This window comes from Paraburkholderia sp. D1E (assembly GCF_052682275.1).
In genome coordinates, this window is record NZ_JBQYMB010000001.1 from 4533958 (window position 1) to 4591628 (window position 57671).

The window sequence follows — 57671 nt, forward strand, 5'->3', positions numbered from 1 at the left end:
GCGCAACGCTAGTCGCGCGCGGTGGCTATACCCCGCTCGAGAGCCAGCGCGCGGCGCTGCACGTTCTCGCCGAGGCAGGCGCACACCAGGCTGCCACGCTCGCTTACGCGGACGCGTTCGCCTTCATGGCGGTCGTCGGTGTGATCGCGCTGTGCCTCGTTCCCATCATTCCGCCGACCCCGGTGTCCAAAAAATAGGCAACGCGGCCATGAAAACAGTGTCTCTTCCAACCCCAATCCATCCCCGCAGCCGGAGGCAGCGATGAGCGAAGCACCGCCGGTTCAAAAACCAGCCACCACACCGCCTCTCACCGCACCGGTTCCGCCTCCGTTACCTGACAATCGACGCGGGCTGATCCTCGGCGTTCTCGCGCTGACCGTGCTTCTGGCGATCGCCGCATATTTCCTCGTGCCAAACCTCTACGAGAAGCAGACGGACGACGCCTATATCGACGCGCATCTTGTCTCGGTCATCCCCAAGGTGCCGGCCTACGTGCAGACACTGCATGTCAACGACAACAGCAAAGTGACGGCCGGCGATCTCCTCGTCGAACTCGATCCGCGCGACTACGTCGTTCAGGTGGATCAGGCGCGCGCCAATGTCGCGGCAGCGGTTGGCAAGCTCGAGGAGGCGCGCAATCAGATCGCAGTGGCCGACGCCAATATCGGCCAGCAAAAGGCAGAACTTGACGTTGCCCGCGCCAATGCCAAACTGGCCGTCACCAATCTGGCGCGGCTGCAATCCGTCTCAGATGTGCGCGCCGTGTCATCGGAGCGCGTCGATGAGGGGAAGGCGGCCGCTGACGGGACCCGGGCTTCCGTGACGGCGGCCCAGGTCAAGGTCGACGCGTCACAAGCGCAGGCGACGCTTGCGCGCTCTCAGGTCAAAACGGCCGAGGCCGCCGTCGCCCAGGCTCACTCCATGCTCGAGCAGGCAACGCTCAACCTCTCGTACACCAAAATCTACGCAGCCGAGTCCGGCAGTGTCGCGAACAAGAGCGTCGAGCAGGGTAACTTTGTCCAGCCCGGGCAGACGCTGTTGTCGGTCGTCCCGGACAAGTTCTATGTGATCGCCAACTACAAGGAGACGCAACTCACTCACGTCAAACCGGGCCAATCAGTCACGATCCTCGTCGATGCATTTCCGGACCTGCGACTTCGTGGTCACGTCGACAGCATTCAACGAGGAACCGGCTCGCACTTCGCGCTCCTGCCGCCGGAAAACGCAACGGGTAATTTCGTGAAAGTGGTGCAGCGGGTGCCAGTGAAAATCGAACTCGACAACCCTGGGGATGCACTCAAATTGATCTCGCCGGGCATGTCGGTCGAGACGGAAATCTTCGTCAGGGAGCGCCCGGCATGGCTTGGTTTCTGGAACTAACGACGGCGCGGCCGGCGGGACCTCCTCCTTACCGGCGGCAGCATGTCGCCGCTATCGCCGCGGCATGGGCCGCGCTCCTCGCGGGGTGCACTGTGGGTCCGGACTATGTGCCGCCGAAACCGGTCGTGCCGGCGAGTTTTACGGAACATACGGACCCGGCGATGAGCGCCTCGCAAGGGTCGCCCAAATCGAACGATGCGTGGTGGCAAGGCTTTGATGACGCGACGCTCAACTCGCTCGTGGCAGACGCGCTTCGGTCCGCTCCCGACCTGGCTGTTGCCGAAGCACGCGTACGCGAAGCGCGTGCCTTGCGCGGTATCGCCGGTGCAGATCTATACCCAACCGCTGACGTCGGCGCCCAATACGATCGGACCCATGGCAGCGCCAATGTGCCGGTCGGCGTGCCGCCTGGCGGTCTCGGTCCGGCCGCCAACGGCAATCTATGGCAGACCGGCTTCGACGCATCGTGGGAAATCGACGTGTTCGGCGGCAAGCGGCGCGGCGTCGAGGCCGCTGACGCGTCGTATCAGGCTATCGTGGCGGACCGCAAGGATGTCGAGTTGACGTTGCTCGCCGAGGTCGCCCGCAACTACATCGAATTGCGCGGCGTGCAGCGGCAACTCGCTGTCGCCCGCAGTAATCTTTCGATCCAGCAGGACTCGCTATCGCTGACCCGCTCGCAATTCGATGCGGGGCTGTCCTCGCGTCTCGATGTGCTGCGTGCGCAGGCGCAAGTGTCCGATACCGAAGCCGCCATTCCGACATTCGAGGCGAAAGAACGCGCGTCCATTTATCGAATCGGTGCGCTGATCGGTCAACCGCCGGAACAACTGCTTGCCCAGTTGGATACCCCACAAGCGATTCCTTCGGCGATCGCGGACGTGCCGGTGGGTCTGCCCTCCGACCTTCTGCGCCGCCGTCCGGATATCCGCGCTGCCGAACGCAGGATTGCCGCCGCGAACGCCCGCATTGGCGTCGCTCAAGCCGATCTTTACCCGCACTTTTCGCTGACCGGGGTTGCGGGTCTGGAGAGCCTGAACGCATCGACTTTTCTGACCGCGCCGAGCCGCTACTTCTCGATCGGACCGAGCATCAACTGGCTGATCTTCGATGCCGGCAAGGTTCGCTTTGAAATGCACGCTGAAGAAGCGCGGACCGATCAAGCCGCCGCCGCATACCAGCGGACGGTTCTCGGTGCGCTGCGGGATGTCGAGACCGCGCTCGTGTCTTATGCGCAGTCCAAGGTACGGCATGAGAGGCTTGCGGCGGAGGTCACCGCCGATCGGGAAGCCGTGACCATCGCGACGCGGCTCTACAAGCAAGGCCTCAATGACTTCCTCTCCGTGCTCGATGCCGAACGCTCGCTGTACGCCGCCGACGACAAACTGGCGCAGAGCGAGCGCGACACGGCGCTCGACCTCGTTGCGCTCTACAAAGCGCTGGGCGGCGGCTGGCAGATAGGAGGCGAAACCGCAAATAAGCGGGGAATATAGCAATGCTGCCGGTTCAGAACGCCGGCAGCATCAATCTACTTGACCTTAGTCGGCTTCGCTCAGCCCCAAGCTTACGACTGGAGAAAGGCGAGAAGATCGGCGTTGACGCGATCCGCTTCCGTCGTGCACATGCCGTGAGGCGCGCCCGGATAGACCTTGAGTGTGGCGTTCTTGATGATCTCCGCGGACTTACGCCCGGAGTCATCCAACGGCACGATCTGATCATCATCGCCATGCAGGATCAGCGTCGGAACATCGATTTTCTTGAGGTCCGGCGTGTAGTCGACCTCGGAGAACTGCTTGATGCACTCGTATTGACCGAGCACCGACCCCATCATCCCTTCGCGCCAGAACTCGTCGATCACACCTTGCTGGACTTTTGCATTGGGCCGGTTAAAACCGTAGAAGGGCACCGCAAGGTCTTTGAAAAACTGCGACCGATTGGCAGCGGTATTGGCACGAATACCGTCGAAGACCGACATGGGCAACCCCGTCGGATTCGCGTCGGTCTTCAGCATAATCGGCGGCACCGCACCGACCAGAACCATTTTGGCGACACGTTTTGTTCCATGTCGGCCAACATAGTGAGAGATCTCTCCGCCACCCGTGGAGTGGCCAACGAGCGTGACACCCTTCAGATCGAGCGAATTAATGACGGCAGCAAGATCGTCCGCGTAGGTGTCCATGTCGTTGCCGTGCGCGGTTTGACTCGAGCGGCCGTGCCCCCGGCGATCATGAGCGATCACACGATAGCCTTTCTGCACCAGAAACAACATTTGCGCGTCCCAGGCATCGGCATCGAGCGGCCAGCCATGGGAGAACACCACTGGGTGGCCCGAGCCCCAATCCTTGTAGAAAATCTGTGCGCCGTCCTGGGTGATAACGAAGTTCATGGATCGTTCTCCTGTATGTGCAAGATGATTGCCGGTTTTGCTGCCCGATGCAGTGCCTGCGGCGTTGGAAACAGCAGGGATGACCGCTGCCGCAACCGCGCCAGCCCCGACCATCAACATGTTACGACGCGACGCGGAAGCGACTTCTCTATCGGTTCCAGTGGTCATTTTGACATCCTTATCGTTTGCGATGACATTGGCGAGTTGTTTTTCGCGTACACGACGTGGCGCGCCGGCCTCATACCGACGCGGCATCACGACTGACTAACAGATTAGGGGCATGAAGAGCTAAAAATCCTGACGACGGTCTTAAACATTCTTAAATGTATTGCCACGCCGATTTACCTCCCAAGGGATGTACCGCCGGCCCGGCCTAGTGCCACGTAGCGGCTTTGCGCCTTCTCAGGCTGGCGCTTGCCCTCTTTGATACCTAGGTATAACCAGGTCAGACGAATGGCAAAAACAAACACCGGTTTGTAGGTCTGGTGCGAAGGCCGTGCATGCGATACCGTGGGGTTGTCGCGGCCGTTCTCATGGCTGCAGTTGTGCAAGCCGAATCCGCCAGCAAAGGGTGTGCTCTGTATGGAAAAGATCGGCCGTACCAGTGTCTCGCTTGAAACACGAGAGGCCTTTCAGGATGGTCACCGCCTTCAAATCGGCGCGCGTGCATTTGACATCCTTGAACTGTTGATTCAGGCCCAAGGCAAAATCGTCACAAAACACAAAATAATGTCGCATGTGTGGCCGAACCTCATCGTTGAGGAAGGCAACATCCACGTCCATTTGTCCACGCTCAGAAAACAGCTCGGCACCGACGGCCGAGCAATCCAGACCGTTCCGCGACGCGGTTACCGTCTAGTCCCGCTGGACGACGCAGCCGTCGTTCAGCGGGGCAAGAAGTCTGCAATGGCCGCTACACCGCCGTCAACCGGGTTTGAGCCACTCCCTGTTTGCTATACGCCGTTAATCGGCCGGGAAACTGAAATCGGCGAGATTGTCAGCAGGCTGCAGGACACGCCGGTTGTAACCCTGCTCGGACCCGGCGGCGCAGGAAAGACGCATCTCGCGATCGAAGCGGCTCGATCAATGACCGCAGACGGTCGCGTCGACGTCTGTTTCGCGTCTCTTGCCCCCGTGATTCACCCTGAGCAGGTGCTGAACGCCGTTGCGGAAGCACTCGGCATCGAGCCCATCGACGACCTGCTCATGCTGCCGAAGCTGCTCGGTGTCGTTGCCGATCACCGGATACTCCTGGTCCTGGACAACTGTGAGCACATGCTTGACGAGGCGGCAAGGCTGACCGAACGATTGATTCAGGCAAACGCAAATCTTCGGGTTTTGTCCACCAGCCGCGAATCGCTCCGGACTCGCAACGAGACGCTACATTGGGTAGCGCCACTCGCTACGCCCGATGTCGATGCCACTCACAAAGAGATACTGGCTTCCCCGTCGGTCGAAACGTTTCTCGCCTTTGTCGAGTCATGGACGAGCGACCTTACCAATGAGCCGGAGAATGTCGATATGATCGCGTCGGTCTGTCGCCGACTCGACGGCCTCCCGCTGGCCCTCGAACTAGCGGCGGCCAGAGCTAGAGTTTTTGGCATGCGACACATGGAGCGTGAAGTGGCGAGTGACCCTTTCCGGACCCTCATAGGAGGCCGTCGGACCGCACCTGTGCGTCAACGGACTCTCCTGGGCATGCTCGACTGGAGCTACCAACTACTCGACGAACTCGAGAGAGTCGTGCTGCACAGACTCGCGGAGATTTCAGGGCACTTTCGCCTTGGCGATGCGCAAACTGTCGCTGCGATCGATAGGGTATCGAATGAAGACGTTACCGAAGCAATAGCAGGCCTGGTATCGAAGTGCCTTGTGATCAGGACACCCGGTCGTGGGAAAGACGACTACTTTCTGTTGGGAACGACTCGCGAATACGAATTGCGGAAGTTCGGCCGCCCCCAAAGAAGTGGCGAGGGTCTATTGGAAAGGACACGTCACAGGGATCGTTCGCAGGAAGCTCGAAGTGCAGTGCGCGCTTCCCGCAGTGGCAACCGCACGGATAAGGCGGTGTCGGGTCTGGAGTCTACGAAGAATCCACGCGGAGTGCGGTAGGTCCTTAAGGTCAATTTAGCGGTGATTTTCCCTCGCAGTCATTGGAGGAAAGCGACTCGACGAGAGTCATGTGTTTTCAGCATTCCGGCGCGAAGCGTCTTAATCCGAACAGGTGGGTATATGGATCAGAGTAGTGTCACACGTGGGTTCTTACGAGTTAAAGAAATACTCGATGGGGCAATTTCCGCATGGGCAAATTCTCCGTCAAATGGAGGCCCTCCCGACCTGTCAGGACACGGTCCGTTATTTTCGTAGACGACAAAGGCCGTCCTTCTGGCAGAAGTCGGGCACGGCAATCAACTCATTCAGCCGGACGTGATCGGGAATGGGAAGGGGAATCTGGCACATCTTGTCATCGTTCTTCGAACGGGCCTCAAGGGTCCTGCGACACGAATGTCCGAAGGTGGTCCTTATGTCCCTGATGCTCAGATACAGGAAATCGAAAATTGGATTAATGACGGCTGTCCGGACTAAAGCAGCAACGGTCCTCAATCCACCTTGACTAAGCGCTTGCCCCGTAGTGGGAGCAGATCAAAGAGCTAACGCTTGCAGGCACGGCCAGCGCGTCGGAATTAATCGGACTCAGCGGTAAATGAGCGGGCTTTCTGGTCATAGCGCCCGGACGATACGGACATACGCTTCGATTTGAGACGAGTCGCGCAGTAACAGGGAGGAGACCCGTGTGAATTGAATACTCCTCTCTCGGCGGGCGCCGGCACATTCCAGTCGATATCAGGCTCGTAGCAACAAGACGCCATGGCTGCTGAGATCCGCTTCGCGGTGCGCCGTGTAAGGGACGCGAACCGGCAGTTCGAGTAGGCGTCCCTTAACCAGAATGCGAGGAGACGCGTAAATGGGTAGAAACAGATTCGAGCGAGGTTTGGCGAGCCCGGCAACACGGGCCATGCTGGTTGCCGGAGGCCTGCTGTGCGCCACGATAACCGCACGCGCCGACGATCTGACTGCACGTGTCGGCGAACTGACGACACAGCGCTGTGCAGCCTGTCACGGTGTCGACGGAAACAGCACGATAGGTACCTATCCGCGCCTTGCAGGCCAGTATCCGGAGTATCTGTACAAACAGCTCACGCAGTTCAAGGGCGGTCCGGGTGTGCCGCCCTTGCGGCATAACGAAATCATGCAGGCGATGGTCAAAGACCTGTCGCCGGACGAAATGAAAGCACTCGCGACCTTCTATGCGGCGCAAACGCCTGCGCCGGGTGCGACTTCAAACGCAGCGCTCGTCAACGCCGGTGAGCTTATCTATACGCACGGTGGTACGAACGGCGCGCCAGCGTGCATTTCATGTCATCGTGCAACGGGAGGCGGTATAGAGCCTGATTTCCCCCGCATCACCGGCCAGCAAGAAGAGTATGTCGAAACACAACTCCATGCATGGAAGAGCGGAACGCGCGGGGGCAAGGGGAAGTTGATGAGTCTGATCGTCCCGCTGTTGAACGACGACGAGATTGCGTCTGTTTCCGCTTATGTCGCAGCGCTGAAGCAATGAAACCCCGGACGGCCTGTCACGCCGGCACGCCATTCGGCCAGGTCCCTTGATGGCATCATGATGCGGCCGTCGATCGACTCAGAACTCATGTTCCGCTTGTTAATGCGTGAGCTTCTTCTGCCGAACTCAACGCCATTGCCGCATCACTATCCCACGGATCAGCGTACCCATTCCTGGTCAGGTCATCGGTGACGACCTCGACACGCTCCGCGCGCTCTCCTTATGAGCATTGCACGACCGTCATGTCAGCCTCACCCCGATTTCTGGGGATTCTGCGGAGGGCAGCCGTAGCAACGATTTCTGCCTCGTTTCGTTCGCTGGCGGTCAACGCTTGCTGGTCGTTTAAAGACGATGGTGTTGATGCCGGTTCATTGACGGAGCATGTCACGCGCTTGCCGTCGTGTAGTTGAACGGTCGTTACGTAACTAGGCTGCGGCGCCGCTGCCGACGCGGCACCGACTGAGGTAACGCCCCAAGTAAAGATAGTAGCAATCTGATAAAACCTACGCATGAAAATCCTCCAATATCGAATTTGACGCCGAAACGCTGCGCCGATTCTGAACGAATCCGCCTTAATGCAACCTTAACGTTGCGATCGAACGCATGAGCCCACTTTCGAGCGTACCCTCCCGGCAAATCGAGGCGATTCGCTGCATCCCAGCGGCGCTGTGTGTTGAGCAGAATAGGCTGGATAACGTCGCTGGAATAGCTATGCATTGGGATCGGCACCGCACAAAAAGGATTGAGCGACTATTACCTTCGTATAGCGCGCACTGATGGAGCCGGAATCGCGTGAGCCACCGTTGATTTTGATTGATACCGTGCGTTTTTGAAAAAACGAGCGCCGATCCAGTGGTTAAATCTGAGCCAGTCGAATTGTCGATCTGCTCTGGATCGAACGCGGGCTGCAATGGATGCCGGGTCGCGACGATCAATTCGCGCACTCGCTCCTGCCGGCTGTCCCCATTTCCATCCCCGCCGCCTGCGATGTGGACATGCCCTTCCGCGGTGCGGCAAAGCAAATTATTTACCTCGATCATGTCTACACCCATCACTCGACCTGACACAGAAACTCGCGAACGTCTCATTCTCTGAGTTTGACGGGGACCGACGTGGTCGCGCATTTCCGTGACTCTGGCTTGTTCTGGGTGGGGGACCATTGCTCTGGCACTGCTCGTGTCGCTGATGCTGCGTGAGACGGGGCAACGCAGGATTTAGCGGAGACAGCCGTCGTTTCCGCGACTGCCGGGAAGTGAACGATTGTCCCGAAGTAAAAGGAGAATTCATGGACAGCGCGGATCTCGAAGTTCTGAAGTCCTGTGCACGCTGGCTCGAGCAGGGACATCGCGCGCTGCTGGTCACCGTGGTGAAAACGTGGGGCTCGTCGCCGCGTCCGGAGGGCGCAATGCTCGCCGTGCGCGACGATGGTCTCGTGGTGGGATCGGTATCGGGTGGTTGTATTGAAGACGATCTGATCGAGCGCGTGCGCCAACGAGGCATCGATCAGACCCGGCCGGAAGTGGTCAGGTACGGCATCACAGCCGATGAGGCACATCGCTTTGGCTTGCCCTGCGGCGGCACCATCCAGTTGGCACTCGAACCGCTGAGCCGGACGAGCGGAATTGCTGAAATGTGCGATGCCGTGGAGGCTGGCCACCTGATCGCGCGGCGCGTGGATATGGCCACGGGTGCGGTGCGAGTTGGACCGGCCGAGGCCACTGACGGCGTCGACTTCGACGGGAAGCGCTTGTTGACGATTCACGGACCGCGCTACCGCATGCTGGTGATCGGCGCCGGGCAATTGTCGCGCTACCTGTGTCATATCGCGGTCGGGCTCGACTACCAGGTGACGGTGTGCGACCCGCGCGAGGAGTACACGGACGAATGGGACGCGCCCGGCACGAAGATCGTGCGTACGATGCCTGACGACACCGTACTCGGCATGAAGCTCGACGCGCGCTGCGCGGTGATCGCATTGACGCACGATCCGAAGCTTGACGATCTCGCGTTAATGGAAGCGCTCAAGACGCCCGCGTTCTACGTGGGCGCGCTGGGCTCCCGGCGTAACAACGCCGCGCGGCGTGAGCGGCTCAAGGAGTTCGACCTGAGCGAAACCGAGCTGGCAAAACTGCATGGTCCGGCGGGAATCTACATTGGCAGCCGCACACCACCGGAAATAGCCGTGTCGATTCTGGCCGAAGTGACGGCAGTTAAAAATGGCGTCAAGCTCCCGAATTTGCTACGGATTGAAGGGGCGAAAAAGGAGCGGGAGACTGCTCAAAGCGCACCCAGCGCGAATGCGGCAACTATACTCATCGAATTGGACGCCGCGTGTAGGGACACGTAAGCGTGGCACGCCGGGCAAGCGGCACGTTGACTGCGCTATCTACATTGTTCGATGCCACCATTAGGCATCCCTGCAGTGTTCCGTGGGTAGGGACCCGTATATTTCAGATCCTTTAATCTATGAAAATCGTCATCGCTGGTGGATCAATTGCAGGACTTTCGAGCGCGCTCACGCTCAGTTGTATCGGACACGACGTGCATGTGTACGAACGCTCCGACGTCCCGCTGCGCGGGCGGGGCGGCGGTGTTGCTGTGCTGCGTCACATGATGAAATTCCTTGAACAGCATGGCCACTACACTCAGCAAATGATCAGCGTTCCAACGATCATGCGACGGCGTATAGACATTAATGGAAATGTCTTAACCGAGGAGCCTGAGAAACTGCCCTTCTCCTCCTGGGACACCGTATATCGGTCGCTCTGCGCCATGCTGCCGAAAGACAGGATTTCGTACGGACGGGAAGTCGTTGGATTTACTGAGCATGACGAAACGATTGAGGTTAACTTTGACCGTGGAGAAAGCGTAAGCGCAGACATTCTCGTCGCCGCAGACGGAATCGGCTCTCGCACGCGGGGAAAGCTTTTCCCAAACTACGAATCAAGCTTCGCGGGGTACGTCGCCTGGCGAGGGATAGTTGATGAATCAGCCTTCTCGCCGCTTGAAGTTGAAGCGCTCGTGAATAACTTCACCATGTTCCGAGATCCCGGACATATGTTTATGGCATTCCTGATTCCTGGTCTCGACGGATCACTGGAGCCGGGTAGACGGCGTTTCAACTGGCTTTGGTATCGAAATGAAAGCAATGTTGCGGCGATGCACCGCCATCTAACGGACAATCATGGACACCAGCATCATGCCTCCATTAGTCCCGGCCATCTGTCAACCGAGTCATTCGAGGAGCTGTGCGAACTGGCAACCCGACACCTCCCCGTTATATTCCAGCAACTTGTTCGCGAGACGCGGGCACCGTTCTTCCAATCGATACGCGATGCATTAAGTCCTAGCTTCTCTGTCGGACGGGTTGCGTTAATTGGGGATGCCGCCTGCACAGTGCGCCCCCATACCGCTTCCGGCACCTCGAAAGCCGCGGATGACGCCGTTGCATTGGCCGAAGCCCTATCGGGTGACACCGAATTGCATGTCAAGGAAATACTCGCATCATGGGCCGCACGCCGACGCGACGCAGTCGCACGCTTACTCGCGAAAGGGCCGGAACTAGCCGCGTCCTTCGGGTTGGGAAGCGCCGATTTATGAAATCGATAGGCGCGAATCAGTAGAAAATTCGGTACGACTGCGCGGATTCTTCCCACGTCATGGTCGCACCAAACCTTCGGGTGACGTGATCCGATCAGGTTTTGTTCTTGCTCTCGATTCTTCGATATTCAATGCTTCCTCTCCGTGGCCAGCTGAGCTGCAATGAGATAGGTTTGAATGGTTGCTGGGCGCCGCCGGACCTCTTCTTCCCACCGACGCAGACTCGGGAAGGCGGACAGCCCTTGCATCTTCTTTTTCGAGAAAGTAACCCACGGAAACATAGCCATATCGGCAATCGTGTACGTATCGCCCACGACGAAGCGATTAGCGCCAAGCCGCCGGTCCAGCACTTCGCAAAGGCGTGTCACTTCGTCATGGAAATAATCCTCTGCGTAAATTCGGCGATCCCCGGCAACTGAACTGAAGTGGTGGTATTGCCCTGCAGCAGGTCCTAGCCCCGCTACTTGCCAAAACAGCCATTCAATAACCTCGCTTCGTCTCCGCAGGTCAGTAGGTATAAAAAGTCCGGACTTTTCTGCGAGGTAGAGGAGGATTGCGCCTGACTCAAAAACCGCAACCGGCTTCTCACCGTCCGCCGGTTCAGTGTCAACGATCGCGGGCATTTTCCCGCTCGGCGAAATATTGACGAACGCCGGGCTATGCTGCTCACCCGCGGAGAGATCAACGGGGATGATGCGGTAGCGAAGCCCGGACTCTTCAAGAAAGATCAAGATCTTGTGGCCGTTCGGCGTCGGCCAATAGTAGACGTCGATCATGCGAGGATCTCCAGTTATTGAGGGCGATGCCTTGTCTTTCACAAGATTAACTGCCACGCCACCAAAATATTCTGAATTCCAGATTAAATTTTCTTAAAATTCAACAGACTTCATTCGATCGACCTAACATTTAGGCGTGGAATCCAGAGAATTTTCTTGAATCAATTACTCCAACTTTCATGTATGAATGTACCAGCCATTCTACAATTTGCATAACTTATGGTTTCCATTTCATGCGCATTTCTTGTGATGCTTTAAATCCGGGATCTACTGTACGTGTAGGCCTCCGGAAGATTGCCACGGTCACACGGCATGATGTGTTTGACCTGCGGTGGGATCTTGCATACGCGACATCGATCCTTGACGCGAATCAGGACTGCTGGCCTGACAACGGTAACTTCGACAAAGCACGCAGGCTGATCTGGCCAGTCAAGAAAAAATACGGCAACAGGATTTCATGGGCCGACCTCATCATCCTCACAGGCAACGTCGCTCTGGAATCGATGGGATTCAAGACCTTCGGTTTCGCCGGCGGGCGTAAGGATGTCTGGGAGCCGGAAGCGGCCGGCATTGAGGAGCAAGGTCTCGGCTGGAAGAGCCGCTTTGGCACCGGCAAAGGCGGAGACGCCATCACCCGCGGCCTGGAGGTCATCTGGACTTCCACGCCAACCCAGTGGAGCAATGGTTTCTTTTCGAACCCGTTTGGCTACGAATGGGAACTGACGAAGAGCCCGGCCGGCGCGCATCAATGGAAGCCAAAGGGCGACGCAGGTGCGGGTACCGTGCCGGACCCGCATGACTCGTCAAAGCGTCGCGCACCCTCCATGCTGACAACTGACCTCGCCTTACGATTCGACCCGGTTTACGAAAAAATTTCCAGGCACTTCTACGAAAATCCGGATCAGTTCGTCGACGCGTTTTCCCGCACGTGGTTCAAGCTGACGCACCGCGACATGGGACCGCGCGCACGTTATCTTGGCCCCGAAGTTCAGGCAGAAGAGCTTCTCTGGCAAGCCCCCAGCCCCGCGGTTAATCATGAATTAATGGATGAACGGGACATTGCCGCCCTCAAGGCCAGGATCCTGGCTTCAGGGCTTTCTGTCTCGCAACTGGTTTCGACCGCGTGGGCGTCCGCATCGACCTTCCGCGGTTCCGACAAGCGTGGCGGTGCAAACGGTGCCCGCATTCGTCTCGCGTCGCAAAAAGATTGGGAAGTCAATCAGCCTGCCCAACTGGCGATAGTGCTCGAGACCCTTGAGAGCATCCAGAGGGAGTTCAATAGCGCTCAGTCTGACGACAAGCAGGCCTCACTCGCCGACCTTATCGTGCTGGCCGGTTGCGCAGGCGTCGAACAAGCGGCGAAAAATGCCGGTCACGAGGTGACGATTCCCTTCACGCCGGGACGTATGGACGCCTCGCAGGCGCAAACCGATGTGGACGCCATCGCAGTACTCGAACCGATCGCGGACGGCTTCCGCAACTACCTCAAGGGCAAATACTCTGTACCGGCGGAGGCGTTGCTGGTCGATCGGGCGCAATTGCAGATGCTGACCGCGCCGGAGATGACCGTGCTCGCGGGCGGCATGCGCGTCTTGAACACCAACTTCGGACAGACCCAACGAGGTGTCTTTACCCGTCGACCGGAAGCGCTGAGCAACGACTTCTTCATGAACCTGCTCGACATGGAGTGGAAGCCGGTATCGGACGCCAAGGACGTGTTTGAAGGGCATGATCGCGCAACGGGTCAACTCAAGTGGACCGGCACACGCGTCGATCTCCTCTTCGGCTCAAACTCCCAGCTTCGGGCCTTAGCCGAAGTCTACGGAGGTTCGAATGCTGAGGAGAAGTTTGTCCGTTATTTTGTGGCAACGTGGGACAAGGTGATGAATCTTGATCGCTTCGACCTTGCGTAATCTCCCATCGGGAATAAGCGATCGGCAACCAGGTTCAGCTACGCCTTCGCCGAGATGCAGTTCAGCTTTCTCAAGGATATTCAAATGACGACTATCGATGTCAAGGTCCCTCAGTTTTCAGAGTCCGTTTCAGAAGGCACTTTGCTGCAGTGGAAGAAGGTAGTGGGCGAGGCAGTTGCACAAGACGAAGTTCTGGTCGAGATTGAAACCGACAAAGTCGTTCTGGAAGTGCCAGCGCCCTCTGCAGGAATCCTGGCAACGCTCGCAAGAAAAAATGGTGACGTTGTCCATGCGGACGAAATCATCGCCACCATCGACACCATCGACACCAGCGGGAAAGCAGACGCGCCGCTACCTGCGGCTACCGCCGATCCGGAAGTCGCGCTTGCTCGGGAAGCCGCCAAGGCGGATTTCGACGTCATTGTCATTGGTTCTGGACCCGGGGGGTATATTGCGGCCATCCGCGCGGCCCAGCTCGGCAAGTCGGTTGCCTGCATTGAGAAGTGGAAGAACCCTGCTGGCCGATTGAAGTTAGGGGGTACGTGCCTCAATGTCGGATGTATCCCGTCGAAAGCACTGTTGGCATCGTCCGAGGAGTATGAGAACGCACTCCATCACTTGAGCGAGCACGGCATTGGCGTTGAAAACGTCACGCTGGACGTAGCCCGAATGATTGCCCGCAAGAGCGATATCGTCGAGAAAATTACCGGTGGCGTCGAATTTCTGTTCCGGAAAAACAAGATCACGTGGCTAAAGGGACATGGGAAATTCGTTGGTCGTGCCGGGGAAGCCATCCAGGTCGAGGTTAGCGGTGAAAGCGAGACGAAGACGTACAGCGCCAACAATGTGATCATTGCGACCGGGTCAAAGGCACGTCATCTGCCGAACGTGCCTGTCGACAACCGGATCGTTTCCGACAATGAAGGCGCACTGTCGTTTGACTCTGCTCCGAAGAGGCTCGCTGTCATCGGCGCAGGGGTGATAGGCCTCGAACTGGGTTCGGTCTGGCGCCGCCTGGGGGCCGAAGTGACTGTGCTCGAAGCGCTACCGGAGTTCCTTGGCGCCGTGGACGTAGCGCTCGCGAAAGAAGCGACGAAGCTATTTAAAAAGCAGGGGCTGGCTATTCATCTTGGCGTACGCATTGCTCGGGTTCAAACCACGGACAACGACGTGTCAATCGCCTACACCGATAAAGATGGCGTTGAGCAGACCCTAACCGCTGACAGGTTAATCATTTCCATTGGTCGGGTTCCGAACACGGACAATCTGGCGCTTAGTGCGATCGGGTTGATGGTCGACGAGCGAGGCTTTATCCCTGTGGATGAGCATTGCGCAACCCATGTCCCGAATGTCTACGCGATTGGCGACGTGGTGCGTGGCCCGATGCTCGCTCACAAGGCGGAAGACGAAGGCGTCATGGTCGCGGAAATCATTGATGGTCAAAAGACACACATTGACTATAACTGCATTCCCTGGGTGATATACACCGAGCCGGAAATCGCATGGGTGGGCAAGAATGAGCAACAACTCATAGCAGAAGGCCGCGCTTTCAGGATCGGACAATTCCCCATGATGGCAAACGGTCGCGCGCTCGGCATTGGCAAGCCCGAGGGCTTCGTGAAAATGATTGCCGACGCCACGACAGATGAAATACTGGGCGTGCATATCATTTCTGCGAACGCGTCTGACCTGATCGCCGAAGCAGTGGTCGCGATGGAGTTCAAAGCGGCGTCTGACGATATAGGAATGATCAGTCATCCTCACCCGTCGTTGTCTGAGGTCATGCGCGAAGCTGCACTTGCTGTACAAAAGCGAGCGCTTAACATTTGACCTGATTCGCGACAAGGTCGCTGCGTAGGAGGACTTTGACCCCATCGAACCGTGTATGCACCGTAGCCGCCGGAGTTGCCGGAGTTGCCGCGGCTTTCGACGACAGGCATTGTCCGTGGGGGTATTTTGGTCCGGCTTTTTACGCAAAGCAGCATTGCGTGGAGAGGTGATTCCGGCTGGTTGTCAGGCGTTCTATCTTTAGAACACATTCAACGCTTCGGGACGCCTCAAATGAACAATCTTCCGCAGGCCGCCATCTCTCATCCTGCGGCGACAGGACGCTTCATCGCCATCGCGTTTGCTCTCGCCGTGACCATGGCAGGCGCCACACTTGCCAGCCCTCTTTATCCACTCTACGAACACGCGTTTGGCATCACGTCGGGTGGGGTCACCATCGTCTACTCAAGCTACATGGGCGGCGCGTTGGTCACCCTTCTTCTGCTGGGGCATCTGAGTGACCACGTCGGGTTCGTCCACGCGCTGAGAATAGCTGTGGCGCTATTATTGGCTGGCCTCAGCATTTCAGCAGCCGCTCACTCTCTACCTGTTCTCGCGATCGGCCGCTTCGCCATTGGCATAGCCGCCGGGATTGCGTCAAGTGCCGCAACCGGGGGATTGGTCGCGCTAGAGCCGGCATGGGAAGTCAAACGCGCCGCGCTGGTTGGTTCGATCATGAACGTTGTAGGACTGGGACTTGGACCGTTCGCGGGCGGCGTGGTCGCGCAGATTTTGCCGCATCCGCTCTTAACTCCTTATGCGGTCTTCGGCGTGTCGGCTTTGCTTGCTCTGGTTGCACTGGCCATTCATCCGGCTGACGCGGAAGTTCACCCGATCCGACACTTCCGTCCGGCACTACGGTTCCACGCGCCCACGCTGGCAGCCGTGCGACCGTTTGCCATTGCATCGGTCACAACCTTCACTGGCTACACACTTTTCAGTCTGTTTGCATCGCTGGCACCCGCGTTCCTGGGCGACCTCCTTCCGTGGCATGGGCCGGCCGTCGCCGGTACGGGGGTGGCGACCCTGTTTGTCGGTTCCGCCATTGCCCAGTTCACCCTGCGCAAAGTCGATGCTCGCCATGGCCTGACTTTCGGTGCGTTGTCGATCGGTGCCAGCGTTGTTCTCATGGCTGCCTCACTCCCGCTCCACTCCGGCATCCTGTTTGTTGCCAGCGACCTGATCGGTGGCTTCGGACAAGGTCTCGCCTTCATGTCGGCGGTGGCCGTTATTAATCGGATTGCTCCGCCCGCCAATCGCACCCGGATGATCTCGTCGTTCTTCTCCATCGCATATCTGGGAGGCATTGTTCCTATCGTCGGTCTTGGCCTCCTCGCCGACAGACTTGGGCTCGACCAGTCAATCGGTATGCTAAGCGTCGTTCTCGGGTTACTCACGATTACCCTCGGAATTCTTGCACATCGAAGCTCGAAGACACTCGGTCATGTCTGACCCGTACATGGGTGTCGGCAAACTGATTGGCTTGATGCCGAAATGTTTTCAACCCCATTCTCACTGGGTCTCACCGTAGGCGCGTTGCTTTGGCGGCAGGGTAAGCACCTGCGCTTCACCACTTTATTCAAGGCAAGCGTCAATCTAAAATCGAGCAATCTTTCGTTGGTCCGATGATAAATTTCAGGAGGCTTCCATGCCCGTTACAAAGCTCGCTCACTACTCGATCCGTACCACCGACCTTGAAAAATCCTGCCGCTTCTATGAGCGAATTCTCGGATTTAAACAAGGGTATCGGCCGCCGTTCGATTTTCCGGGTGTATGGCTCTACAAAGGCGACGACGAGCGCGATTTCGGCACCGTCCACATCATCGGTGTCGACCCGAACAACCCTGATGGCCTCATTGAGTATCTGGGTGACAAAGCACTCCCGGCCGCCGGCACGGGAACGGTCGACCACATCGCCTTCCTTGCAACCGGCGTCGAGGATATGTGGAAAACACTGGAATCGGAGAACATCGCGTGGCGCGACCGCACCGTCCCCAGCCTCGGCCTGCATCAGGTGTTCATTGAAGATCCTTCGGGTGTCACCATCGAGTTGAACTTTCCGGCGGAGGAAGTGGCCCATCTCAAGATCCCGCACCAGATTGCCACACCCGAATCGACAAAGGCAGGAGATTGATCATGACGAACCCTTCTTCCCGTCCTAAAGCAATAATCGCGGGCGGCTCGCTGGGCGGCCTCCTTGCTGCCAATCTGCTCACGCGTAACGGTTGGGACGTTGACGTATTCGAACGCGTGCCTGAGGAACTGGCCGGCCGCGGCGCAGGTATCGTGACGCATCCGGAATTGTTCGAGGCTCTCGAGGCTGCCGGCGTCCAGATCGACGACTCTATCGGTGTCAAGGTGCAGACGCGCGTCACGTTCAACCAGGACGGCCGTGTGCATTCTGAACGTGCCCTGCCGCAGACGCTCACCGCCTGGAGCAAGATGTATCACGTGCTACGCGCCGCGCTCCCTGACACTCACTACCATTCGGGCGACACCGTAATGTCTGTCGAAGACGGTCCCGATCAGGCCAGCGCGACCCTCAGCGACGGTAGTGTGCATCACGCCGACATTGTCATCGCCGCCGACGGATTCAAATCCGCAATCCGGGAGCGTTTTCTGCCCGACATCAAGCTTGAATATGCCGGTTACGTCGCATGGCGCGGACTCGTGGACGAAATGAGCTTGTCGCAGCAGACGCGTGAAGCACTCTTCGAAAAGTTTGCGTTTTGTCTGCCGCAGCGCGAACAGATTATCGGCTATCCCGTCGCAGGCCAGGGAAACAGCACCTCTTCCGGCGAACGCCGGTACAACTTCGTCTGGTATCGCCCCACTAGCGAGGACGTGGACCTGCAGAATCTGCTAACTGACTCAACTGGCAAGCGCTGGAGCGGCGGTATTCCCCCTACGTTGATCCGCCCCGATGTTCTCGCCGATATGGAAGAGGCCGCCGCGACGCTCCTTGCACCGCAATTCGCCGAAGTCGTCACGAAAGCAGCGCAGCCGCTCTTCCAGCCGATTTTCGATCTCGAGGTACCGCAAATGGCGTTCGGCAGAATTGCCCTGCTCGGCGACGCGGCATTCGTTGCCCGTCCACACTGCGGGATGGGTGTCACGAAAGCCGCAGGCGACGCGATAGCGCTCGTTGCTGCGCTAGTGAACGATGCCGACGCTCGCCGCGCACTCACGCAGTACAGTCGAGAGCGCACCCAGGTAGGCGCAGCCATCGTCCAGCACGCCCGCCACCTCGGTGCGTACATGCAGGCACAACTCAAAACCGATACGGATCGAATGATGGCCGAACGCTACCGCACACCTGAGGCCGTGATGCGCGAGACAGCGGTTCCCCCGAAGTTCTGACTTCGAGTGTCGAATGCATGTTGGTTTCCACATTCGCTCGGTGGTTTGCGCGGCGCGCGCGAACGCGGCTTATGGCTACGCCGTCAGCCAGAGCAGGAACGGAGCGCCGCAATGAAACGTCTTTCGCATTAATAACGTCTGCTGCTCAACGTGCTCCCCGCACGAGCCCCGAGCCCATCCCCCATTGCGCAAGGACGTAATCTGATTGCGATCGGCAGTGTCTACTCGTTTATTACCGACAAGGACTACTGCGAAGAGTGCGTACGGTCGGGACAAAGTTGGGTGCATTTGCGCCTATGCCTGACTTGCGGACATGTCGGCTGCTGCGACTCGTCCACGAACCGTCACGCGAGCAAGCATCGTCAGGAAACCGGCCATCCGCTTGTTCGCTCGATCGAGCCCGGCGAACGCTGGGTCTGGTGCTATGTCATCAGTGCGCGGTTGAAATTGCTGACGCCGATGTGCCGAACCTGATGAGGCTAACTTCAAAGCGGCGGCATCGTTCTCAAGGTGCGGGTCATGAGGTCCTTCACACTCTCCACAAGAAGCGATTCGGCCACACCTGTGGACGAAACGACCGCAATGCCAACACGGGGAAGCGGCGGGAGCATTTCACCAACGGGCACGATACGCAAATCCGCGGGAACAGCACCTCTCGTCAGCACGGCGACAGCAATGCCCGCCCTCACGATTGCCAGCAGACCATCCTTGCTGACACTCTCATAAGCCACGCGGTAACTGATGTTGGCGCATTCGAGCACACGCCGCGCCGCCTGATGGTCCAGCGTTTCGGGAACCGACAGCGCGATTTGAAGCGGGCCATCGCTTGGCGGATAGAAGTCTTGCGACGCGATCCACACCAGGTCCTCCCATCGAATCACCCGCTCCAGGTTCCCCTCCGGCACGAGCGACACCAAGGCCACATCGACACGGCGTGCGTCGAGCATCTTCTCGAGCAAAGGTGTAGGTGCACAGACGACTTCCAGCGCGACCCGCGGATGCTGCGTCGCTATCGCGTGAAGCACGACCGGGAGAAACTCGGTGCAATAATCCTCGGGACATCCGAGTCGAACCGAACCGATGAGCCCACGACCGCTCACGTCGACCAGCGCCTCGTCGTATGCCCGCAGCAGCCTTCGTGCGTGCGACAGCAGCCGATCGCCGCGCGACGTCAATTCCACGCCGCGTGCGGTACGCATTAGCACCGCGCCATCGACAACCTCTTCGATCCTCTTGAGTTGCATACTGATCGCGGATTGCGTGCGGCCAACTTCTGCCGCCGCGCGCGTGAGCGATCCGGCGTCCGCTATCGCGACGAACGTCCTGAGCAAATCGAAATCCAGCTGCGACATGGGCATCAACTCCTTGAATGGCAGGCATCACAACTTTTCGTTTCCCCCAGCCGGCGCGATTCGCTTACATTGAGTTTCGGCACCCCCGCCCGTCACTCTGGACACCGTCATGTCAGCACAAACCGATCGCGATTTCTGGTCAAACGCTCAGCGGCACCTGATCCGCTACGGTGGTGCATTCTCGCCCGTCATAATCGAGCGGGCCAGCGGCAGCCATGTTTACGACTCCAGTGGCCGCGCGATACTCGACTTCACCTCTGGACAGATGAGTGCCGTGCTAGGCCACTCTCATCCAGAAATCGCTGAAGTCATCGCCGAAAGCGCACGTAACCTCACTCACCTTTTCAGCGGGATGCTCTCGCGCCCGGTGGTGGATCTGGCAAGCCGCCTCGCGGCCATTGCGCCGGCGGGACTCGAACGTTCCTTGCTGCTCAGCACCGGTGGAGAAGCCAACGAAGCAGCGATCAAGATGGCAAAGCTCGTGACCGGCCGGCACGAGATCATCAGCTTCGCGCAATCATGGCACGGCATGACGAGCGGCGCAGCTTCGGCCACCTACAGCGCCGGTCGCAAGGGTTACGGTCCCGCCGCCGTGGGGTCTTTTGCCATTCCGGCGCCCTATCCGTACCGGCCACGATTCGAACGCAACGGTACGTATGACTGGGCGGCTGAACTCGACTATGGATTCGACCTGATCGACAGGCAGTCTTGCGGCAGCCTCGCAGCGTTCATCGCCGAGCCAATCCTGAGTTCGGGTGGCCTGATCGATCTGCCGCAAGGATATATGCGAGCGCTAAAGGCGAAATGTGCCGAGCGCGGCATGCTCCTGATCGTGGACGAAGCTCAAACCGGCATGGGAAGAACCGGAACCATGTTCGCGTGTGAGCGTGACAGTGTGGTGCCCGACATCCTGACCTTATCCAAAACACTTGGTGCCGGTCTTCCACTCGCTGCCGTACTGACAACCCAGGACATCGAGAATCAGGCACACGAACGGGGGTTCCTCTTCTATACGACGCACGTGTCGGATCCGATGCCGGCCGCTGTCGGCCTCAAGGTCATCGAAATCATCGAGCGGGATGGTCTGGTCCAGCGCGCCGGGAAAATCGGTGCCCGGTTGCGAGAGGGTCTGGAGACGCTTCAAAGCCGCTTCGAATGTATTGGCGATGTGCGCGGACGTGGGTTGATGCTCGGGATCGAAATCGTCGGCAACAGATCAACGAAAACAGCGGCCCCGGCTCTTTCCGCTGCAATCACGCGTCGCTGCCTCGAACTCGGCTTGCACATGAATATTGTTCAGTTGCCGGGATTTGGGGACGTCTTCCGCCTTGCTCCACCGCTGACGATTGCCGAGGCTGAGGTCGATCGGGGGCTATCGATCATCGAGCAGGCTATCGAGGAAAGCGTGCGCGTGTGATCGCAATGCCAGGTTGCGTCCGGCATGACGGCGCATCAACGACCCTAACCGGGTACCACCGATTAACTTTTACTTATACCCTCACGTTTTTGGCTGATTAGACGCGAATAAATCGGCTACTGACTATCGGATCAATGGCGCTGCCAGCCCACCGGCTCGCAGCGCGCCAATCCGATGGAGGTCAGAAATGGTAGCCGATGTCCTAGTCTCAGGCGATGCCGGGATTGCCCACTTGCGTCACGCCCTCCGGGATGCCGCATCCCGATCCAGTCATCAGATCGTCGATCTCGCACGCACCCTGGTTGCCGTTCCCAGCGCCTACCCACCGGGCGATACGCATGCAGTCGCCGACAGGATCGAAGCGATGTTCGAAGGCTCCGGCGCGGAAGTCGAGCGATTCGGCACGCTCCCGCATGTCATGAACCTCGTGGTGCGCGTGCGTGGTGCGCGCCCCGGGCGTCGGCTGGTTTTCAACGGCCACCTGGACACCTTCCCGCTCGTCAACGCCCAACAATGGTCGGCCGATCCAAACGGTGAGGAGCGCGACGGGAAGCTCTACGGATTGGGCGTATCGGACATGAAGGGGGGCGTCGCCGCCATCGTGTTCGCCTTGCGTCAGCTCGCCGCTCTGCGCGATTCATTCGCGGGCGAAGTCATCGCCACCTTCGCCGGCGATGAAGAAAGCATGGGCACGGAAGGCACCGGCTATCTGTTGAATCATGTTCCGCACGCAGCCGGCGACGCGATGATCAGCGCCGACACCGGATCGCCCAATGTGCTGCGCTTCGGCGAGAAAGGCATGATCTGGCTGCGTCTCGATGCAACCGGCAAGTCGGCACACGCGGCCCATGTACACAAGGGCGACAGCGCAATCGAGAAACTTCTCGACGCAATCCAGCAACTCAAAACGGTGCGCGACTATCCCGTGAACGCGCCGGCTGAAGTGCTGGCAGCCATCGCCCGTTCGAGCGAGACATCCGAGCTTATCTCCGGCGCAGGAGAAAGCGATGTCTTGCGACAGGTCACCATCACCTTCGGTACGGTCAGCGGCGGACGTCTGTCGAATCTGATCGCGGACCACGCCACCGCTACCGCCGATATCCGGTTGCCAGTCGGCGTTTCGGTCGCGGAAATCGAAAGCCGCATCGAGGAAATCGTTGCGCGTCATCCGGGCGTCTCGCTGGAAATCACACGGCGTTACGAACCGAGTTGGACCGCGCCCGATCACGAAATCATTCAAACGCTCAGCCGTCATTGCACTGCGAAGCTCGGCACGCAGCCGGTCGTCAACATGCGTGTCGGCGCCTCCGATGCACGGCTCTACCGGCAACACGGTGTCCCCACCGTGGTCTGCGGCTTGACGTCCTACAACATGGGCTCATCCGACGAGCACGTGTACATCGACGAATTGCGCGCGCTTGGTGAAATTTTCGCTCTCACTGCTTTCGACTACCTGAGCGCACCCGCTGGCCTTTAAATCCGCCCGCGTCTGTCACGACCTCATTGCCCTCGCCGCCGGAATGCGCCGCCGATGCAGCGCCGCCCTACGCTCCTCGCATCGGAAAAGGAAATATCATGTCCAGCGATAAAGTTCTAAGTCCTGAGCAACGCAGAAAATTTCGACGCATCCTGGCCTCCGCGCTGGTGGGCAACATGCTCGAGTTCTACGACCTGTTCGTCTACGGCTTTCTGGCTGTCGTCATTGCCAGGGCTTTCTTCCCGACAGGCGACGCCTACACGTCGATGCTCGCCGCTGCCGCGACCTTCGGCGTCAGCTATTTCATCCGGCCGCTCGGCGCGATGGCGATCGGCGCATACAGCGACAGGCACGGCCGCAAAGCCGGCATGATGCTCACCATCTGGCTGATGGGCATCGGCACGCTCGTGATCGCCTGCGCGCCCACTTACGCGACATTCGGCGTCATCGGTACGGCAATCCTCGTGCTCGGCAAAGTCCTGCAGGGTTTCTCCGCGGGTGGCGAGTTCGGCTCGACCGTCTCCTTCGTCACAGAGCACGCACCGAAGGGAATGAAAGGGTACTTCGCGAGTTATCAGGTGGTCGGCATTGGCCTTGCCACGGGCCTCGCGAGTATCGTCGGGCTCGGTGTAAACAGACTGATGACCCCGGACACGCAGGCGTCGTGGGGCTGGCGTGTGCCGTTTCTGATCGGCCTCGCGATCGTGCCGTTCGGCTACTGGATTCGCCGGCGCGTCGACGAAACCCCCGAATTCGAGGCATCCGCTCACGAACGCAATCCAATCCGCGATACGTTCGCTACGGCCAAAGCGCGGATCGCCGCGGCTATCGGCCTGTATTCACTCGCCGCTTCGACGAACTATCTGCTGGGCGTCTTCATTCCGCTGTACGCACAGAAGGTGTTGGGAATGAGCCCTGTCGATTCGATGTGGGGCGCGATTGGCTATTCGGTCGCACAGATCGTATTGCCGCCGGTCTTCGGCGCACTGTCGGATCGTATTGGCCGGCTCGCGCTCATCACGACGGGCACGCTGCTTACCATCGTCCTGACGATTCCTGCGTTTCACCTGATGGTCGCGTCCCCCACAGTCGGCGTCTATGTTTTCTGCGTTACCGGGCTAACGGCGTGCGTCATGGTGTTCCAGGGCGCAATGCCGGCGTTCGTCGCGGAACTGTTTCCACATAGCACGCGGACCACCAGCATCGCGCTTGTCCATAACCTGACTTTCGCCGTGTTCGGCGGTTTATCGCTGATGATCTGCACGTGGATTGCAAACGAAACGGGCAGCAAGTTCGTGCCCGCTTATTACGTTATGGTCACTGCCGTGATCGCGCTGGTCTGCATTCTTTACTTTCGCAAGCGGACATACCCTGCTTCTGCTCACGAGAACGTGCTGAAAAACGCGTGACGGCAAAGATTGTCTGCGTCCCGTTTTTTGACTTGCCGGATCGCTCGCCCCTTGCGCTTTAGAATCTGCTGAATCCGGCGAAAGTCGACATTCGACGAGCATCCAATGAGACTCAGGCACATTGAAGTAGTGAACGCGATCCGAGTGACCGGCACGCTCAAGGCCGCGGCCGCGCTCCTGTCGCTCACCCAGCCGGCGATCACGCAAACGCTGCAGAGCGCGGAGCGCCAGCTTGGCTATCCGCTGTTCGAACGGGTCCGTGGCAAGCTGATTCCGACTCGCGAGGCGCAAACGCTGTTTCCGGAGATCACGCGACTGGATGAACAGTTGCAGGCGGTTCAAAGGCTCGCGGAAAACCTGCGCGGCGGAACCGATGAATCTTCGATCCGCATTCTGGCCGCCCCGGCCATGGCGCAGACAGTCGTGGCGGACGCGGCACTCGCATTCAAGGCGTTGCATCCGGGTGTCAAGCTGTCCATTCGCTCGGATTACTCGGCAACAGCGGTCGCCAATATCGCCCTGATGGAAGCGGATATCGGTGTCCTCTATCACAGCGTCTCTCATCCTGCCATCAAGGAGATCGAACTGGCGTCGAGCCGGCTCGTCTGCGTGGGTCATCCGGACGTCCTCGACGAGGCGCCCTTCATGGAAATCAGCGAGCTCGAAGGCCACGAGATCATTGGACCGGATCCGGCCGATCCACTCGGACGGCTACTGGCGAAACGACTCGAAGAACTCTCGATCACGGTCCGCACGAGCGTCACCGCACAGTCGTATCACTCCCTCGTAGCGCTCGCGGCACGTTCGAAAGTCGTGACCATCGTCGACGAAATCGCTGCGCTTTCCGCACGCGCTCAGGGACTGAATGTAGTGCTACTTGCGCCGGAGATCGCGATTCCAGTCGTCGCGAGCGTGGCCATTAACGGCGAGCGGTCAGCGTTGGTCGAACAGTTTATGCAAGTGTGCAGGACTACGTTTCGCACGTTCGGATGAACCGGCGCCACGCGAAATAGTCACACAGCCGATTCCTGTGTGGGATGTGGTGACTTCGCGCCGTACGGCGGCCCACTGGCTGTTAAGCCGTTTATGCATCGCCCGGGCACGTCACTTGCTACCACTTATTCCTGGTACGAGGCTTATTGCTCGACAGACAACCAGGAGCCAAAAATGAAAGCAAAAACACTGATCTGCGCCGCCGCTCTCGCCGCTATCTGCGCCTCGCAGGGCGCCGCCGCCCAGGTCGCCGGGCTGCAGCCGCTCGGTGGCACGGTTGAGCAGACCAACGCGCTATTAAAAGGCTGGAGTGTGCGCCGCGCGCTTATCGACGAACCGGTCTACAACGATCTCAACGACAAAATCGGCAGCATCTACGATGTGATCATCTCGCCGGATCGTAAGGCAACCTACGCGGTCGTGTCGGTTGGCGGATTCCTCGGCATGGGCAAGCATTACGTGGCGATTTCGGTCGATCACTTCGAGATCCGTGACGGCAATCTTTTCCTCGCCGGGGCGACGAAGGAAGCGCTGAAGTCCGTGCCGGAATTCGAGTACAACAAGCTCGAAAAGGCGACCAAGCCGCACAAGGTCAAGGTGGATTAAATCATGTGACGGGCATCGGCATTCGCCGACACGCGGCAGCAGGCGAGCAAAACCGCTCGCCTGCCGTCCAAGCCATGACGTTCAGAACGGCATCTATCTCTTACGTCAATGATTCACGCTCGTCATCAATTGCAGCGGTGTCTCAATCACCCGTGACAATTCGCTCTGCTTTCTCTGCTCAGTGACTGCCTTCAACGCCACATCAATGCCAAACACGGCTTGCCGCTCGGCAAACTGATTCATTGTCGCGAGTACGCGCCCGTCGGCGAGCAGCGGCTTGATCGCATCGCTGTCGTTATACCCGGTGACATAAACACCGCCGGTTCGCCCGGCATCGCGGACAGCATCCACCGCCCCCATTGCCATATTGTCATTGCCGCACACCAACGCACGGATTTGCGGATAGTCCACCAGCATCTTCGACGCAGCGTCCCGTCCTTTCGCATAGTCCCAGTCGCCGGCTTGTATCGCGACGATCCTCATGCCGGCCGCGTTCATCGCGTCTTTGCTGCCGGCCGTGCGTTGCTGCGCATTGCGGTCGGCGGAACTACCTTCGACGACCCCGACCTGGTCGCCCGCCTTGAGCCGGCCTGCAAGATAATCGCCCACCTGCTTCGCGCCCTTGCGGTTATTCGGGCCGACGAAAGGCACGGAGATGTGGGCGGCGTCCTGCAACGCCTCATCGAGCGGGTTGTCGATGGTGATTATAATAATGCCGGCCTTGATCCCACGCGCCACAACCGCGGTTAGCGCCTTCGAGTCGGTCGGTGCGATGACGATCGCAGCCATTCTGGCCTTGATCAACTCATCTACCATCCGGATCTGTGCGGCAGTATTGCCCTCCGTTGCCGTTCCGCGAATGGTCAAGTCGAATTGCGATGCATAGTGCTTCTGATAATTCTGCGCAGCATTCGCCATCGCCACCGTGAACGGATCAGCCATCGACTTCAGCACGAGGGCGATCTTCAGCTTGCCACCCTGCATTGCATCGACACGAGTCGCACCTGTCAGGCCTGCCGCAGCAAGTGTGCCGGCAATCAGCACGCGGCGGCGCATCTTCTGCGTCATTGGTTTTCGCTCCTTAGACCACACGGACGAATGGCTGCATTGTGTTTACACAAAACGGATCAACCCGCGGCCAACGTTGCTGCGTCCCGATCGCCATGGCCCGTTAGCTGCCGCAAAACAGCGGCGATTTCGTCGAACAACGGCCGGTTGCCAATATCGTCGCGCAGACAATTCTCTTTCAACGCCACCAGCTTCGCGGCGATGTCCACGTCCGAATCCAGCCAGTCGCATCGATCGATCAACTCCTCGAGCAGACAACCATACGCTCTGACTTCGAGGCGCTGCAGTGCAGTGCTAGCATCTCGATCACCAGTCGCGTAGAAAGACGCCGCACCAAAGTCGCCTAGCAACGCGCGCCCCTGCCCTCCGTGCAGAATATTGTGTGCGTATAGATCCCCATGCATCACACCTTGTCGATGCAGGTGACACGCCGCCGACGCCACGCCGTATGCAATGCCTAACACCGAAGCCGACGCGAAGCGCGTGTCTGTACCGTAGACGTCACGCGTGCATGACTCGAGGCTCGGTGGTCCGGCAAGGTTCGTAAATTGTGGATCGATCAGCTCCATCACCAGGCCATGTGCGTCTGCCGGATGGTCCCTCACTTTGCCCACCACCGGAATCAGATTCGGATGATCGCCGGCACGAATGCAGGCCGCCATCTCGCAGTCCGGCAATCCATCGCTCGTTACCGCGCCTTTGAACAACTTGACGGCCACAGGCCGGCTCGCGTCGTCATGACGGGCGAGAAGCGCCGCACGATAGATGACACCGGACGCCCCCTCACCTAGCTGCTGTTCGAGTTTCAACGCGTCCCATTGAATATCGGTAGTCGGTGTATCGATCAGTGCCGCCGTCTCCAGCGCTTCGCTGAACGGATTGCCGGCGAAAGCCAGCCAGGAAAGCCGTGGCAGGCGCAGCAACCACGCAGGCAGTCCGCTGAGTTGGTTCGCCGCGAGACGCAGCAGTTCGAGCCGCGAGCAGGCGGCTAATTCCTCGGGCAATGTACGCAACCGGTTACCGGCAAGCATCAGCTTCTGAAGTTGCATGCAGGCGCCGATTTCCGGCGGCAGTGCTTCGATCTCGTTGTCGGTGAGGATCAGCCAGCGCAGCAGCGGCGGCAAGGATTTCCCCGAAACCTTGCGGATGCGGTTTGCCTTGAAGCCAACCATGCTCAGTTGCGCGCACTGCCCGAGAACTTCCGGCAATTCTGTGAACGGGTTGTCAGAAGCAAAGATGACACGCAGCTTGCTGAGCCGTGGAAAGTCGTCGGGCAGCGTCGAAAGCGCATTGCCCGAGAGATCGAGAATTTCAAGCGTGTCGGCCAGATCGAAAATCTCACGGGGAAATTCGCTCAGTCCGCACGCCAGTTTGAGTCGGCGCGTCCCCGCCAGTTGTCCGGCCCGCAGTTGTTCGAGGGTGGTTATCACAGTTGTAGAGAAGCGTTCCGGTTACCGGTGAGCGATGTGTCAAGGGTATCAATTCTACTGAGTCGCCAGCCGCGCGCGGAATTGGATAGCAAGATCCGGCGTGACCTCAGCGAAGGCGAGGTTTAAGCTGTGAGGTATCGGAGCCATGGCACAGCGAGTTCGCAGCCTCGCCTTAAGCCATCTCAGCCTCCAGCTAGCAGGGAACCCAGCAAAGTGACATACGCATACAAGTTAATGAATTCGCCCGTCGGCGAGCTAAAGCTCGTTGCAAATGGCAACCGGCTCGCCGCGATCCTGTGGGAGAACGACAAGCCGAACCGGGTGCGTCTGCCGGAACAAGTCGAAGCGGATGACCGCCCGATCCTGCTCGAAACCGAGCGGCAGTTGAACGAATATTTTGCTGGGACGAGAGACCGGTTCGATCTTGAACTCGACTTCCAGGGAACGGACTTCCAGAAGAAAGTTTGGGCGGCGCTCCTGACGATTCCGTTCGGCGCGACGCGCAGCTATTCCGACATCGCTACGCAAATCGGCAACATCAACGCGGTGCGGGCTGTGGGCGCGGCGAACGGCAGAAATCCGATCTCGATCGTGGCGCCGTGTCATCGCGTGATCGGCGCGTCGGGCGATCTGACCGGCTTTGCCGGCGGACTGGCAAACAAGATGCTCCTTCTGTCGCTCGAAGCCGGGCAGACTTCGCTGGAAGCGGCGGCGGATTTGTCTGCGCCTTCAGCCACCGCGTCGGAAACGATCGGCCGGGCAGCGCCGGTGAAACCAGCACGTCCGGCGCCCAGCCACGGGACGCAGGCCTCGTTGTTCGGCAACTGATCCCTTTGAGGTCATCGCGGTGGCCTCATTCGGTGGCGTTGAATGCCTCGTGATAGGTCACATTGCCCACAGGCCAGGCGCCGCCGAGTGAAATAGCCTGGAAATATTCGGGAGGCACACCGGGCAGCACCAGGTGAGGCGTGGCCGTGAAGCCGAAGCGCCCATAGTAAGCAGGCTCGCCGAGAACCACGCATCCGCCGGCGCCCAGACGCCGCAATTCGGACAATGTCGACTCCATGAGTTGCGATCCAATGCGCCGCCCTTGATGGCCTGGCAACACCGAAATCGGGCCCAAACCGTACCAGCCCGTTGCACCGTTCGAAATGGATACCGGCGACAGCGCAACATGTCCGACGAGCTCGCCCTCATCTTGCGCGACAAGCGAAACCGACAGTTCCCCTGCGCGTCGTAATGCATTCACGATGAAGTGCTCAGCACCGTTCGTGTGCGGCGCATTCTCGAACGCTGCGATGGTGAGTTGCTCGATCGCCAGAGCGTCGGTGGATAATTCGGCTCGTAGTTTGAGTGTCATGGTGCGGGATTCTTTTTTCATGTTGCGGTGGGTCTCGTCGTCGAGCACCTCGCCGCTCTTGTTCGAAATCTTCACGCGATGCAGGAGTTGGAGTGAGGCGGCTCATACCTATGGATTGTACTAGTCCGGCACGTCATTTCAACGATACTTGAAATATTAAAACGATCGGCGTATCGTTTGGCCATGGACTCGAACCTCGTTGTACGCGCCCTTGGCGCACTCGCTCATGAATCGCGGCTGGCGATCTTCCGTTTGCTGGTCGTTGCCGGGCCCGACGGCTTGGCCGCCGGCGAAATCGCGCAGCAGCTTGGGCTTTCTCCTTCAAGCCTCTCGTTCCACCTCAAGGACCTGTCGCATGCCGAACTGGTGAAACCGCGGCAGGACGGGCGCTTCATTATCTATTCGGCGAATTTCGACGCAATGACGGGTCTGATCGCCTTCCTGACCGAAAACTGCTGCGCCGGCGCAACATGCGCCGCCAGCGACCTCCCGGGCTGCTGCGAAGAATGAGCACCACTGACACAACGGCTCGCGGCGCACGGGCGGCGATTGGATTCTTCGAGCGTTATTTGACCGTCTGGGTGGTGCTGTGCATCGTCTGCGGCATCGTGCTCGGGCAACTGCTTGCACCGCTCTTTCAGGCGATCGGACGCATGGAAGTGGCGCAGGTCAATCTTCCGGTTGGCGTGCTGATCTGGGTGATGATCATCCCCATGCTGGTCAAGATCGATTTTGCCGCGATGACGCAGGTGAAAAGCCAGTGGCGCGGTATCGGTGTAACCCTGTTTGTGAACTGGTTCGTCAAACCGTTTTCAATGGCGTTGCTCGGCTGGATTTTCATTCGGCATGTGTTCGCGCCATGGCTGCCCGTTGATCAGCTCGACAGCTATATCGCCGGTCTCATTCTGCTTGCAGCCGCGCCGTGCACGGCGATGGTGTTCGTCTGGTCGCAACTCTGCAAGGGCGATCCGTACTTCACGTTATCTCAAGTGGCGCTGAACGACTCCATCATGATCGTGGCCTTCGCACCGCTCGTCGCCCTCCTGCTGGGGTTGTCGGCGATTACGGTGCCATGGGACACCCTGATCATTTCTGTCGGCTTGTACATTGTCATCCCCGTTGTCCTCGCACAGTTGCTGCGCCGCCATCTGCTCGCCAAAGGCGACGCGCATTTTCAGCAGGCGGTCGCCCATCTCGCGCCCTATTCGATCAGCGCGTTACTTGCGACGCTCGTATTGCTGTTCGCCTTCCAGGGGCAGGCAATCGTCAAGGAACCGCTGGTTATCGCGATGCTCGCGGTACCGATCCTGATTCAGGTGTTCTTCAATTCCGGCCTTGCCTATCTGCTCAATCGCCGGCTTGGCGTCGCGCATTGCGTCGCAGGTCCGTCGAGTCTGATCGGCGCAAGCAATTTCTTCGAACTCGCGGTAGCCACAGCGATCAGCCTGTTTGGATTTCATTCGGGCGCGGCGCTTGCCACGGTGGTCGGTGTGCTGATCGAAGTGCCGGTGATGCTGCTGGTGGTCAGCGTCGTCAATCGTTCGCGGCACTGGTACGAGGCAAAAGACAGCGTTAAAGGACAAAGTGTATGAACGTCACCATCTATCACAACCCGGATTGCGGCACCTCGCGCAATACGCTGGCAATGATCCGCAACGCCGGCATCGAGCCGGAGATCATCGAGTATCTGAAGAACCCGCCCGATCGCGCTACGTTGAAGAGTCTGATCGAACGCGCGGGCCTCACTGTGCGCGCCACGCTGCGCGAGAAGGGCACGCCGTATGCCGAACTCGGCCTCGCGGAAACCTCCTTGAGCGACGAGCAATTGCTCGATGCAATGCTGGCGCATCCGGTCCTCATCAATCGCCCGATTGTGGTCACCCCGCTCGGCGTGCGTTTATGCAGACCCTCCGAGGTCGTGCTCGATATCCTGCCCGCGGCGCAACAAGGGGCGTTTATAAAAGAGGACGGCGAGCATGTGACCAACAGCGCCGGACGGAGGATTCGTTGATGCCCGGAAATCTGCCCAACGTCAGCAGCCCACATTTCCACACGCCGGATCTGCAAAAACTCGAAGCCCACACGGTTTCCCAGCATGCTCCGCGCATTCTGCTGCTGTACGGGTCGCTGCGCCCCACATCGTTCAGCAAGCTGCTCACACTCGAAGCCGAACGCATCCTGCGTCAGTTCGGCGCTGAAACACGGGTCTTCGATCCACACGACTTGCCGATCACGGACAGCGTAGCGGCCGATCATCCGAAGGTCGTCGAGCTGCGCAAACTGTCGGAGTGGTCGGAGGGACAGGTTTGGTGCAGCCCGGAGCGTCACGGCACGCTCACGGCCGTGTTCAAGAATCAGATCGACTGGCTGCCGCTCGAAAGCGGCGGCGTGCGCCCCACGCAAGGACGCACGCTCGCGGTGATGCAGGTATGCGGCGGCTCACAATCGTTCAACGCAGTCAACGCGCTACGTGTGCTGGGCCGATGGATGCGGATGGTGACGATCCCAAATCAGTCGTCGGTGGCGAAGGCATATCAGGAATTCGACGCCGGCGGCCGGATGAAACCCTCCGCCTACTACGATCGCCTCGTCGACGTGATGGAGGAACTGTACAAGTTCACATTGCTGGTGCGCGACCGTTCGGACTACCTGACCGATCGCTACAGCGAACGCAAGGAAGCGCATCCGGAACTGGCGACTACGTTGGCGGCCAACGCGATGGATCATGCGGCGGCGAGCACCAATGCCGACACCGACGACAGCGAAACGGAATGACGGCGGCGGCTTCGCCCGTGCTAACCCTCACGCTCGCAGCGCATAAAACACCTATCCTTAAGATGCCCTTTGGGCATCAACCAGGAGGATGACATGCGCATGCTTCTCAACGTACGGATACCTCACGAACCGTTCAACACGCTGGTGCGCGAAGGCACTGCCGGCGAAGTAATGGGGAAAATACTTGAAGAAATGAAACCGGAGGCCGCCTACTTCACCGAGCAGAACGGCACACGCGGTGCAGTGCTGGTGGTAAACCTCGATGATCCATCGGGAATTCCCGCGCTGGCGGAACCGTGGTTTCTGAAATTCAACGCCGACGTCGAACTGCGCGTCGCCATGGTGCCGGAAGATCTCATGAAGGCCGGGCTGGAGAAGCTCGGAGCAAAATGGAAGTAGCGCATACGCGCGTATCAAACGATGTGCTTGCCGTCTGCGGTTCATGAGACGCGCCGCAGACGGCAACCCACGCAAAGGCGCAAACCTGCGCTCCGCTCATCCGAGCTCGAATGACGTCACGCCAAACACACGTTTGATCTGGATAGTTGGCGGTTCCTGCGTGTACATTCGCGCGGTTTCAAAGACGCTCGTCATGCCATGCCGCTCGGCCAGCGCAACGGCAGCGGGGTTGGTCTCCGGCACATCGAGGACGACGACCTCGCCCGGCACGCGCGCCGCCAACGCATCGAACAGATCGCCCGCAATCTCATCACTATCGGCGAAGAGCGGTCCAATCTTGCATCCCGTTCTGCAACGGCGCAGCACGCCGTAGCCTGCAACCTGACCATCGCGAACTGCGACCTGCGCGATGGCGCCGGGTTGTCGGAGCCACACCGCGAGAAACCGCTCACGCGCGGCGGGAAAGCACTGGCGATCGTAGTCAAACAGCGGTTCGAACGGCAACGCCGACGCACTCAAAATGGTCGACCGTGTCGCGTCCTGGGCAATGGCTTGAACGACACCCTGAAAACGAATGTTGCGATACGCAAGCCGAAAGCCGGACTTTCTGTAATTCGCCTGTTGAGCGACGACACCATCCAATCCGACATTGCGGTGACGCAGATAGTCCATGCCGTGCTGCCAGACGCGCATGCCGAAGCCTCTGCCGCGAAACGCCGGCTTCACGATATACAGACCGATAAAGCCGAAGTGTTCGCCGTAGGCGACTGCGGATATGCATGCAACCGGTTCGCCGCGCCACTCGCCGATAAAAAACCCGCCAGGATCCCCGGCACGAAAGCATTCGGCATCGTGCAGGCCGGGGTTCCATCCTTCCACCGCAGCCCATTCGACCGACAATGCTACGTCGTCGGCCGCCATGTTGCGCACGATAAAATCACCATGCTCGTCCGGGTGCATCACGATTGCCTCGCCCACTGCTCCTGAAGAATAGCGGCCGCCGCCGTGGCCGCCACCTGGCAGCCGAGGACGATATGTTCCTCAGCCGTATCTTCGATAAAGTCGTGACTCACGCCGCCAATGCTCGGCACAAACATCATGCAGGCCGGCATGCAACGCGCGATCACCTGCGCATCGTGCGCGGCCCCGCTCGGCATGCGCAGCCATTGCCCCGGCGCGACGGCATCGGCGGCACTCGCGAGATGCGCCGCGAGCGCCGCGTCCATCGTCACCGGCTCCATAGGCTCATCAACGCTCGTCAGTTCCACATTCAGAGGACCTTGCGCATTGAAGTCCCGCACGAGCGCCGCAAGCGTCTCTTCCATCGCCTGCAGGCGCGCGGTGTTCGCGTCGCGGAATTGCAGGTACATGTCGGCCCTCCCCGGCACGACGCTAAGCGAGCCCGGGTCGAGGTCGATGCGTCCCACGGTCCATACGGTATCGGCATCCGCGAGTTGCGCGAATGCGTCGTTCATCTGCGGGATAAAGGCGACCAGCGCCGCGCCGGCATCGCGCCGGATCGACATGGGCGTGGTGCCGGCATGATTGCGTTGCCCCGTGAAACGCAACCGCAGTTCGCGAAGCCCGACGATCGTGGTGACCACGCCGATGGATTTCCCAGCGGCTTCGAGCCGTCCGCCCTGCTCGATATGCGGCTCAAGGTAAGCAACGTGCCGGCCTTGCTCGAAGCGGGCGCGCGGCAGACCGGCAAGACCGGCGGCTTCGAGCACGTCCTGAAGGTGCTGGCCTTCCCGATTCGCTGCACGCCGGATCGACTCCTCAACGGGCTCGCCAACGAAACTGCGGCTACCGAGCAAGCCGGAAAAGGTCCCCTCTTCGTCGATCCATGACGCCACGTCGACCGCGAGATGACTCGTCGTGTCGTTTTCAGCCAGCGCGCGAGCGATCTCCAATCCATAGATGACGCCCATCGCGCCGTCCAGCCAGCCGCCAGTGGGCTGCGTGTCGGTATGAGAGCCGATCACGAGCGCGGGCCCACTTTTGCGCGAGCGGCCGAATACAGTCCCCACACCATCGATGACGGCATCGAGACCCGCCTCCGCCATGCGCCCAGCGAGCCAACGGCGCGACTCAAGGTCCACTGGCGAAAGCGCGAGGCGTACAACGCCGGGGCCTGTGGCGCCGAAGTTGCGCAGGCGCTTGAGATCGGTCAGTAACCGGTCCGGATCGATCTTCACCACGGTTTGATCTCCTTCGATCGTTCAGATTCACACATGTCGTCCGGGCTGCTATCCAGCGTATATTCACCGGACCCGCGGCCCTATGTTTCGGACCTTCACCATCAGCCTTCGTTGGCAGTCTTCGTTCTTATCGCATCTATCGATAGCGTGTTTATCGTGCAAGCGCCCGGAAATCGCTCGGCGACATGTCATACGCACGGCGAAACGCGCGATTGAAGTCCGACGCGCTATTGAAGCCTACGCCATAAGCAATCTCGACGATCGCTTTCCCCGGGTATCGGTGTAATTCATCGGCGGCTTCGCGCAGCCGGCGATTGCGAATATAGGCGGCCAATCCACCTTCGGGTTCGAAGAGACGATACAGCGTGGGCCGTGAAAGTTGCGATGCAGCGAGCACGCTCTCCAGCGTGAGATCCATCTGCCCCAGATTGGCTTCGATGTAGCGGCGCGCCGTCGAGAACATAGCGGTGCGAGCAGCCGCGCGTGCATTGCCGGTTAGACGCGCCTCCTTCCCGAACGCCGCCGCAATCAACAACGCACAGGTGTACATCGCGCTATGCGCTTCCTGCGCATTCATCTTGTGCAGGTTCTGGCCAAGATTGGCGAGATGGCCTGGAATCATCTGCGCGAGCGGCGAGTGGTATTCGATCATGCTGCCATGAATCGATTCAGCTTCCGGCAAGACGGATTCCACCAGCGAACGCGGCAGGAAAAGCGCCTGCACTCGGCACGCACTGCGCGTCATATGCATCGGCTGGTTCATATCCAGCGCGAGAATGCCCGGCCTCGTTTGCAACGCCTTGCGCTTCGGATACAGACCTGCTCCGGTCTCGATGCTGCCTTCCACGACCACATGAAAGACAAACTGGCGGACCGAATCGGTGGAAATACGCGCGACGGATCGCGCCTGCGATACCGGATCCGTGCGGCAATCCATGAACGTCAGATCGGCGGCCGTGTAACTGTCGATCGCGCCGCTGAAGCCATCGGCCAGTTGCCGGCGCGAAATCGGCACATCGAGAAAGTGGCCCAGGCGGTCCCGCCACGCAGGCAACTGCGCGCGTGGCGCTTCGTGGTGCGTATCAAAGTGGGTGTAAATGCAAGCCGCAGGAGCCGCGTCCCGGGCCTCGGAATCGGTCGTCAAGGCTTTCCCCCGCCAGTTCTGTTGTCAGCGCATGATAGCCGCAGGCGGGGGAAATTTTCGCAAATGTCGCTAATTTGCGACCGATCCGGACTTCATGCGAAACGGCAGAAACAGCTATTTTTCCGATCGCCAGTGACTCGCCGCGAGGCGATCTGCAAGGGCGTCCGCCAGCATTGATGCCCGTGCTGCGACAGACGCCCAAATCCGCGGCAACGCTCAGAAATTTGTGAAGAAGGCCCGCGCAGCAACCATGCAGAACGACGCGACCAGTTCACCGTGATAGGCCTGAAGCACCGCTGAGGCGCCGCCGTCGGTTGCGCCGCCCGCAACGGCCTGATTCGCAAGCGTCGCTTTCGCACTGGCGAAACCCTGTTTGATGGGCGCGTACGGATCATTGGGCCCGGCAATCGGAGAATCCACGTCCAGCACGGACGTGAGCCCTGCCGGCACTTTGGCGTTCTGCCAGTAGGCCTGCTCGATGCGTGCGTTGAAGAAAAACACGGTGGGATCCGAGCCGCCGCCGCACAACAGCACCGGCGCTCGCGGCACCCAGTTGCGCAAGTCATTGCGCCTGAACGCCTGCCGCAACGGATGCATAGGATTTGCCGCGGGCGTCAACGCAACCGTCGTGTTGGGAAACGCGCCATCGGGATTGGCCTCGGCGTCTTCCAGAAGACTCAGCCGATACGCGTTGCGCACGAGATTGGCTTTGCCGAATCCGGCAGCGAACAAAGGCGTTAGCGAGGGCGGGGTGAGGGGTGGCGACGTCGGCGGCGTCATCGACGCATATTGCGGTGCGGGAGGAACGCTGCTGAAGAGTTGCGCCGAGGGCAGTTTCCCCTGAGCGAACAACGTATTGAGAGGCTGCAGGCTTGGCAGCAGATTCTCAATGCCAGGGGCGTAGGCCGCTTCATAGAAGTCGCCAGGTTTGCGATAGATGTTCTCGTAGGCATGCTGGTAGCCCGTCACGATCAAAGTCGTGAACAGTGTCGAACCCAGGTTGACCTCGCCTTCGACGAGCGCGTCCGCGGTGGCGGCGAGCGCATACGGACCCGATCCCGGCGCGGATGCCGTGACTTTGACGCCAGCCGCCTGCAACGCACGATGCGTCGCCAATGCCACGAAGCCGCCTTGCGAATAGCCGGTGACAAAGAGCTTGCCGTTCTCGCGCGCCCCGCTTCCTGGTTTCGCTTCACTCAGTGCAACCCGCGCCGCCCGAAGCGAGTCGATCACATCGGCGGATTGCTGGTCGGCGTTCAGGTAGGGGTGGTACGTGAGATCGGAGCCGGCGTAGCCCGCGTAGTTAGTCGCCACCACGATATAGCCCTGCGCCGCGTACATGGCGGCAACGCTGATCCCTTCCCCGGCGCCGTCACCGTTGCCTGGATCCGTTTGCGTGATATCGGCGATGTTGTAGTTGCGATACGCGGTCGTGCCGTGCGCGTAGAGCATCAGCGGACGCGGCCCGCTACATGCCGCCGACCGGCCGGCCGGCATCATCAGCGCGCCGCTGGCGGTGGTGGGCTCGCCCGCGCCGCCGATGGTCCGGTAGCGGAAAGTCACCATTTCCACGCCGCAAGCAGGCGTGCCGGCGATCTGCGCGAGTTGCTGGCCGGATGCGTTCGACGCAAGCAATTTTGAAAACGCCGCGGCGCTGAGCCGTAGCGTGACGCGATGATCGAGTAGCCGGCCGCGGGCATTGCACTCCTCATCGCAACTGGAGCCGGCTTGCACACAAGCACTGACGCCCAACGTGAAACAGGTCAGCAGCACGAGGGTCGTGTTTCGCATCGCAACAGGCATGTGAGGCTCCGTCTTGTTGGTATTACGGCGATTGGGCTGCCTTACAGAGTGAGACGAGTATAGGTAAACAGAGTGGCGCACCGCCAGCCTCCAGTGCGCACCAGCGGCGCCGACGCCCTATCGCTCAGCGATACGGTGCCGGCCGGCGGCCAGGCTCGCGGACGCTGGCGTCCACCTTGCAATGTGGGTTTGAGCTTGCCTGTTACTTCCAGAGCGTGCGGCCGAAGAACGTTAGCGTGCGGTCCCAGGCCTGCTGCGACCAGACCGGATCGAACTGGGTCTTCGCGATACGGCCCGGCCCGACGGCGGTTTCGTTCGCGAACGCATGATGCGCGAGATAGCGATGAAACTCGACATCGACATCGGCCGCGGAGAGCTTGGCTTCCAGTGCGTCGACCGTTCCAACCGGGAAGAATTCGTCTTGCGTAGCCCAGTGACCGAGAACCGGAACCTTGATTTTCGAGGCATCGATATACTCGAGCGGAGGAAAGCCGTACCACACCACGCCGGCCGACACTTCAGGGATATTGCATAGCGCGAGCAAAGTAAGCGCGCCACCCATGCAATAGCCGGTCACGCCAACGTTCGCCGAATGCTGCTTCAGGTACTGAACGGCACCCCGAACGTCCTGGGCGGCGGCGTCGCCAAAGTCGAGCCCGCTCATCAGGTGGTGGGCCTCTTCTTCCTCAACCGTCGATTTACCGCGGTAGAGATCGGGCACCAGCGCCAGATAGCCGGCCTGCGCGAGCCGGTCCGCCACGCCGCGAATCTGGTCGTTCAAACCCCACCACTCCTGAATCACCACGATGGCGGGCGCGCCCTCCGGCTTCTCTGGCCTGGCGAGATAACCCTGAACTTCCTTGCCGTCAGGGCGGTTAAACGTGATCATCGATCCTGTGGTCCGTTTCATCAGTTGCTCCTCGAGGTAGACGAAGCCGCTAGCATAGCGCCAGTGTGTGGCAGTCTCCACGCGGCAACTATTGAAGTTGGCCAAAGCAATCACTCGAACTCATACTGCGCTTACTCGTCGTTTCCGGTTCAAGCCACTCATGTTCGCCCTCAATCACATTGATGGAATCCGCCGATCCAGATCACGTGGCGGTATCAAACTGTCTGCAGCGCTCTCCCTCATTGCCGTCGCGTTGTTGAGCCCGGCCTTCGGCAGCGCCACCGCACCCGATACATCGGCTGTGGCGGCGCACGCCGCCCCCACTCACGTGCGGATTCTTCGCATATCCGGAGACGTTGTGCGAGAGGGCCGGTGGGCCTTTCTCATCACCGCGCTGAACCACACGGTACCGACCTACGGCCCGTACGTCATAGACGACTATTTTTCGTCGATGTCGGCTCAGCGCGAGGCCGACGAGGTGATCTCGGGCCGCGTGATCAACGTCGTGGCGAGCGAGCCCGGACACCCGGAACTCGACGCAGCGGCGATTCCGGTGCCGATTCCCATCGACCGTGGCCTGCTGGGCTATCGGGTGGCGCTCATCAATCAGGGCGAGCAGGCAAAGCTCAACGCGATCCACGACCTCCAGGGTCTTCGCACGCTCAGCATCGGTCAGGGTCAGGACTGGGGCGACGTGCCCGTATATCGCCTCGCCGGCGTTCCACTCGTCACCGCAAGCCGCTACGAGCTGCTTTTTATGATGCTGGCCGACCACCGCTTCGACATTTTCCCGCGCGGCGTGGTGGAGATCACGCATGAATTGAAGGCTTTTCAGGCCAGCTACCCAAATATGAGAATCGATTCTCATCTGCTGATCCGATACCCGTATGCCCAGTTCTTCTACGTCAGCAAAACCGAGCCGCTGCTGGCGAGACGGATCAGAGACGGCCTCGAGGCCATGCTGAAGGACGGGAGCTTTGAGGCGCTGTTCCGTGAACACTTCGCGCAAGGAATCGCCGATCTGCACCTCGAACGCCGTGTGCTGATCGATTTGAAGAATCCCTCTCTCCCGCCATGGGTGCCATTGGATCGCAAAGAACTCTGGCTCGATCCATTCGACGGGAAAAAGCGGGAGGCAAGCGGGAATTGATTCGGAAGACTATAGAAGCTAAGGATTTCCTGACCAGAAAATCAGGGAACCAGCAGCCCACAGTCCGGACTGCCTGACGGCGGCGCCTGGGCAGGGCGTTTAAAGTGGTTCATCACACACCGTCGCCGGACCACCGTCATGACCGACTACTTTTTGCCGTGCAAAGAAACAGTCAAACGCATCGACGAGCTGTGCACAGGTCTATTTGAGCTTTGGTGTGAAGAAAGAAAACGGGTACCGCTTGCCTATCTTTTGCACTGCTGGCCGCTCACCGGTCACGATCTGCCTGCGATCAAGCGTCTGGCCGACGCCATGTCGGATTTGTGTCAGTTTCAGGCGGGGAAAATCAATAAGCGTGAGTGGAGCATGATGCGCGAATTAATCGGCAGTGCCCGCGAAATTGTTGGAGAGCCTGTGCCACGTGGCGCGGCTACCGCGAATGGCGTTGGCATCACGTGGATGCGAGCACGGCTCGCAAACGCAGCGGATCAGGTGCCGGCGGTTGCAGTAGCAGATATCCTCGACGGCCCCTTATAGACCGCGATTCCGCCGCGAGTGCAGAATACAGATATAAAAATCACTGCACTCGCGGGGAAATATGGCGGTGAATAGCTTTGGCTCACTCTTTGCCACGCCCGGCCGATTCAGGCACAGCGTGGTTTTCCGGCTATTGGCTACCGTGCTGCTGTTCAGTTGCGCGGTCACGCTATTGCTGAGCGCACTACAACTCTATCGCGACTATAGCCGCGGCGTCGAACTGATTGAAACCCGTCTATCAGACATCGACAGAAGCAATCGCGACAGCCTTGGCGAGGGTTTATGGCAGCTCAATCGCACTGAACTTCAACTTCAACTGAACGGCATCTTGCGACTTGCCGACATGTGCGCCGCCGAGGTTCGCGAGACCGGTTCGAGCGGCACGCCGATGGTGGTGACAGCTGGCCAGCGCATGACGGGCGCCGTGATATCCCGCGAATTCCCGATCTTTTATTCTATCCACGGGACTCAGCAGAAGATCGGCAGCCTCTATGTACAAGCGACGCTTGCGAACCTCTATCATGCACTGACGCAAACCGCGCTGGTCATTCTGGTCAGTCAGGCCACCTATACGTTCATCGTTGCGCTGTTCACCATCTACATCTTCTCGCGCCTCGTTACGCGGCATCTCGCCACGATTGCCCGCCTGGTCGGCGAATACGATTTCCGTGCGGCGCCGAAGCCGTTCGTCCTGCCGCGCCGCCGGCCGAGCCGGCCGGACGAACTCGATCGCGTGGTCACCGCGTTCAACAGCATGGGCGCGCGGCTGCACGACGCTTATCTCGCCGAGCGCGATGCCACCGCGCAGCGGGAAGCGCGACATCTGGCCGAAGCCGCCAACCGGGCCAAGAGCGAGTTCCTCGCGAACATGAGCCATGAACTGCGTACGCCGCTGAACGGTATCCTCGGTTATGCGCAGATTTTGCTGCGCGATAGCAACCAGAGCGAGCGTCAACGCAACGCGGTCGAAGTTATCCACCGTAGCGGCGAGCATCTGCTGACGCTGATCGACGATACGCTCGATTTCGCGCGTATCGAAGCCGGCAAGCTGCGCATTGAGATGAGCGACGTATCCCTGCCGGGCGTCCTCGATACGATCCGCGACATCATCGGCGTGAAGGCGGAGCAGAAGCGTCTGCGATTCCTGTGCGAGTCAGCCGCCGACCTGGGCTGCGCGGTGCGGGCAGATGAGCGCCGCTTACGGCAGGTACTGCTTAATTTGCTGGCGAATGCGGTCAGATTCACGGACGCAGGATGGGTCAGTCTGCAAGTCACCCGAACACCTGCGGGCGCGGTGCGCTTCTGCGTACGCGATTCGGGTATCGGCATCCCCGCCGACAGGCTCAGCGCGATATTCGAGCCTTTTGAGCAAGCCGGTAGCCCCGAACGGCGCGCCGGCGGCGCAGGGCTCGGTCTCGCGATCAGCCAGCAGTTCGTACGTGCAATGGATGGCGAAATCCGCGTAGAAAGCGAGGTGGCGCACGGAAGCGCTTTCTGGTTCGATCTCGCGCCGGCCGTTGTCGACGCGTCCGCAGCACGCGCCGACCTGTCCACCCCTGCCGCGCGGCGCGTAACCGGCTATACCGGCCCGCGCCGCAAAGTGCTGATGATCGACGACGAACCCGTCAATCGGGCCGTGGTAATCGAATTTCTGGAACAACTGGGCTTCGACGCTGTGGAGGCCGCCAGTGGACATGAAGGACTCGCGAAGGCGCGCAGCGAGGCGCCGTCGCTCATCATGACCGACATCCTGATGCCGGAAATGGACGGACTCGAGACGACGCGCAGATTGCGTCGATTACCGGGACTGGGCGATATTCCGATCATCGTCGTGTCGGCGAATCCTTCCTGGAGCGACGAGAAGCGAAGCACCGACGCAGGCGCAAACGCTTTCCTTTCCAAACCGATCGACTTCGACCGGTTGCAAACCCATCTGGCGGACTTACTGGCGCTGGAGTGGACTTACTCGCCGGTGACCCGCCCGCCGCAATCTGAAACATCGCGAACGCCCTCTTACGTGTTGCCCGAGGTGTTACCCGATGATGAGCTCGACAACCTGCATCGTCTCGCCCGTCTGGGCGATATGCGCGCCATTGCCGAATGGGCCGACAGGATGGCGGCGCTCGACGAGCGCAATCTGGCCTTGGCAACGGAGTTGCGCGCGCTCGTGAAAGGCTATCAGTCAAAAGCTATTCTGCTGCTCGTGGAGGAACATCTCGAGAGGAAGCACCAGCGATGAATGACGATTGGCCGCACATTGAAGAAAGGAGCACGCCCGGCGCGGGCATAATCGTCCCTATTCACGTCCCGCTCAGGACCGAGAAAAACACATGATAAAAATCCTCATTGCAGACGACCATGCGATCGTGCGAGGTGGCCTGAAGCAGATCATCGCAACCACCACCGACATGATCGTTGCCGACGAGGCGGCCGAAGGCGCCGAAGTGCTCGATAAACTACGCGCCCGGTGTCCGGACCTGTTGCTGCTCGATATGACGATGCCGGGAATTAGCGGCATCGACCTGATCCGGCGCATCAGGACGGAGTACACCAGCCTGCCGGTGCTCGTGCTGAGCATTCACAACGAGGCCCAGGTCGTCTCGCGCGCATTGCGCGCTGGTGCAACCGGCTACCTCACCAAAGATAGCGACCCGGAGATCCTGCTTACCGCGATTCGCAAGCTGGCCGAAGGCGGACGATTCATCGATCCGAAGCTGGTGGACTCGATGATCTTCGGCACGCATTCCGGTGACACCCCACCGCACGACATTCTGTCCGATCGTGAATTCCAGGTGTTGCAAGCCCTGGCTGGTGGAAAGAGCATCAACGACATCGCCGAAGCGTTCTCGCTCAGCGCGAAGACCATCAGCACACATAAAATGCGCCTCATGCAAAAACTGGGACTCAACAATAATTCGGAATTGATTCGCTACGCGATCAGACATCACATTAGTACGGAATAGAACTCAACTAAGGAAATCCCTACACGAATATCAGGATGCCCTGATGCATGAATTCGGTGACGACCGACCGACAAATTTTTTTGACGGCCTTATGCTTGGCTCATGCTTTTGGTTTATGATCACTCCCCAGCGAACTTGGCCCATTAAAAGATAAATCTGTGCCACGCTGCCATGCCAACGCATAGTTAAACTTGGTACGCGGGAAAAAATGCCCGCGCCTGGCACCATCACCCGTAAGTTTGACTGACTACCGTCTCTCAGGTTCTGGCATGCAATCCTCGGACGCCAGAGTCTTTCCGGCCGACACAATGTGTCGGCTTTTTTTTGTCAATTACTGCCAGAGACTTCCAGAAAAAACTTTCATCTAATTGATTTTTCAAGTCTTTTAATTGAAGAGAAGAATAAGATCTCCCGCAAACCTTTGCGGGATTAAACCCTGTGCCTTTATACAGGCTAGATGGCGAGTACTATCACGACCGACAGACCGAGACGGCGGAATCTGGAGAAAAAAGGTTGATTAATTTTCTCGCATAAGATACCCGAAGTCTATTTGTATGAACAATAGGCAGATGTCGATTAGGACGAAGCTGGAGGCACATCGGTACGCTTCAGAAATTGTGGCTCCCTGCGCCATTGAGTGGCCTGCTCGAACGCATAACCCAGTGCCAGCAACCGTGCTTCGCTCCAGGCGGGTCCAACAAACGACAAACCCACCGGCAAACCACGCACTTGCCCCGCCGGCACTGTCAGATGCGGATAGCCGGCCACCGCGGCTGGCGTTGAAAAGCCGCCGTTATTGCTGTCGCCGTTGATGAAGTCGGTCAACCATGCGGTCCCGCCCGTCGGCGCGACGATCGCGTCCAGATCATGCTGACGGAGCACGCGGTCCAAACCTTCGTCACGCGATTGCGTGCGGCAAGTTGCCAGCGCGCTTTTATACGCATCGCTATCGAGACCACCCAGGGCTTCAGCCTGAGTGAAGAGCTCCTGGCCGAAGTAAGGCTGTTCGCGAGTGCGATGCGCGTTGTTGAAAGCGAGCAGATCGGCGAGATTGCGAACCTGTGCATGCGGCGCGAACGTGTCGAGCCATAGCGGCAGATCGTGTTTGAATTCATGCAGCAAGACGGACAACTCTTCCTTGTCGTAACTGACGCGCGGCAGATCGACCGGATCAAGCACTTCGGCGCCGAGCAGCCGCAGTTGCGCGATTGCCAGTTCGATCTGCTGGTCGACTTCGTCGTGACCCGTAAAAAACTCTCGCGCGACGCCAATCCGGGCGCCTTTCAACGCGTCCTTGTTCAACGCGCGAACATAATCGTCCGGTGCGGGTGCTGTCGACGTTTGCGGATCACGCGCGTCCGTTCCTGCAATTGCCGAAAGCAGCAACGCCGCGTCGTGGACCGATCGGGTAATCGGACCGGGCGTGTCCTGCGTGTGTGAAATCGGAATGATGCCGTCACGGCTTACCCGTCCGACGGTCGGCTTGAGTCCTACCACCCCGCAGATCGACGCAGGTGACACAATCGATCCGTCTGTTTCGGTGCCGATCGCCATTGCCGCCAAACCCGCGGCGATCGCCGCCGCAGAGCCGGAGCTCGATCCGCTCGTATTCCTGTCCAACGCATAGGGGTTGCGCGTCAGCCCCCCGCGCGCACTCCAGCCGCTAGTCGAGCGCGTGGAACGGATGTTCGCCCATTCACTCAAATTCGTCTTTCCGATGATGACCGCACCCGCTTCACGCAGACGGCGCACGAGGTCGGCATCGCGGGTTGCGCGAACGCCGTCGAGGGCAAGCGAACCTGCCGTTGTTGCCATCCGGTCGCCGGTTGCAATGTTGTCCTTAATAACGATGGGCACGCCATGCAACGGGCCACGGCGCACGCCCTTGCTGCGCTCGCCGTCCATCGCGGCCGCGATCCGCATGGCATCGGGATTCAGTTCGATCATGCTGCTCAAGCGCGGGCCACGCCGGTCGATCGCTTCGATACGGCACAGGTAGTGGCGCGCGGCCTGCGTTGCGCTCATCTCCCCGCCCGGTATGAACGCAGAGCGTTCGACGGGTGCCGGTGCCGATGAAGTGGCGCCGGCGCCTTTTGACAATAACCCTGCGGCTAACAAGCCGAATGATTCAAAGAATCTGCGTCGTCGCATGGGGAAGGTTGAATTGAGGTTTGTCGTGGGGTTCCGCGAGGCGTGACATGTTGGCCACGCGGTCCATGTATGCGCGGGTCCCCACAGGCACCGCACAGCGCCGACGCCCCCTTCAAGTCAGCCGATCACGGCGTCCAGCGATAAACAATCATACTGGACCCGTTGTAGTTGTCTTTCGTGATCACATACTCACCGGCCGATCTAAGGTATGCCCTGAGGCCATACATCGAATCCACGTCATTACCCACATCCACCGTACCCGCACTCGAATTGATCAGCGTCGTATCGAGGTTGCCTGTCGTGAGATTGAAGGCGTCGATGTTGGGCACCGTATGCACGTAACCGACGAAAAGATAATTCCCGGCTGCCGTGATCGACTTGGGATTGGCACTGGTGAGGGTGATCACCGGATTGGGCTTCGTCGTGTTGCCCGCGCTCCAGCCGTGATACACCTCGATCCTCGATTGTATCGCCGTCCAGTCCCAGCTCCCGGCGATGCCTTGCGCGAGAATCATGGTGTCACTCTCCGGCAGATAGATGATGCGTGTCAACGGCCGGATGCTCTGCGGAATGGAGATGGCGATTCCCGGCCCCCATGTCGGCTTGCCCTCACCATCGAAACTGGTCAGCGGGTAGTGATAAATGTGGTTCGTCCTGTCCAGACCGGCCCATACGTCTCCCCGGCTATCGATGCAAAACCCGCCTGTGACCGATAGCGTCGTATTGAATGCGGTGCCCGGAATCGACGCATCCGGAATAGCGATGTAGCCGCTCGCCGGATTGAAATGGAAGAAGTAAAAGATGCCCGGATTCTGGCCAGATGCGACGAGTATCCGGTTTCCGCCGACGCTGACGAGCTGACCGAAATGCTCGTCGCGCTGGGTATCGTTCATGTTGAGGCGTGGATCGGACGGATAGCTGAACGGGTCGACGGTATTCGCGACAAACGTGCCGCCCGCCGTGCCGGTGTAAATGTTGGTGCCACTATAGAAGTAAGTGGTGTCCGTAACCGGGTCTGGCGCTGCGACCGCCTCGAAGTTGAGGGATTGAAGCTTCCATTGCAGGACGCCGGCACTGTTATACGCGTGAATGTCGGTGCCGCCATTGCGGCCGAGGTCCCAGCCTCCACCCCATGGGTTGTTGAGCACATACAGGGTGCCGGCTGCGTCTTTGCCAATGCCGGTAACACGCGTGAAGCGTTTGTCGCCAACCTGGCCTTTGATGCCTGTGGTGGTGTCGAGATATCCGCCCTGAATGCCGAACGTGCCGACCAGGGTCGGCGCACCCGAGACGTTGTAGAGTTTGATATTCATGTCGGGACCCTGATCGCCAACCATGAGCTGTCCCGACGATGCGTCAAAGTACAGCGCGGACGGTCGCGAGGCCGCAGGCATCTGGATGGTGTTCAGCAGCGCGCCGGCCGCACTGAATTCGACGACTGTGGCCGCGCTTTGCTGCGCGACCCAGAGATTCCCCGCCCCATCCAGAGCGAGTGCACCGGGACTCGATACGCCGATGTCCTGCTGCCACGCGCCGTCAGTGGTGTAGACCCGCACGCGATTGCCAAAAAGGTCGCTCGCATAAAGGAGAGAACCGGTTGTTGCGAGTCCGGTGATGACATCGGCCCGCTTGACGGCGTTCCACGTACTCACGGGAATGAGGAGATCGCGTTTCTGAGTCGCGCGGTTGTACCGCCCTACCGCCCCGCTGCCGTACACGGTGCTGTACTGCAAGGCGGCGAAGATCGACGTGGCATTCCCCGTGATGGCCCCACCCTGAAACTCGCTGTTGATTCCGATGGATCCGATGCTCTTGCCGTTCTGGTATATCGCAACGCCGCCTTCGTTTTCATCCCATAGGGAAGCCGTGTAGATCACGCCTTCGGGCGCGACCCACATCGAGCGCGCGCCGTTGCCTACGTGCGTAGCAAGGGTGCCGAATGTATTCGCCAGCCAGTCGGTGGTGTATTGCGCCTGACACACTGACGCAATCACGGTGATCAGTACGCCAAGCAGTGCAGCACGAATTCGTTTTTTAACCATGGGTGATGCTCCCCTGACAGTTGTTCCTCGATAACATAAATCACCGTAAATCATCGAGTGAAACGTGATAAATGCAGCAAGCATATGTTTGCCGGCCATTCGCAAATTCGCGAGTATCGCTCAGGTTATTGCTATTGCGTATCGAATAAAATTCTGAAAAAAACATAATTAATTACTGCGGAAGACCGCGACCATCCTTGTAGAGAGCGTTGCGCGGTATTGATTTGATCTGAAGCGATTCGAGATAGAGTCTCGCGCTCCCGATGTCAGTGAATCAAACGCTGATGCATTTTCGCCATGGCGAATGAAAAACATGTGATTGCGCCAGACATTTTTCAGAACGATGCTTGTCACCCGCTGCGCATATCTATCGAAAATGGCCTGGCAATCCGATGTCTGCGGCCTGGTACGTGGCGCCGGCATACTTCGTGAACTTCCGCGCGCTTGCCCTATTCAGGAAGCGGTCCGTCAGAGCCTGGCTGAGTCCGGTTTCAGCATGTCCATAAACGCCCGGACCTTGGCGCTCAGCAATCGGCGCGAACTATAAAGCGCCCAGATTTCCACGGGCGAACCCGCCTCCACACCCCAGCAAACAAGCCGTCCCGCCCGCACATCCTGCTCGACCAGCAAGCGAGGCAGGAGTGCCGCGCCCACGCCCTGCAACACCGCCTCGCGCACCATCAATAGCGATGACATCCGCAGCACCGGTATCGGCTTGATGATCCTCACACCACCGCCTTCCGTCCGCATGTTCCAGAGCACGCCGGACGGGGCCGCGATCGACATGACCGCCGGCACCTGCAGCTCGTCTGCTTCGCTTGCAGCCACCGACGGTATCGACATGGCCGGCGAAGCGACCACGAGGCGCTCGTCACCGAGAATGCGCCGCCCTACGAGCTGCTCGTCATGCGATGGATCGATGCGGATCACGAGGTCGTACCCGTCCTCTACCGGATCCGAGACACGGTCTTCTGCAATGATTTCGAGCTCGACCTGCGGATAGGCGAGCGCAAAACGCGCGGCGATCTGGCACAGCACGACATGTGCGAAAACGACCGGCGCGCTGATACGCAACCGCCCGCGCGGAACGGGTGCACGCGACGCGACCGCTTCACCCGCCTCCTGAATCTCCGTCATGAGCCCCCGCGTGCGCTCGTGGAGTGCCAGACCTTCCTCGGTCAGACGCAGCCGGCGCGCGCCCCGCTCGATCAGCCGCACACCGAGGTCCTCCTCCAGCTCGGCCACACGCCGCGAGAGCGTGGCCTTGGGACGGTCGAGCGCGCGACTGGCCGGCCCGAAGCCGCCGTGCAACGCGACAGCATTGAAATCTGCCAGCGACGTTAAATCCATGATCGTTCCATTTACGAGACGAGATGTCTTGATTCTGGCACTTTCGGCCACTCAATGAAACGACTATTGTTCGTCTCACGGACTAACCCAGTCCATTCACCCCCCAGGAGAAAATCATGGCAATCCTCGTAACTGGCAGCACAGGCGTGATCGGCAAGCAGGTTCTCGACCATCTGAACGGCAGCGGCGCCGAAGTACGGGCACTGACCCGCTCACCGGAGAAAGCGCAATTCCCCGACGGCGTCACCGCGGTCAAGGGAGACCTGTCCGACATCGACGCAGTGCGGCGCGCAATGAACGGCGTCAGCACCTTGTTCCTGCTGGCCCCCAACGCCGCGGACGAACTGACCCAGGCCCTGCAGACCCTGAGCGTGGCGCGGGAGGCCGGCGTGAAAGGCATTGTTTATCTGTCGGTTTTCAAGGGCGCGGAGTACGTCGACGTGCCTCACTTCACCGGCAAGCACACGGTCGAGCGCATGATCGAGCACGACGGCCTGCCGGCGACGGTGCTACGCCCCGCCTATTTCATCCAGAACGACGTCAGGCAGAAAGACCCGCTGCTGACGCACGGTGTCTACGGCATGCCGATTGGCGGCAAAGGTATTTCGATGGTCGACGTCCGCGATATCGGCGAAGCCGCGGCACGTGAACTCCTGCGCCGCGAGCGCGCCGCCAACGCACTGCCGCGTGAAACGTACGAACTCGTCGGTCCCGACGCGCTAACGTCGGACACCATCGCGGCGATCTGGGCCGAGGCGCTGGGCCGTCCGGTCCGCTACGGCGGCGACGATCTCGACACCCTCGAGCAGCGTCTCAAGGCGGTCGCGCCGGGCTGGCTCGCCTACGACATGCGTCTGATGATGCGCCGGTATCAACAGGACGGCGCGGTCGCGTCAAAAGCCGAAGTGGATCGCCTGGCTGCGCTGCTCGGGCGGCAGCCAAGGTCCTATCGGGACTTTGCGATTGCAACGGCCGCCGCGTGGGCGAAGGGTTGATTGATCAGGAGAGGCAAATGCGCTGTCGAAAGACTGGCGTGCGAACGACGGGCGGAGGCCGAAAGGTCCCGCCCGTCATGTGTGTATAAGTTCACTCACGCCTGGAATGATCGTCAGGAGACCGGCAGCGTCGATCGTGATGGCAGGATTCCTACATATTGTGGCATCAATGCCCGTTGCAGAAAACAGCAGTAAGAAGAAGCGGAATCACTTCGTGAACAACCGCAGTGCTGCCCGCCCTTCGCACGCTCGCTTCAACCGACTCAACAGAGCCGGTCACCACCACGCCGTACCTTGAGGGATTGACCGGCTGGCCGCTGCCTTGTTTGAACATGGGATCGTCCGGCTCATACCCGAAGACGGCATAGACATGAAAGCCGAATGCCGTCAGGTTACTTCCGCGCGTGGGTCGAAATGCGTTGACCGAGTTCGCCTCAATGCGCATTGGCTTTGGGTCGATCGACTGCTCATTCAGAAGCGGAGCAATGAAATCATGCGGGCTCGACTGGCAGTCCAGTTGTGTGTCGAGCGCATAAGCATTGCACACGACCGAAGGAAATCCCACGCCCAGCAATGCAAGGGAAGTCAGCATACGGAGAACGGACAGTTTCATCGTAGTGGCGCGATCGTTCTGCTGGAATGCGCGAAAAGCTCGAGGACATGCGGCAGCAGATCGTTGAGACTTCAGAATCGTACGACTGACCCGGCAAGTCTGTACGGTGACGCTCAGATCGGTCAAAACCGGCGAAGGCCGGCGCATAGCCGGGTGACATCGCCAGCGGCCAGCAAGCGCATGACCAACGAGTTGAACGACTATCGTGGCCAAGAAATGGGAGAGGGGGCTGGATGAAAAGACATTTCAGGTCCAACTTGCTGGAGGGCCCGGCAACGAATGATTGCGTGACACTGCCCGCAAAGAGTTCGTCGATGCGCGCCGCAACCCCATACCCGGCATTCGTCAGGCTGGGATCGAAAAGACGCGCATCGACCACACGCTGGCGTCAGGAAAGGTGATGCACTTCCTGGAGGCCATAAACCGGCGTCGCAATGCCTTCCATGCGTGCCTTCAATTGCAGCGATAAATATTGCGAATAGTGGCGCGACTGATGCAGGTTGCCACCATGGAACCACAAGGCGGACTGCTGCGTGGGCTTCCACATGTTGCGTTGCTCGCCTTCCCACGGCCCCGGGTCTTTTGTCGTATTCGAACCCAGCCCCCACACCTTGCCCACTTTGTCCGCTACTTCCCGGGAGATGAGATCGGCGGCCCAGCCGTTCATCGACCCATAGCCCGTTGCATAGACGACGAGGTCCGCCTCGAGCTCGGTGCCGTCGCTTAGCAGGACAGAGTGCTCCTTGAGTTCGACCACATCCACGCCGCTTTTCAGCTTGATCTTGCCGTTTGCTACAAGGTCGGCTGCTCCAACATCAATGTAATAACCCGACCCGCGCCGAAGATATTTCATAAAGAGCCCCGAGTCGTCGTCCCCGAAGTCGAGCATGAAACCGCGCTTTTCCAGACGATCGTAGAACACCGCGTCGCGCTCCCTGATCGCATCGAATACGGGCTTTTGAAACGTGTGCAGGATCTTGTACGGGATCGACGCAAAAGTCAGGTCGGCTTTCGAGGTCGTCATGCCTGACGCCACCGCTCGCTCGGAATAAAGATCACCGAGAGCAAGCTCCATCAGCGAATCAGACTTCACGATATGCGTGGACGAACGCTGAACCATCGTGACGTCGACGCCCGCCTCCCACAGCGCCGCGCAGATATCATGCGAAGAATTGTTCGCGCCGATCACCACCACTTTCTTGCCTTTGTATGCGTCGGGCCCCGGATGTTTCGACGAATGATGCTGCTCGCCCTTGAATACATCCATGCCTTTGAATGAAGGGGTATTGGGCTTACCCGACATGCCCGTAGCAAGCACAAGCTGCTTTGGCCGCAGCGTCAGCGTCTCACCGTCGTGCTCAACCTCGACCACCCATTCAGCCGCCGCTTCGTCGTATCGCGCGGACTTGCAAATAGTCGATCCCCAATAGTTCAACTCCATGACCTTGGTGTACATCTCAAGCCAGTCGCCGATCTTGTCTTTGGGTGTGAAAACCGGCCAGTTATCCGGGAACGGCAAATAAGGCATATGGTCGTACCAGACCGGATCATGCAGACACAGTGACTTGTACCGGTTGCGCCACTGATCGCCAGGGCGTGGATTTTTATCGACGATGATCGTCGGCACACCCAACTGGCGCAGACGCGCGCCCAGTCCTATGCCACCCTGCCCTCCGCCCACGATCAAACAGTACGGCTGTTCCGCGCGACCCAGCGCCTGCGCTTCGGCTTCGCGACGTTCCTTCCAGCTCGTTCGATCCATGCGTGCGCCATGCTCCGCGCCCATCGGACGACGGTTGCCTTTGGGTTCTTCGTGGCCTTTCAGTTCACCCATGGTAGTCAGCAAGGTCCAGATCAGGCCATCTTTCACGCGGATAAAGCCGCTGCCGCGGGCGACCTCCGTTTCGAACGTGATCCACGCCTGGGCTACGCCACCGGCTTCGGTCGGCACTTCATTTTCAGCAACCCTCAACCGGGTGGGTTTAATGGCGTCGAGTTGTGCGTCGAGCATGGCGCCGATCTGGTCCCGGCCCTCCATGGTTTTGATATTCCAGGTGACAGCAACCAGATCGCGCCAATAGCACTCGGGTTGAAACAACGCGACGGCCGCAGCGGTATCACCGCGTTTAAGCGCCGACTCCATGGACTCCAGAACATGTGTAATGGTCTGGCTTGCATTTTCTTCAGGCATGGTTGCTCCTCCATTTGATACGGATTAGTGAAACGTCGAAGTCATGCGCGGGTTCTCTGCCCGCTAGATAACCGTGGACCGCTATCGTCGGTGAGGCGGGACAATGCCGAACTTCGCGATCCGTCGATAAAGCGTCGCGCGCGAGATGCCCAAGGTTTGGGCTGTCTCGTCCGGGCGCCATTTCGCATCCGTCAGGGCTGCGACGATGCGATTGCGCTCAAGGGCGTCAATATCGGTGAGTGTGGGTTGCGCCTCGCGGGCGGGATCCCGGGGCTTCGGCGCAGCTTGCCGCTGTGCGCGAATCACGGGTGGACGAACACGTGCATAAAGCGGCGAGCCATTGCCCGCAAATTTCATCGAGACCATGTCGCGACCCGGTCTGACATCCAGAAGACGTTCGGCGCGGACATCGAATAGTTCGGAGACGGGGCGCGGCAACTGGTCGAGGCCCGGCACGCACTCTTTCGCCCGGCGATTCGCCGCGACCGCATTTCCGCGCGCATCGAAGGCAATCAGAATCTCCGGCTGCGCTTCCACATAATGGCGATTGCGGTGTGCCAGCAAAACCCAGCAATGCGTGGTCGCATTGAGAAAGAAACTGTCTTCGATCAACACCGCGCTATGACGCACGATGTGGTTAATCAGACGCTGGCTTTCGCGTTCGTCAGGCGAGCGAATCGCAGAGGCATCCAGCACGCCGATCAGTTCGCCTTCCAGTCCGAAGATAGGCGAGGCGCTACAGGTCAACGTCGTGAAAGCGGCGCGAAAATGGTCGGTCTTATGAACCGTAATCGGTTGGGAATCGAGCAGTACGGCCGCGACTCCGCAGGTACCCTCTTCCCGTTCCGACCAGCAGGAGCCCAAATAAAGTCCCGCTCGCTTGAAGTCGTGGCGCCGCTCCCGGTCAACGCGATAATCGATCGTCACGCCCTGCGCATCCGTCAGCATCACGCAGTAGTCCGCTTCGCGAACCGTCTCATGCAGACGCGAAAGACACTCTCCTGATGCCCGTAAAACCGATTCTTCCCGGTGTTGCACATCGCGTAATTCCGGTACGGTCAGAATGCGCGGACCCTTTGTCAGACCAGGATCGAGATGATATTGCTCAAGCGAGCGCCAGTACGACGAAGCCAGCCGCTTGGCATCGCCGCCGCGATCAGGCATTCGACCTTCGATCAACTTGCGGATCCGGTCGATGTGTCTCACTTGCGGAACATAGGGCATGAATGTCTCCGGTCGGCTCGGCGCGCGTCGCAGAGTAGCGCGCTCAGGATGACTTTTAGCATGCAGGTTCCGGAAGGGCACCCTGCAGTGCAGCATCAGACAGAATGAGACTTTTGTCTCAGCCATTTTTTGTTATGGGGACAGCATGCAACGCAATTTCCGGGCTAAGGAAACGGGCATGCACGATGCCCACTGCTAGAATAGTCGCCCTTTTCCCTGGAGACGCACATGTCCTGGTTCATCTATGAAGTGCCCGAATACAACGAAGATGGGGCGCGCATCGAACCCTTCAGCGACCTGCGCAGCCGCGTCCTGAAAGTCAGTGGGCAGGCAATGGTCGACGAGCTGGAAAGCGTCCGCGACAACGCCGCGACGACAGCGAACACGCCGGCGCACCCGCTGCTCAGCGCGGAAAATCCTCATGTATTCCCGATCCCGTATGCCGACTCCATGATCCTGGTCGGATTCATTTTCGAACTGAAACGGGAAAACCGGCATCTGGTGGTATCGCCGGTGGAAATGCCCTGGCTGAAAGAGGCGTAAAAAAGAGGCGTAAAAACGGGCTATTGGGGTTAGAAACGGGCGCGCCCAGACTCAGGGCCGAGCCGGCAAAAGCCAACCTGTTCCCTGGCGCGCGGGATGCAGCAGGCAACGCGCCAGGCCATCGGGCCGGCCAGTGATCAGCTACGTTTAGCCAGATAGGCGTCGACCAACTCGACCAGTCGTTCTCGCCCGAAGCTCCCGTCGTGCCCAGCGTGAACCACTTGCACGGGCAATTCGCGCAGGCGCTTCATGGTGCGCACATAGGTCGGAATATCCGCGCCACCGATCTCATCCAGCAGCGGGCCATCGTAGATCGCATCGCCCGAGAACAGCGTGCCGGACGCCGCCTCCCATAGACCAATGCTGCCCGGTGAGTGGCCTGGCAGATGCAGGACTTCAAAATGCCGGTTGCCGAGATCGACGATGTTCCCTTCCTTGACGATCTCCGTGACCGTTGCAGCCCGCACGCGATAGTCGGTCATCGAATAATCAGCGCTGGGCAGGGCCGTGATCAGATCGCCGTCGAACGGATAGCCTGCTTCGCGATACCGGCGAATGGCTTCGTCGCCTAATACCGACGCCAGAAGGGTGCCGCGCTCGCGCGGCGCGCGCAGGTTCTCGGCCTCCAGTTCGTGAACCAGCGTGTGTTCGAACTCGTGATGTCCGCCGATATGGTCCGAGTGCGTATGCGTCGCAACGGCGGTGACGTCCTTCTGCAGCAAGTGCTTCGCGGCATCCTGCAGACTGACGATACCCATCCCTGTGTCGATCATCAGATCCCGGTCGCGCCCACGCACATGCCAGATATTGCAACGCATGAGCGGAACGACATGAGGCTCCCAAAGCAGCGTGATGTCGTCGCTGATGCGTTTGAGTTCGTACCATCGGTCGGCAATCGGTAATCGGGTCATGCGGGGTCGCTCCACGAGTAAGAGTCGTTACTCTGACACACGCTGCATCAATGGGCGGCGGCGTTGGCATCCATCCACATCACTTCCCAGATATGGCCGTCCGGATCCTCAAAACTGCGACCGTACATGAAGCCGAAATCCTGCGTCGGGGTCGGATCGATCACCGTGCCAATGGCCTTCGCCTTGCCGACCATCTCATCGACTTCAGCGCGGCTGTCGACAGTGATGCAGATTAATACCTCACTTGTCGTTCGTGCATCGGGGATCGCCTTGGTCGTGAACTGCCGATACTTATCGTGCGTCAGCAGCATCGCGTGGATGGTGTCGCTCAACACCATGCAGGCGGCCGTGTCATCGGTAAATTGCGGGTTGTTGGTGAAGCCGACCGCCTCATAGAAACGCTTCGACGCGGCCAGATCATGCACCGGGAAGTTCACGAAAATCATCTTGCTCATCACTGTCTCCTTCAAGGAAGGTGCGAGTCGCGATATTAGCTCGCCACCGGCGTAGTCACGCCATTTTTCTCGTCGCCAACAATATTTTCGATCGTGAATCGTCTACAGGCGTATGGCACCGCCGCGTGGCGCGAAACCGCATCATCGACCGCGTTCGCTCGCAAGCCGTGTATGACGAACTGGATATCAAAAGGAGCAGATAGATGAGTTTCAAACTGAGATGCGTCGGCAAAGCACTGCTGGTTCTGGTGGGCATTGCCGTGCTGGGATGGATGGTGATGACGCTATGGAATTGGGTTATCCCGGCGCTATTCATCGGTGGCCGTTCGATCGACTATCTGCACGCGATGGGCCTGCTGATTCTGAGCCGGATTCTGTTTGGCGGATTTCGAGGACATGGCGGTTGCCACGGACGCCGGCATTGGCGCCGGTGGGAACGGATGACACCCGAGGAACGCGACAATTTTCAGAAGAACCTATCGTCCATTGACGGCAAGCGCCCAGGGGATCAAGCATGAGCGACACTTCGACATCCGCTTGCAAGCAGGAGGCCGGCGTGATTGTTCCCATCGTCAATTTGAAACGGTGCGAAGGCAAGGGCGATTGCGCAGTAGTCTGTCCCGAGCACGTTTTCGACATCCGCCGGATCGACACGGACGACTACCAGCAATTGGGAGCGCTGCACAGATTCAAGCTGCGCGTCCATGGAATGAAAGTCGCGTACACGCCAAACGCCGATGCGTGCCGGGCATGCGGCTTGTGCGTGACTGCATGTCCCGAACGCGCCATTACCTTGGCCAGAATCGGGGCGCCATAACGATACGGATAAAACGAGCAACGGGAATAGTTTCGCGTAAGGGAAAACCCGTATAATGGCGAGAGGTCAGACAACTATAGGACATCGTTGTCGTCACGACCCTGGCCCGCGCCCTGCCGCGCAGCGCCTATCCTGAAAAGCCCTTCTCTCCCAGACCCGTGAATCCGACTGCGACTGCTGCCCTGCCTTTCCGAAACGCCCTGCTAGCCATGCTGGGCATCGGCCTCGTCAACATGCTGGTCGCACTCGACCAGACCGTCGTCAGCACCGCGCTGCCTTCGATCGTCGCCGAACTACATGGCTTCGAGTACTACGCATGGATTGCCAGCGCGTACTTGTTGGCGTCGGTAGTGACGGTCCCCGTGTTCGGCCGTCTCGGCGACTATTTCGGCCGCAAGCGTTTCGTGATCGCCGCGGTCATCACGTTCACGATCGCATCGGTGCTCTGCGGCGTCGCGAACGACATGCTGTTTCTCGTGATCGCGCGTGGTTTGCAAGGGGTCGGCGGTGGGATGATGGTGGGTACGGCGTTCGCGTCGATA

At 59.4% G+C, this 57671-nt stretch carries 51 protein-coding genes and 1 pseudogene (2 of these 52 only partly in view); 33 read left to right on the top strand and 19 right to left on the bottom strand.

Going from position 1 to position 57671, the window contains the following annotated elements; genetic code table 11:
* The 3 genes from ACUN0E_RS20305 to ACUN0E_RS20315 all read left to right on the top strand — a co-directional run.
* Window positions 1–197: the 3' end of an MFS transporter gene (locus tag ACUN0E_RS20305; protein WP_445567780.1), read on the top strand. It extends 1414 nt beyond the left edge of the window; 197 of the gene's 1611 nt are visible here — the last part of the coding sequence; its start codon lies off the left edge, out of view; the stop codon is at window positions 195–197.
* 64 nt (window positions 198–261) lie between these two features.
* Entirely contained in the window at window positions 262–1380 is a 1119-nt protein-coding gene (locus ACUN0E_RS20310; RefSeq protein ID WP_445567781.1) for an HlyD family secretion protein, read from the top strand.
* Window positions 1359–2873 carry an efflux transporter outer membrane subunit gene (locus tag ACUN0E_RS20315; RefSeq protein WP_445567782.1) on the top strand — a complete coding sequence of 505 codons (1515 nt, stop codon included), beginning with the start codon at window positions 1359–1361 and terminating at the stop codon, window positions 2871–2873. The genes ACUN0E_RS20310 and ACUN0E_RS20315 overlap by 22 nt, the downstream gene beginning before the upstream one ends.
* A 71-nt stretch (window positions 2874–2944) precedes the next feature.
* Here the strand turns inward: ACUN0E_RS20315 and ACUN0E_RS20320 are convergent, their stop codons facing one another.
* Complete coding sequence (locus ACUN0E_RS20320; RefSeq protein WP_445570486.1) at window positions 2945–3766, bottom strand: alpha/beta fold hydrolase; 822 nt, start codon at window positions 3764–3766, stop codon at window positions 2945–2947.
* A gap of 582 nt (window positions 3767–4348) precedes the next feature.
* Between ACUN0E_RS20320 and ACUN0E_RS20325 the strand changes: the two genes are divergently transcribed.
* From ACUN0E_RS20325 to ACUN0E_RS20340, 4 genes are all read left to right on the top strand, one after another.
* Window positions 4349–5878 (top strand): ATP-binding protein, encoded by a 1530-nt coding sequence (locus tag ACUN0E_RS20325; RefSeq protein WP_445567783.1) that lies wholly within the window; start codon window positions 4349–4351, stop codon window positions 5876–5878.
* An 853-nt stretch (window positions 5879–6731) separates the two neighbouring features.
* Window positions 6732–7388, top strand: a complete 657-nt coding sequence (locus tag ACUN0E_RS20330; RefSeq protein ID WP_445567784.1) for a c-type cytochrome — start codon at window positions 6732–6734, stop codon at window positions 7386–7388.
* 1285 nt (window positions 7389–8673) lie between these two features.
* Complete coding sequence (locus ACUN0E_RS20335) at window positions 8674–9735, top strand: XdhC family protein (protein WP_445567785.1); 1062 nt, start codon at window positions 8674–8676, stop codon at window positions 9733–9735.
* 119 nt (window positions 9736–9854) lie between these two features.
* Complete coding sequence (locus ACUN0E_RS20340; RefSeq protein WP_445567786.1) at window positions 9855–10988, top strand: FAD binding domain-containing protein; 1134 nt, start codon at window positions 9855–9857, stop codon at window positions 10986–10988.
* A gap of 128 nt (window positions 10989–11116) precedes the next feature.
* On the opposite strand, the gene ACUN0E_RS20345 is transcribed toward ACUN0E_RS20340, so the two are convergent.
* Window positions 11117–11764 (bottom strand): glutathione S-transferase N-terminal domain-containing protein, encoded by a 648-nt coding sequence (locus ACUN0E_RS20345; RefSeq protein ID WP_445567787.1) that lies wholly within the window; start codon window positions 11762–11764, stop codon window positions 11117–11119.
* 365 nt (window positions 11765–12129) lie between these two features.
* Here ACUN0E_RS20345 and ACUN0E_RS20350 point away from each other — a divergent pair.
* The 6 genes and pseudogenes from ACUN0E_RS20350 to ACUN0E_RS20375 form a co-directional block, all read left to right on the top strand.
* A pseudogene (locus ACUN0E_RS20350) lies at window positions 12130–13677 on the top strand (peroxidase family protein); the annotation flags it as partial.
* Window positions 13678–13761: 84 nt separating this feature from the next.
* Complete coding sequence (gene lpdA / locus ACUN0E_RS20355; RefSeq protein ID WP_445567788.1) at window positions 13762–15507, top strand: dihydrolipoyl dehydrogenase; 1746 nt, start codon at window positions 13762–13764, stop codon at window positions 15505–15507.
* Between the two features lie 231 nt (window positions 15508–15738).
* Window positions 15739–16956, top strand: a complete 1218-nt coding sequence (locus ACUN0E_RS20360; RefSeq protein WP_445567789.1) for an MFS transporter — start codon at window positions 15739–15741, stop codon at window positions 16954–16956.
* A 196-nt stretch (window positions 16957–17152) separates the two neighbouring features.
* A complete protein-coding gene (locus ACUN0E_RS20365; RefSeq protein ID WP_445567790.1) occupies window positions 17153–17638 on the top strand; it encodes a VOC family protein in 486 nt (161 codons plus the stop codon).
* A 2-nt stretch (window positions 17639–17640) separates the two neighbouring features.
* On the top strand, window positions 17641–18864 hold the full coding sequence (locus tag ACUN0E_RS20370) for an FAD binding domain-containing protein (protein WP_445567791.1): 1224 nt from the start codon (window positions 17641–17643) through the stop codon (window positions 18862–18864).
* A 201-nt stretch (window positions 18865–19065) separates the two neighbouring features.
* Window positions 19066–19338, top strand: coding sequence for a UBP-type zinc finger domain-containing protein (locus tag ACUN0E_RS20375; protein WP_445570487.1), 273 nt, complete (start codon window positions 19066–19068; stop codon window positions 19336–19338).
* Between the two features lie 11 nt (window positions 19339–19349).
* Here the strand turns inward: ACUN0E_RS20375 and ACUN0E_RS20380 are convergent, their stop codons facing one another.
* On the bottom strand, window positions 19350–20216 hold the full coding sequence (locus ACUN0E_RS20380) for a LysR family transcriptional regulator (RefSeq protein ID WP_408228545.1): 867 nt from the start codon (window positions 20214–20216) through the stop codon (window positions 19350–19352).
* 109 nt (window positions 20217–20325) lie between these two features.
* Here ACUN0E_RS20380 and ACUN0E_RS20385 point away from each other — a divergent pair, with 109 nt between their 5' ends.
* From ACUN0E_RS20385 to ACUN0E_RS20405, 5 genes are all read left to right on the top strand, one after another.
* On the top strand, window positions 20326–21633 hold the full coding sequence (locus tag ACUN0E_RS20385) for an aspartate aminotransferase family protein (RefSeq protein WP_445567792.1): 1308 nt from the start codon (window positions 20326–20328) through the stop codon (window positions 21631–21633).
* 187 nt (window positions 21634–21820) lie between these two features.
* On the top strand, window positions 21821–23110 hold the full coding sequence (locus ACUN0E_RS20390) for a M20/M25/M40 family metallo-hydrolase (RefSeq protein WP_408390272.1): 1290 nt from the start codon (window positions 21821–21823) through the stop codon (window positions 23108–23110).
* Between the two features lie 98 nt (window positions 23111–23208).
* The gene (locus tag ACUN0E_RS20395) at window positions 23209–24519 is read left to right on the top strand and encodes an MFS transporter (protein WP_445567793.1); all 1311 of its coding nucleotides are present in this window, start codon (window positions 23209–23211) and stop codon (window positions 24517–24519) included.
* A 105-nt stretch (window positions 24520–24624) separates the two neighbouring features.
* The gene (locus ACUN0E_RS20400) at window positions 24625–25512 is read left to right on the top strand and encodes a LysR family transcriptional regulator (protein WP_445567794.1); all 888 of its coding nucleotides are present in this window, start codon (window positions 24625–24627) and stop codon (window positions 25510–25512) included.
* Window positions 25513–25686: 174 nt separating this feature from the next.
* A complete protein-coding gene (locus tag ACUN0E_RS20405; protein ID WP_445567795.1) occupies window positions 25687–26118 on the top strand; it encodes a PRC-barrel domain-containing protein in 432 nt (143 codons plus the stop codon).
* Window positions 26119–26223: 105 nt separating this feature from the next.
* Here ACUN0E_RS20405 and ACUN0E_RS20410 read toward each other — a convergent pair whose 3' ends face one another.
* Both ACUN0E_RS20410 and ACUN0E_RS20415 read right to left on the bottom strand, forming a co-directional pair.
* Window positions 26224–27186 carry a substrate-binding domain-containing protein gene (locus ACUN0E_RS20410; RefSeq protein ID WP_445567796.1) on the bottom strand — a complete coding sequence of 321 codons (963 nt, stop codon included), beginning with the start codon at window positions 27184–27186 and terminating at the stop codon, window positions 26224–26226.
* 59 nt (window positions 27187–27245) lie between these two features.
* Entirely contained in the window at window positions 27246–28616 is a 1371-nt protein-coding gene (locus ACUN0E_RS20415) for a leucine-rich repeat-containing protein kinase family protein (RefSeq protein ID WP_445567797.1), read from the bottom strand.
* 213 nt (window positions 28617–28829) lie between these two features.
* Between ACUN0E_RS20415 and ACUN0E_RS20420 the strand changes: the two genes are divergently transcribed.
* A complete protein-coding gene (locus ACUN0E_RS20420; protein ID WP_445567798.1) occupies window positions 28830–29444 on the top strand; it encodes a methylated-DNA--[protein]-cysteine S-methyltransferase in 615 nt (204 codons plus the stop codon).
* Between the two features lie 25 nt (window positions 29445–29469).
* Here ACUN0E_RS20420 and ACUN0E_RS20425 read toward each other — a convergent pair whose 3' ends face one another.
* Window positions 29470–29976 (bottom strand): GNAT family N-acetyltransferase, encoded by a 507-nt coding sequence (locus tag ACUN0E_RS20425; RefSeq protein ID WP_445570488.1) that lies wholly within the window; start codon window positions 29974–29976, stop codon window positions 29470–29472.
* Window positions 29977–30159: 183 nt separating this feature from the next.
* Here ACUN0E_RS20425 and ACUN0E_RS20430 point away from each other — a divergent pair, with 183 nt between their 5' ends.
* The 5 genes from ACUN0E_RS20430 (at window position 30160) to ACUN0E_RS20450 (ending at window position 33150) form a co-directional block, all read left to right on the top strand.
* Entirely contained in the window at window positions 30160–30486 is a 327-nt protein-coding gene (locus ACUN0E_RS20430; protein WP_445570489.1) for an ArsR/SmtB family transcription factor, read from the top strand.
* A complete protein-coding gene (gene arsB / locus ACUN0E_RS20435) occupies window positions 30483–31568 on the top strand; it encodes an ACR3 family arsenite efflux transporter (protein ID WP_445567799.1) in 1086 nt (361 codons plus the stop codon). The genes ACUN0E_RS20430 and arsB overlap by 4 nt, the downstream gene beginning before the upstream one ends.
* Entirely contained in the window at window positions 31565–31987 is a 423-nt protein-coding gene (gene arsC / locus ACUN0E_RS20440) for an arsenate reductase (glutaredoxin) (protein ID WP_445567800.1), read from the top strand. The genes arsB and arsC overlap by 4 nt, the downstream gene beginning before the upstream one ends.
* Window positions 31987–32751 carry an arsenical resistance protein ArsH gene (gene arsH, locus ACUN0E_RS20445; protein ID WP_445567801.1) on the top strand — a complete coding sequence of 255 codons (765 nt, stop codon included), beginning with the start codon at window positions 31987–31989 and terminating at the stop codon, window positions 32749–32751. Before arsC ends, arsH begins: the two co-directional genes overlap by 1 nt.
* 93 nt (window positions 32752–32844) lie before the next feature.
* Window positions 32845–33150 (top strand): panthothenate synthetase, encoded by a 306-nt coding sequence (locus ACUN0E_RS20450; RefSeq protein WP_408236520.1) that lies wholly within the window; start codon window positions 32845–32847, stop codon window positions 33148–33150.
* A 96-nt stretch (window positions 33151–33246) separates the two neighbouring features.
* Here ACUN0E_RS20450 and ACUN0E_RS20455 read toward each other — a convergent pair whose 3' ends face one another.
* The 5 genes from ACUN0E_RS20455 to ACUN0E_RS20475 all read right to left on the bottom strand — a co-directional run bounded on the left by ACUN0E_RS20455 (window position 33247) and on the right by ACUN0E_RS20475 (window position 39208).
* Window positions 33247–34110, bottom strand: coding sequence for a GNAT family N-acetyltransferase (locus ACUN0E_RS20455; RefSeq protein WP_445570490.1), 864 nt, complete (start codon window positions 34108–34110; stop codon window positions 33247–33249).
* Window positions 34110–35351, bottom strand: a complete 1242-nt coding sequence (locus ACUN0E_RS20460) for a Zn-dependent hydrolase (RefSeq protein WP_445567802.1) — start codon at window positions 35349–35351, stop codon at window positions 34110–34112. The genes ACUN0E_RS20455 and ACUN0E_RS20460 overlap by 1 nt, the downstream gene beginning before the upstream one ends.
* Before the next feature lie 151 nt (window positions 35352–35502).
* Entirely contained in the window at window positions 35503–36495 is a 993-nt protein-coding gene (locus ACUN0E_RS20465; RefSeq protein WP_408236526.1) for a helix-turn-helix domain-containing protein, read from the bottom strand.
* A gap of 216 nt (window positions 36496–36711) precedes the next feature.
* Window positions 36712–38298 (bottom strand): alpha/beta hydrolase family protein, encoded by a 1587-nt coding sequence (locus ACUN0E_RS20470; protein WP_408236529.1) that lies wholly within the window; start codon window positions 38296–38298, stop codon window positions 36712–36714.
* A gap of 202 nt (window positions 38299–38500) precedes the next feature.
* A complete protein-coding gene (locus ACUN0E_RS20475) occupies window positions 38501–39208 on the bottom strand; it encodes a dienelactone hydrolase family protein (RefSeq protein WP_408236532.1) in 708 nt (235 codons plus the stop codon).
* Between the two features lie 139 nt (window positions 39209–39347).
* Here ACUN0E_RS20475 and ACUN0E_RS20480 point away from each other — a divergent pair, with 139 nt between their 5' ends.
* The 4 genes from ACUN0E_RS20480 to ACUN0E_RS20495 all read left to right on the top strand — a co-directional run bounded on the left by ACUN0E_RS20480 (window position 39348) and on the right by ACUN0E_RS20495 (window position 43837).
* Complete coding sequence (locus ACUN0E_RS20480) at window positions 39348–40337, top strand: hypothetical protein (RefSeq protein WP_408236535.1); 990 nt, start codon at window positions 39348–39350, stop codon at window positions 40335–40337.
* Window positions 40338–40475: 138 nt separating this feature from the next.
* Window positions 40476–40874, top strand: coding sequence for a hypothetical protein (locus tag ACUN0E_RS20485; RefSeq protein WP_445567803.1), 399 nt, complete (start codon window positions 40476–40478; stop codon window positions 40872–40874).
* 61 nt (window positions 40875–40935) lie between these two features.
* Window positions 40936–43113 (top strand): ATP-binding protein, encoded by a 2178-nt coding sequence (locus tag ACUN0E_RS20490; RefSeq protein ID WP_445567804.1) that lies wholly within the window; start codon window positions 40936–40938, stop codon window positions 43111–43113.
* 91 nt (window positions 43114–43204) lie between these two features.
* The gene (locus ACUN0E_RS20495) at window positions 43205–43837 is read left to right on the top strand and encodes a response regulator (RefSeq protein WP_408236752.1); all 633 of its coding nucleotides are present in this window, start codon (window positions 43205–43207) and stop codon (window positions 43835–43837) included.
* A 576-nt stretch (window positions 43838–44413) separates the two neighbouring features.
* Here the strand turns inward: ACUN0E_RS20495 and ACUN0E_RS20500 are convergent.
* The 3 genes from ACUN0E_RS20500 to ACUN0E_RS20510 all read right to left on the bottom strand — a co-directional run bounded on the left by ACUN0E_RS20500 (window position 44414) and on the right by ACUN0E_RS20510 (window position 49380).
* Window positions 44414–45988: an amidase gene (locus tag ACUN0E_RS20500; protein ID WP_445567805.1), complete on the bottom strand. Its 1575-nt coding sequence runs from the start codon at window positions 45986–45988 to the stop codon at window positions 44414–44416.
* Window positions 45989–46113: 125 nt separating this feature from the next.
* Window positions 46114–48030 carry an SMP-30/gluconolactonase/LRE family protein gene (locus ACUN0E_RS20505; protein ID WP_445567806.1) on the bottom strand — a complete coding sequence of 639 codons (1917 nt, stop codon included), beginning with the start codon at window positions 48028–48030 and terminating at the stop codon, window positions 46114–46116.
* Window positions 48031–48498: 468 nt separating this feature from the next.
* Window positions 48499–49380 carry a LysR family transcriptional regulator gene (locus ACUN0E_RS20510; protein WP_445567807.1) on the bottom strand — a complete coding sequence of 294 codons (882 nt, stop codon included), beginning with the start codon at window positions 49378–49380 and terminating at the stop codon, window positions 48499–48501.
* A 116-nt stretch (window positions 49381–49496) separates the two neighbouring features.
* Between ACUN0E_RS20510 and ACUN0E_RS20515 the strand changes: the two genes are divergently transcribed.
* Window positions 49497–50375: an NmrA/HSCARG family protein gene (locus ACUN0E_RS20515; protein ID WP_408236553.1), complete on the top strand. Its 879-nt coding sequence runs from the start codon at window positions 49497–49499 to the stop codon at window positions 50373–50375.
* Between the two features lie 166 nt (window positions 50376–50541).
* On the opposite strand, the gene ACUN0E_RS20520 is transcribed toward ACUN0E_RS20515, so the two are convergent.
* From ACUN0E_RS20520 to ACUN0E_RS20530, 3 genes are all read right to left on the bottom strand, one after another.
* Window positions 50542–50988, bottom strand: coding sequence for a hypothetical protein (locus tag ACUN0E_RS20520; protein WP_445567808.1), 447 nt, complete (start codon window positions 50986–50988; stop codon window positions 50542–50544).
* A 388-nt stretch (window positions 50989–51376) separates the two neighbouring features.
* Window positions 51377–53179, bottom strand: coding sequence for an NAD(P)-binding domain-containing protein (locus ACUN0E_RS20525; RefSeq protein ID WP_445567809.1), 1803 nt, complete (start codon window positions 53177–53179; stop codon window positions 51377–51379).
* Window positions 53180–53260: 81 nt separating this feature from the next.
* A complete protein-coding gene (locus ACUN0E_RS20530) occupies window positions 53261–54403 on the bottom strand; it encodes a GAF domain-containing protein (protein ID WP_445567810.1) in 1143 nt (380 codons plus the stop codon).
* A 228-nt stretch (window positions 54404–54631) separates the two neighbouring features.
* Between ACUN0E_RS20530 and ACUN0E_RS20535 the strand changes: the two genes are divergently transcribed.
* A complete protein-coding gene (locus ACUN0E_RS20535; RefSeq protein WP_408338351.1) occupies window positions 54632–54946 on the top strand; it encodes a helicase in 315 nt (104 codons plus the stop codon).
* A 137-nt stretch (window positions 54947–55083) separates the two neighbouring features.
* On the opposite strand, the gene ACUN0E_RS20540 is transcribed toward ACUN0E_RS20535, so the two are convergent.
* Both ACUN0E_RS20540 and ACUN0E_RS20545 read right to left on the bottom strand, forming a co-directional pair.
* Window positions 55084–55857 carry an MBL fold metallo-hydrolase gene (locus tag ACUN0E_RS20540; protein WP_408338353.1) on the bottom strand — a complete coding sequence of 258 codons (774 nt, stop codon included), beginning with the start codon at window positions 55855–55857 and terminating at the stop codon, window positions 55084–55086.
* Between the two features lie 47 nt (window positions 55858–55904).
* Entirely contained in the window at window positions 55905–56312 is a 408-nt protein-coding gene (locus ACUN0E_RS20545; RefSeq protein ID WP_408236767.1) for a VOC family protein, read from the bottom strand.
* Window positions 56313–56515: 203 nt separating this feature from the next.
* On the opposite strand from ACUN0E_RS20545, the gene ACUN0E_RS20550 reads away from it, so the two are divergent.
* The 3 genes from ACUN0E_RS20550 to ACUN0E_RS20560 form a co-directional block, all read left to right on the top strand.
* Window positions 56516–56830, top strand: coding sequence for a hypothetical protein (locus ACUN0E_RS20550; protein ID WP_408236680.1), 315 nt, complete (start codon window positions 56516–56518; stop codon window positions 56828–56830).
* Window positions 56827–57129, top strand: coding sequence for a 4Fe-4S dicluster domain-containing protein (locus tag ACUN0E_RS20555; RefSeq protein ID WP_408236683.1), 303 nt, complete (start codon window positions 56827–56829; stop codon window positions 57127–57129). The genes ACUN0E_RS20550 and ACUN0E_RS20555 overlap by 4 nt, the downstream gene beginning before the upstream one ends.
* A 209-nt stretch (window positions 57130–57338) precedes the next feature.
* Window positions 57339–57671: the 5' end (the start) of an MFS transporter gene (locus ACUN0E_RS20560; protein ID WP_445567811.1), read on the top strand. 1176 nt of this gene lie beyond the right edge of the window; the window shows 333 of its 1509 coding nt (coding positions 1–333); it begins with the start codon at window positions 57339–57341; the stop codon falls past the right edge of the window.

Excerpts from the sequence above, each read along its gene's own strand:
- lpdA (WP_445567788.1), top strand. The coding sequence starts at position 13,762 with ATGACGACTATCGATGTCAAGGTCCCTCAGTTTTCAGAGTCCGTTTCA.
- ACUN0E_RS20315 (WP_445567782.1), top strand. The coding sequence starts at position 1,359 with ATGGCTTGGTTTCTGGAACTAACGACGGCGCGGCCGGCGGGACCTCCT.
- ACUN0E_RS20365 (WP_445567790.1), top strand. The coding sequence starts at position 17,153 with ATGCCCGTTACAAAGCTCGCTCACTACTCGATCCGTACCACCGACCTT.
- ACUN0E_RS20515 (WP_408236553.1), top strand. The coding sequence starts at position 49,497 with ATGGCAATCCTCGTAACTGGCAGCACAGGCGTGATCGGCAAGCAGGTT.
- arsB (WP_445567799.1), top strand. The coding sequence starts at position 30,483 with ATGAGCACCACTGACACAACGGCTCGCGGCGCACGGGCGGCGATTGGA.
- ACUN0E_RS20540 (WP_408338353.1), bottom strand. The coding sequence starts at position 55,857 with ATGACCCGATTACCGATTGCCGACCGATGGTACGAACTCAAACGCATC.
- ACUN0E_RS20310 (WP_445567781.1), top strand. The coding sequence starts at position 262 with ATGAGCGAAGCACCGCCGGTTCAAAAACCAGCCACCACACCGCCTCTC.
- ACUN0E_RS20370 (WP_445567791.1), top strand. The coding sequence starts at position 17,641 with ATGACGAACCCTTCTTCCCGTCCTAAAGCAATAATCGCGGGCGGCTCG.
- ACUN0E_RS20470 (WP_408236529.1), bottom strand. The coding sequence starts at position 38,298 with ATGCCTGTTGCGATGCGAAACACGACCCTCGTGCTGCTGACCTGTTTC.
- ACUN0E_RS20505 (WP_445567806.1), bottom strand. The coding sequence starts at position 48,030 with ATGGTTAAAAAACGAATTCGTGCTGCACTGCTTGGCGTACTGATCACC.
- ACUN0E_RS20485 (WP_445567803.1), top strand. The coding sequence starts at position 40,476 with ATGACCGACTACTTTTTGCCGTGCAAAGAAACAGTCAAACGCATCGAC.
- arsC (WP_445567800.1), top strand. The coding sequence starts at position 31,565 with ATGAACGTCACCATCTATCACAACCCGGATTGCGGCACCTCGCGCAAT.
- ACUN0E_RS20325 (WP_445567783.1), top strand. The coding sequence starts at position 4,349 with ATGGAAAAGATCGGCCGTACCAGTGTCTCGCTTGAAACACGAGAGGCC.
- ACUN0E_RS20455 (WP_445570490.1), bottom strand. The coding sequence starts at position 34,110 with ATGCACCCGGACGAGCATGGTGATTTTATCGTGCGCAACATGGCGGCC.
- ACUN0E_RS20510 (WP_445567807.1), bottom strand. The coding sequence starts at position 49,380 with ATGGATTTAACGTCGCTGGCAGATTTCAATGCTGTCGCGTTGCACGGC.
- ACUN0E_RS20395 (WP_445567793.1), top strand. The coding sequence starts at position 23,209 with ATGTCCAGCGATAAAGTTCTAAGTCCTGAGCAACGCAGAAAATTTCGA.
- ACUN0E_RS20550 (WP_408236680.1), top strand. The coding sequence starts at position 56,516 with ATGAGTTTCAAACTGAGATGCGTCGGCAAAGCACTGCTGGTTCTGGTG.
- ACUN0E_RS20450 (WP_408236520.1), top strand. The coding sequence starts at position 32,845 with ATGCGCATGCTTCTCAACGTACGGATACCTCACGAACCGTTCAACACG.
- ACUN0E_RS20525 (WP_445567809.1), bottom strand. The coding sequence starts at position 53,179 with ATGCCTGAAGAAAATGCAAGCCAGACCATTACACATGTTCTGGAGTCC.
- arsH (WP_445567801.1), top strand. The coding sequence starts at position 31,987 with ATGCCCGGAAATCTGCCCAACGTCAGCAGCCCACATTTCCACACGCCG.
- ACUN0E_RS20545 (WP_408236767.1), bottom strand. The coding sequence starts at position 56,312 with ATGAGCAAGATGATTTTCGTGAACTTCCCGGTGCATGATCTGGCCGCG.
- ACUN0E_RS20320 (WP_445570486.1), bottom strand. The coding sequence starts at position 3,766 with ATGAACTTCGTTATCACCCAGGACGGCGCACAGATTTTCTACAAGGAT.
- ACUN0E_RS20425 (WP_445570488.1), bottom strand. The coding sequence starts at position 29,976 with ATGACACTCAAACTACGAGCCGAATTATCCACCGACGCTCTGGCGATC.
- ACUN0E_RS20410 (WP_445567796.1), bottom strand. The coding sequence starts at position 27,186 with ATGACGCAGAAGATGCGCCGCCGCGTGCTGATTGCCGGCACACTTGCT.
- ACUN0E_RS20495 (WP_408236752.1), top strand. The coding sequence starts at position 43,205 with ATGATAAAAATCCTCATTGCAGACGACCATGCGATCGTGCGAGGTGGC.
- ACUN0E_RS20475 (WP_408236532.1), bottom strand. The coding sequence starts at position 39,208 with ATGAAACGGACCACAGGATCGATGATCACGTTTAACCGCCCTGACGGC.
- ACUN0E_RS20405 (WP_445567795.1), top strand. The coding sequence starts at position 25,687 with ATGAAAGCAAAAACACTGATCTGCGCCGCCGCTCTCGCCGCTATCTGC.
- ACUN0E_RS20345 (WP_445567787.1), bottom strand. The coding sequence starts at position 11,764 with ATGATCGACGTCTACTATTGGCCGACGCCGAACGGCCACAAGATCTTG.
- ACUN0E_RS20330 (WP_445567784.1), top strand. The coding sequence starts at position 6,732 with ATGGGTAGAAACAGATTCGAGCGAGGTTTGGCGAGCCCGGCAACACGG.
- ACUN0E_RS20390 (WP_408390272.1), top strand. The coding sequence starts at position 21,821 with ATGGTAGCCGATGTCCTAGTCTCAGGCGATGCCGGGATTGCCCACTTG.
- ACUN0E_RS20380 (WP_408228545.1), bottom strand. The coding sequence starts at position 20,216 with ATGTCGCAGCTGGATTTCGATTTGCTCAGGACGTTCGTCGCGATAGCG.
- ACUN0E_RS20490 (WP_445567804.1), top strand. The coding sequence starts at position 40,936 with ATGGCGGTGAATAGCTTTGGCTCACTCTTTGCCACGCCCGGCCGATTC.
- ACUN0E_RS20335 (WP_445567785.1), top strand. The coding sequence starts at position 8,674 with ATGGACAGCGCGGATCTCGAAGTTCTGAAGTCCTGTGCACGCTGGCTC.
- ACUN0E_RS20520 (WP_445567808.1), bottom strand. The coding sequence starts at position 50,988 with ATGAAACTGTCCGTTCTCCGTATGCTGACTTCCCTTGCATTGCTGGGC.
- ACUN0E_RS20480 (WP_408236535.1), top strand. The coding sequence starts at position 39,348 with ATGTTCGCCCTCAATCACATTGATGGAATCCGCCGATCCAGATCACGT.
- ACUN0E_RS20535 (WP_408338351.1), top strand. The coding sequence starts at position 54,632 with ATGTCCTGGTTCATCTATGAAGTGCCCGAATACAACGAAGATGGGGCG.
- ACUN0E_RS20430 (WP_445570489.1), top strand. The coding sequence starts at position 30,160 with ATGGACTCGAACCTCGTTGTACGCGCCCTTGGCGCACTCGCTCATGAA.
- ACUN0E_RS20360 (WP_445567789.1), top strand. The coding sequence starts at position 15,739 with ATGAACAATCTTCCGCAGGCCGCCATCTCTCATCCTGCGGCGACAGGA.
- ACUN0E_RS20385 (WP_445567792.1), top strand. The coding sequence starts at position 20,326 with ATGTCAGCACAAACCGATCGCGATTTCTGGTCAAACGCTCAGCGGCAC.
- ACUN0E_RS20500 (WP_445567805.1), bottom strand. The coding sequence starts at position 45,988 with ATGCGACGACGCAGATTCTTTGAATCATTCGGCTTGTTAGCCGCAGGG.
- ACUN0E_RS20340 (WP_445567786.1), top strand. The coding sequence starts at position 9,855 with ATGAAAATCGTCATCGCTGGTGGATCAATTGCAGGACTTTCGAGCGCG.
- ACUN0E_RS20555 (WP_408236683.1), top strand. The coding sequence starts at position 56,827 with ATGAGCGACACTTCGACATCCGCTTGCAAGCAGGAGGCCGGCGTGATT.
- ACUN0E_RS20530 (WP_445567810.1), bottom strand. The coding sequence starts at position 54,403 with ATGCCCTATGTTCCGCAAGTGAGACACATCGACCGGATCCGCAAGTTG.
- ACUN0E_RS20400 (WP_445567794.1), top strand. The coding sequence starts at position 24,625 with ATGAGACTCAGGCACATTGAAGTAGTGAACGCGATCCGAGTGACCGGC.